Annotated in this window: 51 protein-coding genes and 3 tRNA genes (2 of these 54 only partly in view); 20 read left to right on the forward strand and 34 right to left on the reverse strand. The window is 58.1% G+C overall.

Translation table 11 applies throughout. The features are described 5' to 3' along the window. The 5 genes from ACR0CR_RS08350 to ACR0CR_RS08370 form a co-directional block, all read right to left on the reverse strand. Nucleotides 1-107: the start of an SH3 domain-containing protein gene (locus tag ACR0CR_RS08350; protein WP_480598141.1), read on the reverse strand. It extends 571 nt beyond the left edge of the window; only the first 107 of its 678 coding nucleotides appear in the window; its start codon is at nt 105-107; the stop codon falls past the left edge of the window. Next, the gene (locus ACR0CR_RS08355) at nt 104-1,768 is read right to left on the reverse strand and encodes a hypothetical protein (protein WP_480598143.1); all 1,665 of its coding nucleotides are present in this window, start codon (nt 1,766-1,768) and stop codon (nt 104-106) included. Before ACR0CR_RS08355 ends, ACR0CR_RS08350 begins: the two co-directional genes overlap by 4 nt. 60 nt (nt 1,769-1,828) lie before the next feature. After that, nucleotides 1,829-3,037, reverse strand: a complete 1,209-nt coding sequence (locus ACR0CR_RS08360; protein ID WP_480598144.1) for a multidrug effflux MFS transporter — start codon at nt 3,035-3,037, stop codon at nt 1,829-1,831. A 74-nt stretch (nt 3,038-3,111) separates the two neighbouring features. Next, nucleotides 3,112-3,771: a DsbA family oxidoreductase gene (locus ACR0CR_RS08365; protein ID WP_480598145.1), complete on the reverse strand. Its 660-nt coding sequence runs from the start codon at nt 3,769-3,771 to the stop codon at nt 3,112-3,114. Then, nucleotides 3,768-5,285, reverse strand: a complete 1,518-nt coding sequence (locus ACR0CR_RS08370) for a class I adenylate-forming enzyme family protein (RefSeq protein ID WP_480598146.1) — start codon at nt 5,283-5,285, stop codon at nt 3,768-3,770. Before ACR0CR_RS08370 ends, ACR0CR_RS08365 begins: the two co-directional genes overlap by 4 nt. A gap of 65 nt (nt 5,286-5,350) precedes the next feature. Between ACR0CR_RS08370 and ACR0CR_RS08375 the strand changes: the two genes are divergently transcribed. After that, nucleotides 5,351-5,974 (forward strand): helix-turn-helix domain-containing protein, encoded by a 624-nt coding sequence (locus ACR0CR_RS08375; protein ID WP_480598147.1) that lies wholly within the window; start codon nt 5,351-5,353, stop codon nt 5,972-5,974. Nucleotides 5,975-5,978: 4 nt separating this feature from the next. Here the strand turns inward: ACR0CR_RS08375 and ACR0CR_RS08380 are convergent, their stop codons facing one another. Beyond that, entirely contained in the window at nt 5,979-6,200 is a 222-nt protein-coding gene (locus ACR0CR_RS08380) for a hypothetical protein (RefSeq protein ID WP_480598148.1), read from the reverse strand. Nucleotides 6,201-6,781: 581 nt separating this feature from the next. Further along, complete coding sequence (locus ACR0CR_RS08385; RefSeq protein ID WP_480598149.1) at nt 6,782-8,596, reverse strand: extracellular solute-binding protein; 1,815 nt, start codon at nt 8,594-8,596, stop codon at nt 6,782-6,784. Between the two features lie 292 nt (nt 8,597-8,888). Between ACR0CR_RS08385 and ACR0CR_RS08390 the strand changes: the two genes are divergently transcribed. Both ACR0CR_RS08390 and ACR0CR_RS08395 read left to right on the forward strand, forming a co-directional pair. Further along, complete coding sequence (locus ACR0CR_RS08390) at nt 8,889-9,662, forward strand: 3-hydroxybutyrate dehydrogenase (protein WP_480598150.1); 774 nt, start codon at nt 8,889-8,891, stop codon at nt 9,660-9,662. 13 nt (nt 9,663-9,675) lie between these two features. Next, a complete protein-coding gene (locus ACR0CR_RS08395) occupies nt 9,676-10,701 on the forward strand; it encodes a patatin-like phospholipase family protein (protein ID WP_480598151.1) in 1,026 nt (341 codons plus the stop codon). Here ACR0CR_RS08395 and ACR0CR_RS08400 read toward each other — a convergent pair whose 3' ends face one another. The 4 genes from ACR0CR_RS08400 to ACR0CR_RS08415 form a co-directional block, all read right to left on the reverse strand. Next, on the reverse strand, nt 10,702-11,379 hold the full coding sequence (locus ACR0CR_RS08400) for a DUF502 domain-containing protein (protein WP_480598152.1): 678 nt from the start codon (nt 11,377-11,379) through the stop codon (nt 10,702-10,704). Between the two features lie 64 nt (nt 11,380-11,443). Beyond that, entirely contained in the window at nt 11,444-12,358 is a 915-nt protein-coding gene (locus ACR0CR_RS08405; RefSeq protein WP_480598153.1) for a pseudouridine-5'-phosphate glycosidase, read from the reverse strand. Next, nucleotides 12,355-13,248: a PfkB family carbohydrate kinase gene (locus ACR0CR_RS08410; protein WP_480598154.1), complete on the reverse strand. Its 894-nt coding sequence runs from the start codon at nt 13,246-13,248 to the stop codon at nt 12,355-12,357. Before ACR0CR_RS08410 ends, ACR0CR_RS08405 begins: the two co-directional genes overlap by 4 nt. Before the next feature lie 45 nt (nt 13,249-13,293). After that, nucleotides 13,294-13,911 carry a thiamine phosphate synthase gene (locus ACR0CR_RS08415; RefSeq protein ID WP_480598155.1) on the reverse strand — a complete coding sequence of 206 codons (618 nt, stop codon included), beginning with the start codon at nt 13,909-13,911 and terminating at the stop codon, nt 13,294-13,296. A gap of 161 nt (nt 13,912-14,072) precedes the next feature. Between ACR0CR_RS08415 and ACR0CR_RS08420 the strand changes: the two genes are divergently transcribed. Genes ACR0CR_RS08420 through ACR0CR_RS08435 form a run of 4 tightly spaced genes read left to right on the forward strand, consistent with a single transcriptional unit; the run spans nt 14,073 to nt 18,383 of the window. Beyond that, entirely contained in the window at nt 14,073-14,816 is a 744-nt protein-coding gene (locus ACR0CR_RS08420) for an RNA methyltransferase (protein WP_480598156.1), read from the forward strand. Nucleotides 14,817-14,875: 59 nt separating this feature from the next. Then, nucleotides 14,876-16,021 (forward strand): heme A synthase, encoded by a 1,146-nt coding sequence (gene ctaA / locus ACR0CR_RS08425; RefSeq protein WP_480598157.1) that lies wholly within the window; start codon nt 14,876-14,878, stop codon nt 16,019-16,021. A gap of 5 nt (nt 16,022-16,026) precedes the next feature. After that, nucleotides 16,027-17,496 (forward strand): carboxypeptidase M32, encoded by a 1,470-nt coding sequence (locus ACR0CR_RS08430; protein ID WP_480598159.1) that lies wholly within the window; start codon nt 16,027-16,029, stop codon nt 17,494-17,496. Between the two features lie 14 nt (nt 17,497-17,510). Next, a complete protein-coding gene (locus ACR0CR_RS08435) occupies nt 17,511-18,383 on the forward strand; it encodes a CE1 family esterase (protein ID WP_480598160.1) in 873 nt (290 codons plus the stop codon). Nucleotides 18,384-18,779: 396 nt separating this feature from the next. Here ACR0CR_RS08435 and trhA read toward each other — a convergent pair whose 3' ends face one another. Beyond that, nucleotides 18,780-19,400: a PAQR family membrane homeostasis protein TrhA gene (gene trhA, locus ACR0CR_RS08440; protein ID WP_480598161.1), complete on the reverse strand. Its 621-nt coding sequence runs from the start codon at nt 19,398-19,400 to the stop codon at nt 18,780-18,782. Nucleotides 19,401-19,582: 182 nt separating this feature from the next. After that, nucleotides 19,583-22,306, reverse strand: a complete 2,724-nt coding sequence (gyrA, locus tag ACR0CR_RS08445) for a DNA gyrase subunit A (protein ID WP_480598162.1) — start codon at nt 22,304-22,306, stop codon at nt 19,583-19,585. Between the two features lie 192 nt (nt 22,307-22,498). On the opposite strand from gyrA, the gene ACR0CR_RS08450 reads away from it, so the two are divergent. Continuing rightward, the gene (locus ACR0CR_RS08450) at nt 22,499-22,768 is read left to right on the forward strand and encodes an usg protein (RefSeq protein ID WP_480598163.1); all 270 of its coding nucleotides are present in this window, start codon (nt 22,499-22,501) and stop codon (nt 22,766-22,768) included. On the opposite strand, the gene ACR0CR_RS08455 is transcribed toward ACR0CR_RS08450, so the two are convergent. Next, nucleotides 22,765-23,718, reverse strand: a complete 954-nt coding sequence (locus ACR0CR_RS08455; protein WP_480598164.1) for a radical SAM protein — start codon at nt 23,716-23,718, stop codon at nt 22,765-22,767. The genes ACR0CR_RS08450 and ACR0CR_RS08455 overlap by 4 nt on opposite strands. A 163-nt stretch (nt 23,719-23,881) precedes the next feature. Between ACR0CR_RS08455 and zwf the strand changes: the two genes are divergently transcribed. From zwf to ACR0CR_RS08475, 4 genes are all read left to right on the forward strand, one after another. Next, nucleotides 23,882-25,330 carry a glucose-6-phosphate dehydrogenase gene (gene zwf, locus ACR0CR_RS08460; protein WP_480598165.1) on the forward strand — a complete coding sequence of 483 codons (1,449 nt, stop codon included), beginning with the start codon at nt 23,882-23,884 and terminating at the stop codon, nt 25,328-25,330. Further along, entirely contained in the window at nt 25,327-25,998 is a 672-nt protein-coding gene (gene pgl / locus ACR0CR_RS08465; protein WP_480598166.1) for a 6-phosphogluconolactonase, read from the forward strand. Before zwf ends, pgl begins: the two co-directional genes overlap by 4 nt. Before the next feature lie 5 nt (nt 25,999-26,003). After that, complete coding sequence (gene pgi, locus ACR0CR_RS08470) at nt 26,004-27,614, forward strand: glucose-6-phosphate isomerase (protein ID WP_480598168.1); 1,611 nt, start codon at nt 26,004-26,006, stop codon at nt 27,612-27,614. A gap of 268 nt (nt 27,615-27,882) precedes the next feature. Next, on the forward strand, nt 27,883-28,758 hold the full coding sequence (locus ACR0CR_RS08475) for a hypothetical protein (RefSeq protein ID WP_480598169.1): 876 nt from the start codon (nt 27,883-27,885) through the stop codon (nt 28,756-28,758). Nucleotides 28,759-28,924: 166 nt separating this feature from the next. Here the strand turns inward: ACR0CR_RS08475 and ACR0CR_RS08480 are convergent. From ACR0CR_RS08480 to ACR0CR_RS08495, 4 genes are all read right to left on the reverse strand, one after another. Next, a tRNA-Asn gene (locus ACR0CR_RS08480) sits at nt 28,925-28,999 on the reverse strand. 118 nt (nt 29,000-29,117) lie between these two features. Then, nucleotides 29,118-30,005 carry a hypothetical protein gene (locus ACR0CR_RS08485; RefSeq protein ID WP_480598170.1) on the reverse strand — a complete coding sequence of 296 codons (888 nt, stop codon included), beginning with the start codon at nt 30,003-30,005 and terminating at the stop codon, nt 29,118-29,120. Between the two features lie 193 nt (nt 30,006-30,198). After that, nucleotides 30,199-30,273, reverse strand: a tRNA-Asn gene (locus ACR0CR_RS08490). 77 nt (nt 30,274-30,350) lie between these two features. Next, nucleotides 30,351-31,265, reverse strand: a complete 915-nt coding sequence (locus ACR0CR_RS08495) for an MBL fold metallo-hydrolase (RefSeq protein ID WP_480598171.1) — start codon at nt 31,263-31,265, stop codon at nt 30,351-30,353. A gap of 44 nt (nt 31,266-31,309) precedes the next feature. On the opposite strand from ACR0CR_RS08495, the gene ACR0CR_RS08500 reads away from it, so the two are divergent. Continuing rightward, nucleotides 31,310-32,629: an ATP-binding protein gene (locus tag ACR0CR_RS08500; RefSeq protein WP_480598172.1), complete on the forward strand. Its 1,320-nt coding sequence runs from the start codon at nt 31,310-31,312 to the stop codon at nt 32,627-32,629. A gap of 59 nt (nt 32,630-32,688) precedes the next feature. Here ACR0CR_RS08500 and ACR0CR_RS08505 read toward each other — a convergent pair whose 3' ends face one another. After that, complete coding sequence (locus ACR0CR_RS08505; RefSeq protein WP_480598173.1) at nt 32,689-33,849, reverse strand: matrixin family metalloprotease; 1,161 nt, start codon at nt 33,847-33,849, stop codon at nt 32,689-32,691. A 430-nt stretch (nt 33,850-34,279) separates the two neighbouring features. Next, a tRNA-Ile gene (locus ACR0CR_RS08510) sits at nt 34,280-34,356 on the reverse strand. A gap of 108 nt (nt 34,357-34,464) precedes the next feature. Between ACR0CR_RS08510 and purM the strand changes: the two genes are divergently transcribed. The 3 genes from purM to rnd all read left to right on the forward strand — a co-directional run bounded on the left by purM (nt 34,465) and on the right by rnd (nt 37,378). Beyond that, entirely contained in the window at nt 34,465-35,511 is a 1,047-nt protein-coding gene (gene purM / locus ACR0CR_RS08515) for a phosphoribosylformylglycinamidine cyclo-ligase (RefSeq protein ID WP_480598174.1), read from the forward strand. Further along, nucleotides 35,508-36,104, forward strand: a complete 597-nt coding sequence (purN, locus tag ACR0CR_RS08520; protein WP_480598175.1) for a phosphoribosylglycinamide formyltransferase — start codon at nt 35,508-35,510, stop codon at nt 36,102-36,104. The genes purM and purN overlap by 4 nt, the downstream gene beginning before the upstream one ends. A gap of 116 nt (nt 36,105-36,220) precedes the next feature. Next, nucleotides 36,221-37,378 (forward strand): ribonuclease D, encoded by a 1,158-nt coding sequence (gene rnd, locus ACR0CR_RS08525; RefSeq protein ID WP_480598177.1) that lies wholly within the window; start codon nt 36,221-36,223, stop codon nt 37,376-37,378. Nucleotides 37,379-37,386: 8 nt separating this feature from the next. Here the strand turns inward: rnd and ACR0CR_RS08530 are convergent, their stop codons facing one another. After that, the gene (locus ACR0CR_RS08530) at nt 37,387-37,911 is read right to left on the reverse strand and encodes a hypothetical protein (RefSeq protein WP_480598178.1); all 525 of its coding nucleotides are present in this window, start codon (nt 37,909-37,911) and stop codon (nt 37,387-37,389) included. Nucleotides 37,912-38,052: 141 nt separating this feature from the next. On the opposite strand from ACR0CR_RS08530, the gene ACR0CR_RS08535 reads away from it, so the two are divergent. Then, on the forward strand, nt 38,053-38,463 hold the full coding sequence (locus tag ACR0CR_RS08535) for a SufE family protein (protein WP_480598180.1): 411 nt from the start codon (nt 38,053-38,055) through the stop codon (nt 38,461-38,463). A gap of 24 nt (nt 38,464-38,487) precedes the next feature. On the opposite strand, the gene ACR0CR_RS08540 is transcribed toward ACR0CR_RS08535, so the two are convergent. Continuing rightward, nucleotides 38,488-39,144, reverse strand: coding sequence for a DUF1638 domain-containing protein (locus ACR0CR_RS08540; RefSeq protein ID WP_480598181.1), 657 nt, complete (start codon nt 39,142-39,144; stop codon nt 38,488-38,490). A 129-nt stretch (nt 39,145-39,273) separates the two neighbouring features. After that, nucleotides 39,274-39,972 carry a corrinoid protein gene (locus tag ACR0CR_RS08545; protein ID WP_480598183.1) on the reverse strand — a complete coding sequence of 233 codons (699 nt, stop codon included), beginning with the start codon at nt 39,970-39,972 and terminating at the stop codon, nt 39,274-39,276. A 307-nt stretch (nt 39,973-40,279) separates the two neighbouring features. On the opposite strand from ACR0CR_RS08545, the gene ACR0CR_RS08550 reads away from it, so the two are divergent. After that, nucleotides 40,280-41,347 carry a PA0069 family radical SAM protein gene (locus tag ACR0CR_RS08550; protein WP_480598185.1) on the forward strand — a complete coding sequence of 356 codons (1,068 nt, stop codon included), beginning with the start codon at nt 40,280-40,282 and terminating at the stop codon, nt 41,345-41,347. A 39-nt stretch (nt 41,348-41,386) separates the two neighbouring features. Here the strand turns inward: ACR0CR_RS08550 and gltA are convergent, their stop codons facing one another. Together gltA and gltX are read right to left on the reverse strand one after the other, a co-directional pair. Further along, complete coding sequence (gene gltA / locus ACR0CR_RS08555) at nt 41,387-42,682, reverse strand: citrate synthase (RefSeq protein WP_480598187.1); 1,296 nt, start codon at nt 42,680-42,682, stop codon at nt 41,387-41,389. 122 nt (nt 42,683-42,804) lie between these two features. Continuing rightward, nucleotides 42,805-44,205 (reverse strand): glutamate--tRNA ligase, encoded by a 1,401-nt coding sequence (gene gltX / locus ACR0CR_RS08560; RefSeq protein ID WP_480598189.1) that lies wholly within the window; start codon nt 44,203-44,205, stop codon nt 42,805-42,807. Between the two features lie 78 nt (nt 44,206-44,283). On the opposite strand from gltX, the gene ACR0CR_RS08565 reads away from it, so the two are divergent. Then, the gene (locus tag ACR0CR_RS08565; RefSeq protein ID WP_480598191.1) at nt 44,284-46,326 is read left to right on the forward strand and encodes a ComEC/Rec2 family competence protein; all 2,043 of its coding nucleotides are present in this window, start codon (nt 44,284-44,286) and stop codon (nt 46,324-46,326) included. On the opposite strand, the gene lexA is transcribed toward ACR0CR_RS08565, so the two are convergent. The 6 genes from lexA to ACR0CR_RS08595 all read right to left on the reverse strand — a co-directional run bounded on the left by lexA (nt 46,320) and on the right by ACR0CR_RS08595 (nt 51,145). Continuing rightward, nucleotides 46,320-47,018 carry a transcriptional repressor LexA gene (gene lexA, locus ACR0CR_RS08570; RefSeq protein ID WP_480598193.1) on the reverse strand — a complete coding sequence of 233 codons (699 nt, stop codon included), beginning with the start codon at nt 47,016-47,018 and terminating at the stop codon, nt 46,320-46,322. The two genes, ACR0CR_RS08565 and lexA, sit on opposite strands and share 7 nt — an antisense overlap. 78 nt (nt 47,019-47,096) lie before the next feature. Then, nucleotides 47,097-48,269, reverse strand: a complete 1,173-nt coding sequence (locus ACR0CR_RS08575) for a molybdopterin molybdotransferase MoeA (RefSeq protein WP_480598195.1) — start codon at nt 48,267-48,269, stop codon at nt 47,097-47,099. After that, nucleotides 48,266-48,739, reverse strand: a complete 474-nt coding sequence (gene moaC, locus ACR0CR_RS08580; protein WP_480598197.1) for a cyclic pyranopterin monophosphate synthase MoaC — start codon at nt 48,737-48,739, stop codon at nt 48,266-48,268. Before moaC ends, ACR0CR_RS08575 begins: the two co-directional genes overlap by 4 nt. Then, nucleotides 48,739-49,551: an indole-3-glycerol phosphate synthase TrpC gene (trpC, locus tag ACR0CR_RS08585; protein ID WP_480598199.1), complete on the reverse strand. Its 813-nt coding sequence runs from the start codon at nt 49,549-49,551 to the stop codon at nt 48,739-48,741. The genes moaC and trpC overlap by 1 nt, the downstream gene beginning before the upstream one ends. Continuing rightward, nucleotides 49,548-50,567 carry an anthranilate phosphoribosyltransferase gene (gene trpD / locus ACR0CR_RS08590; RefSeq protein WP_480598201.1) on the reverse strand — a complete coding sequence of 340 codons (1,020 nt, stop codon included), beginning with the start codon at nt 50,565-50,567 and terminating at the stop codon, nt 49,548-49,550. The genes trpC and trpD overlap by 4 nt, the downstream gene beginning before the upstream one ends. Next, the gene (locus tag ACR0CR_RS08595) at nt 50,564-51,145 is read right to left on the reverse strand and encodes an anthranilate synthase component II (protein ID WP_480598202.1); all 582 of its coding nucleotides are present in this window, start codon (nt 51,143-51,145) and stop codon (nt 50,564-50,566) included. Before ACR0CR_RS08595 ends, trpD begins: the two co-directional genes overlap by 4 nt. A 198-nt stretch (nt 51,146-51,343) precedes the next feature. Between ACR0CR_RS08595 and ACR0CR_RS08600 the strand changes: the two genes are divergently transcribed. Then, nucleotides 51,344-52,735 carry a divergent polysaccharide deacetylase family protein gene (locus ACR0CR_RS08600; RefSeq protein ID WP_480598204.1) on the forward strand — a complete coding sequence of 464 codons (1,392 nt, stop codon included), beginning with the start codon at nt 51,344-51,346 and terminating at the stop codon, nt 52,733-52,735. Between the two features lie 44 nt (nt 52,736-52,779). On the opposite strand, the gene trpE is transcribed toward ACR0CR_RS08600, so the two are convergent. From trpE to ACR0CR_RS08615, 3 genes are all read right to left on the reverse strand, one after another. After that, nucleotides 52,780-54,291, reverse strand: coding sequence for an anthranilate synthase component I (gene trpE / locus ACR0CR_RS08605; protein ID WP_480598206.1), 1,512 nt, complete (start codon nt 54,289-54,291; stop codon nt 52,780-52,782). A 12-nt stretch (nt 54,292-54,303) separates the two neighbouring features. Next, nucleotides 54,304-56,145, reverse strand: coding sequence for a peptidyl-prolyl cis-trans isomerase (locus ACR0CR_RS08610; RefSeq protein WP_480598207.1), 1,842 nt, complete (start codon nt 56,143-56,145; stop codon nt 54,304-54,306). 83 nt (nt 56,146-56,228) lie between these two features. Further along, nucleotides 56,229-56,685, reverse strand: the end of a protein-coding gene (locus tag ACR0CR_RS08615; protein WP_480598208.1) for an aminotransferase. The gene runs 719 nt beyond the window's last position; 457 of the gene's 1,176 nt are visible here — the last part of the coding sequence; the start codon falls outside the window, past its right edge; the stop codon is at nt 56,229-56,231.

Raw genomic sequence — 56,685 nt, forward strand, 5'->3', positions numbered from 1 at the left:
GCCAAAGACGGATCGCGTGGGGCCTCATCAATAGGCGGAAAGGACTGCCGTTGCGCGAACGCGGGGCCACATAGCGCTGCTGCCAAAATCAGCGAGATCACCTTCATTCAGCGGCCCTCATCGCAGCTTGCGCGCAGAAGCACGAGGCCCCGACCACGCGATCCGCGCGGGCAAGGGCAAGGTCCAGCCGTTGTTTGATCAGTTTGATTTCTTCCGTTTCGCCGCGCGCCTTCAGGCAATCGTGCAAGCCCTTCAGGCTCCAGACATTGTCCGGGTGGATCGAAGCGCGGCTGAGTGTTCCGCCCAGACCCAGATCTTCGCGATAGACCTGCTCTGCCTCAACCACATGCCCCTGTTCGAACAACAAAGCCCCCAGCGCGTGGCGTGTTGGCTGCATCCATCCCCAGGGTTCGTCATAGGGTAAGGTATCGTCCAGCTGGACCGAACGGCGCAGATGCTCATAGGCCAGATCGTGATTGCCTTTGCGGTATTCGATCTCGCCCCGCAGCATTTCCTGGGCGATCTGCAAAAGATCGGTAACGCGATTGTTGTGCAGCAGACGCGTTTCGGGAACGCGGGCTTTGGCCGCTAGAAACAATTTCTCTTCAGCTTCAGCCTCGGCAACCTGATCAGTCGCGGCAAAAGCAATCGCGCGCGCGTAGTGAATCGTTGCCGTCAGAGTGCAGAACAGATCCTGATCGTCAGGCAGCGGCAGCGCCTTTGCCTCGGCCCATCTGCCAAAGCGTACCAGGATATGCGGCCCCATGGACATATAGCTTTCAAAATAATCCGCCATCGGAGGACTTTCGATGCGCAACATCTCTTCTGGTGTGGTGTCCCACAGCCCTTGATTGGCGCGCAGCGCTGGTTCCATCTGGCCTAAGAACAGCGCACCATAGATCGCAAAGTGATAATTGTGCTGCCGATAACCGGTATAGATGTTAAAGGCCCCTTCGCGCTCGTAATATTTCAGATCGGCTTCGGTGGCTTTCTCATTCCAATGCACAACGTTTTGGTAGTGGCCGCACAGCACATCGATATGGGTGGGCATGTGAACCAGATGGCCGGCATCCGGTACGAGCGTGCGCAGGACATCCCCGGCTTTCAACGCCTTTTCGGGGGTTGGAGACATCTCCATCAGGTGAACGTAGAGGTGTAACAAACCAGGGTGAGACATGGCGCCCGGATCGTTGGCCATCGCGTCTTCCAACGCCGTTTGCGCCTCTAGCGTTGCAGCGCCCTTGGCGGGTTTTCCGGTCTTCAGATCCCACATTTGCCATGGGGTCAGGTTCAACAGGGCCTCGACGTAAATCGTCCGAAGGTCCAGATCATCCGCCTGATCCGCAAAGGCCGTTCGCATCGCTTCCGCAAAATCGTGGTCCCAACCGTGCATGTCGGCAATTGGCGTGCGCTGAGGGTACCGGGCCGGCAGGGCGCGGATCAACGCCTGCTCAACGGCTGAGCACCCCTGGGCCATAGCCAGTGCCTGTTGTGTTGCGTCATATGCCAGCGCTAAGGATTTTTGTTGGCCGTTATCGTCCCGCAGATCCCAGGGCAGGTTATAGTTCGGACCAGCCGCGTAAGCGACGCCCCAATGGGCCATGGCGCAATTCGGATCGGCCTCGACCGCGCGCTGAAAACAGGCAACTGCCTCGTCATGGTTGTAGCCATAGGTCCAGTTCAGACCCCGATCGAACCAAAGCTGCGCATCGGCGGACGATGTCGTCACCTTGCAACTGTATGCGCCCAAATCGTAATAGTCGCTCATCGATAACTCCCCCCCAGCGATTTGCGGGCAGAGTAACGTGATTCAGCGGCGCTGCACAGGTCAGGCAGGCAGTCTGTTTTCTACCCGGCCCATGTGCAGCATCAAGCTGAAGCCAATGATGCACAAGGTCAGTATCCCGACGGCCAGCGGCGTGATCGACCCATCGAACAGCAGGCCAATGGGTGCCGCAATGGCCGCTGCCAGAACGGTCGCGACCGAACCAATGACCGAGGCCGCCATTCCCGCGATATGACCCATCGGCTCCATCGCGATGGCGTTGAGATTGCCCATGGTGACACCTGCCATGAAGAACACGGCCGTTTGCCATGCGACGAACAGGCCGAACGACGCGTGTGGTGTCAGCGGCATCATATTTGCGATGATGACGCAGAAAGAGATCACGATCTGAGCGCCCAACGCCCAGGTGACCATACGGCGCATGCCTACTCGCACGACCAGTGCCGCATTCAGCAAGCTGGCCGAACCGGACACGAGCGCCACGAACCCGAACCAGAACGGAAAACTGTCAGCCCGGTCGTGGACCACGTCATAAACCGGCTGAACCATCGTCAGCATTGTGAAGAGGATGCCCATGCAAACGGTCTGAACCAGTATCGACAATCGCACGGTGGGATGTGCAAACATCTCTTGCACGGCGGCCATCATCAAGGGCAGGCGGAATGGACGGCGGTTTTCAGGCGGCAGGGACTCGGGCAAGCGTGTCCCCATCCAGACCACAATGATGAGGGCGAACAGTATGAATGAGACAAAAATACCGCGCCAGCCGGTTAATGCGATGACGCCAGCGCCCAACATCGGGGCTGCGGCGGGGACCAGCGTGAATATCATCATCGCGATGGAAATGATCCGCGCCATCTCGCGGCCTGCATAGAGGTCACGGATAACGGCCATTGCCACCACCCGAGGCCCGGCTGCGCCCAAGCCCTGCACAACACGCGCTGCCAGAACCAGTTCCAGTGACGAGCTTGCCCATGCAATGACCGAGGCCAGTATATAAAGACTCGCGCCGCCATAGATCACGGGTTTGCGTCCTACTGCGTCCGAGATCGGACCCGTAAAGAACGTTCCGATTCCCATGCCCAGAACAAATGATGTCAGGATCAATTGTGCTTTGTTCACGTCATCAGGGCTAAGCTGCGCGCCGATTTCCGGCAGCGCAGGCAGCATTGAATCGATCGAAAAGGCGATCGTGGCGAACATCATTGCGACCAGCGCAATGAATTCGCCCCGTGACATGCGACTGGACATGGGGGACTCCTTCCCGATTGCGCTATCACGACATACGCAATGGGGCTAGGTCGAAAAACGCACAGCGTTCTGTGCTATTCTGCAGGGGAAGCCTCAGACTGAGACGTGATCTCTTCGATCACTTTTGCCCATAATTCAGGAGGTTGCGCGCCGGGAACCGCATGCTGATTTGCAACAATGAACGTTGGCACCGAGCTGATCCCCATCTTGCGGGAATGGCTGTCGCGGTCCTTGATGTCTGCTCGGTCAGCGTCTGATCTCAGCAGTTTCAGCACAACGGCCGCATCCATTCCAATGCCGTCTGCAATGTCGGCCAGAACCTCGTGATCCCCGATATCACGGGCCTCGACGAAATAGGCGTTGAACAGGGCATCGACTGCCGCGTTCTGCTTGCCTTCGATCCCGGCCCAATGGATCAGGCGATGGGCGTCCAAAGTGTTGGGCGTGCGCTTCATGCCCTCAAAGTCGATTTTGAGGCCTGCGTTTTCGGCATGCTCCACCACCGGAGCATAGGCCCGCACCGCACCGTCCTTGCCGCCGAACTTTCGCTCTAGATATTCGCGGCGGTCCATGCCTTCATCGGGCATATCAGGATTCAACTGAAACGGATGCCACTCTATTACGAAAGGATGGTCAGGTACGGCAGCCAACGCCTTGTCCAAATGGGTTTTGCCGATGTAGCACCACGGGCAGATTGGATCGGACATGATGTCGAGCTTGACGGTCTGGGTCATTCGGGGGTCGCCTTGAAATAGGCCGGCAGGGCACGGCGCAGGAGTTTGCCATTGCCTCCGGTGGGCAACGCGGACAAGTGAACAAAGGCGCGCGGCTGTTTGTAGCGGGCCAGTTTGTCAGACACATAGGTGCGCAAGTCGGCCTCGTCCAGCTTTTCAGGGCCGGTATAGAAGGCGGCGATAACATAAGTGTCTGGTTTGATCTCGACGGCAGCGGCACCTGCCTGGGTAATGCCTGGGTGATGGGACAGAACGTTTTCGACCTCAACCGGTGAGACACGATAGCCTCCGGCGTTCATCATGTCGTCGTCGCGGCCCAAATAGGTGATCTGGCCGTCTATCGCCATTGCACCTTGATCCCCGGTTAGAAACCAATCCCCTTGCATCCGCGCTTCAGCCTCATCCGAGGCGTTAAGATAGGTCAACATCAGACCGGGGTCAGAGCGATGGACTGCAATGGTGCCCTCTTGCCCTTGCGGAACTGGCCCCTCAGGCCCCAAGATCGCCACCCGTCGCCCCGGCTGTGGTTGCCCCAGCGCGTCTCCGCGTGCTGGATGAGCCGGGCTGGACGAAATGAAGGTCGAACATTCCGACATACCGTAGGCCTCGAATAGCTCGGTGCCTGTGACATCGTCCCAGCGCTGATGCAGGGCGCGGGACAGCTTCTCGCCTGCGGTCAGGCCATGTCGAAGGTCGGGTAAATTGATCCGATCCTGCGTATCGAGCATCTTGCGATAGACGCCGGGCGCGGCAGCAAAAATGGTGGCGCGGTGCTTGCGCAGCAGGGCTGGAAGGTCGTCGATATCTGTTCCCGGTTCCGGGATCAGAGCGGTTGCGCCCATGGCCCAAGGGTCCATCAATCCGGTGCCCAGAGTATATGTCCAATTGAACGCGCCCGCGTGGCACAGCCTGTCGGACGGGCGCAAGCCATACCATCCATCCACCATCATCTGACGCGCCCAGATCGCCCTGTGCGCGTGCGCCACCGCGCGCGGGCGGCCCGAGGTGCCAGAGGTGTAGACGACATAGGCCAGCCGATCCGGATCTCCGAATTCATACGCGGCGGGCGTCAGTTTGCGCATGGCCCTGAGGTCACCAAGATCGAATTGCAGCGGATGCGGTGCACATTGGACTGTTGGGTCACGCAAGATCGCGGCGGGCGCCAATTCATCTATCATACGCGCCGTTTCCGGTTCGGTTAGCTGCGATGATGTTGGCACCGGAACCACGCCGACGGCGATGGCCCCAAGATATGCGATTGGGAAATCGACCGTATTTCCAAGCCGCATCAGCACGATGTCGCCCGAGCGCAGACCCCCTTGCAACAGACCTGTACCGGTCGCCAAAATCGCGGCCTCAAGGGCGGAATAGCTCCAGTTTTCCGCGACGCGCGAGCCTAGTACCGACAGAGCTGTCTTGTCCGCATTGTCCTTGGCGTGGCGCAGAACATGCGACGTCAAATTGAAAGGGGTTGGGCAGGGCGGGGGTGGACCCTGATCAAATATCGACAACATTCTGACTGGCTACCTGCGCCCCGAGCGCGTTGCAAGCCCGGTGCTGTCGTCCTATAGAGTGGCGCATGACCAGTCGAGATCACAATTCCATCGTGCGGATCGCCCGCGACAATGGCGTAAACACCGAGTTGGAACCCGTTGACCTGGGCGCGCGCGTACGCGAGTTGCGCAAAGCCCGGCAATGGACGCTGGAACAGGCGGCCAGCCAGGCGGGGTTGGCGCGGTCCACTCTCAGCAAGATCGAAAACGGTCAGATGTCGCCAACCTATGACGCACTCAAAAAGCTGGCCGTCGGGTTGGAGATCTCGGTGCCGCAGCTGTTCACCCCGCCACAACGCGATCAGGTGATTGGGCGAATGGCGGTGACCAAAATGGGCGAGGGCACTGCCCATCCGACCACGACCTATGAACATGAGCTGCTGGCCGAAACGCTAACCAAAAAGCAGATGCTGCCCTACCGCGCCAGGGTGCGCGCGCGCTCAATGGATGAGTTTGATGGATGGGTGCGTCACGATGGGGAAGAGTTCCTGTATGTCCTGACCGGTGTTGTGCGTCTGTTTACCGAGTTCTATGAACCCGTCGAAATGCGTCGCGGCGACAGCGCGTATTACGACGGCAGCATGGGGCACAACGTCATCTCGGTCAGTGACGAGGATGCGACAATTCTGTGGGTGACTTCGCTGGCGTGAACGATCAGCCGGCTTCGCGTTTCAGGCCTTCGATAAACAGAAAGTCCTCAAGCTCTTCCCGCGCTTCGTTCACGGTCAACTGGTGACGCTCGGCAAGACAGGCTTCGAACTGCTTCCGATCCTTCGGGAACAGAGCCAGATCTTTGTCACACAGGTTCGGAAACCGACGTTTCGCGCGCGCATAGGACGCGCCCCAATCTTGTGTCAGGTCATTCCAGTTCAACATCTGCGAGCCTCCCTTTTCGGGTTTCAGGATTGCTCTCCCCCTGATAGGGTACGGATGCTGCGTGCTCGTCGCGGACATGACAAAATGTCGCACCGTGTAAATCATGTGTAATATGCTGAAATTCATGACATTGAATGCAAAGAATTGCGCCTAAGGGCGCTGGTATTGCAGTGTGGCATGCGACAGTTTCTCCAGGTTTCACGCGTGAAGTTGGAAAATATGACCTTCAAATGCAGATTTTGACAGCAAAAATGAATTCGGCGCACAAAGGCTAGATCGCGCAGTGTGGCTTACCAGATCAGGCTTGTGGTCGTTTTGCTAACATTCTCATTTTATAGGGTGGTGGACTGGATTTAGCGGGTCGCACGGCTCCATGATCAATATATTGCGAATTTGATGTATGTGCCGAAATCCGCCTAACGCTGAGGGTGGCAGTGGTCGGAGTGTCGTACTTCATCGATGTGACCGACTCTGGGGCTGTGGGAATCGGACAAAATACAATACCCGCCAAACCGTTATCAAAGCCGATCAGGCGAGCCGTCGCCATTGACTGCATCAGGTCTTGGTCCAGCGACTTGCGCTTAGTCCTGATACCACCAGACCTGTGGCATGTATTCCGGGCCGTCGCCGTAAATCGGCAGCGTCTCGGGTTGCCGAAGTTCCTTGGCGTGCGCAATCCGTCCGACATCGAAGTTCCAGATCGGGATGACGTACCGCCCTGCGGTTAGGACGCGATCCAGCGCGCGGGTGGCCGAGACGAAATCTTCGCGGCTTTCAGACGCCAGCATGGCATCGATCATCCCGTCAACCGCAGGCGATGCGACACCCATCAAATTCCGGGTTCCGGGCGTGTCGGCGTTTTCGCTGCCCCAGTACAAACGTTGTTCGTTGCCAGGCGACAGAGACAGCGCCCGGCGGAAAAAGGTCATGTCGAAATCCAGCTCGGACGTTCTTCCGTTGAACTGCGCGCTGTCCACCACGTCGGTTGTCACCTGAATGCCCAGACGCTCTAGCGCGCGCGAGTAAATTTCGATCGCAGTCTGATTGTCCGTGTCACCCTGTTGCAGCAAGATGTTCATCTTGAACGGGTCACCTGCCTGATTGCGCAGAACACCGTCCTGAATGGTCCACCCTGCCTCGGCCAGCAGGTTTGTGGCCTTGCGGATGTTGGCGCGGTTGCGGGCCGATCCGTCGCCTTCGGGCGGGGTGTAGCCTTCCAGCGTTCCCGGCGGCAGGTCAGCGGCGTAGGGCAACAACAGCTCTTCGACCCGGCCACTGGCAGCGCCGGGTTCCATCGCGAGGCCGGAGCCAGAGAAATAGGACGTGATCCGCGGCTGCGCGCCACCGGTGATCGTGTCGTTGATGAATTCAAAATTGAAGGCCAGAGTCAGTGCCTCGCGCACGCGCCAATCGTCGAACAGAGCCTTTCGGGTGTTCATCACAAAGCCGGTCATCCCGGATGGCTTTCCATGCGGGATTTCGGTCTTGATGACATCGCCACGCTGAACGGCAGGAAAGTCGTATTGCGTTGCCCATTTGTCGGCGTTGAATTCGCGCACGGCGGTCAGTTCACCGGCCTTGAACGCTTCAAACTGGACAGTGCCGTCGCCGTAGAACTCGATCCGCATTTCGTCGAGGTTGTTGGTCCCTTTCCGGAACGGAACATCCGCGCCCCAATATTCGGTGTTGCGGCGAAGATTCACAAAGCGCCCGGCCTCATAGTCATCAATCACATAAGGCCCGGTGCCGATAGGAAAGTCGTGCAACTCAGCATTGGCGAAGTCTTTGCCTTCCCACTGTGCTTTTTGCAGGATCGGTCGCATTCCAGCGATCAGGGCCAATTCCCGGTCCGGTTCGTTGAAGGTGATCCGCACGGACCGAGGGCCGGTCTGTTCAATGCTGTCGATCTTGTCCCACAGCCCGCGATAACGCAGATGGCCTTCTGTCCCCAAAGTCTCGTATGACCAGATCACGTCATCGACAGTGACCGGGCTTCCGTCCGAGAATCGAGCGCCTTCACGCAGGGTAAATTCGACCCAGGATCGGTCCTCAGCTGTCTCAACTGATTCGGCTAACAACCCGTAAAGAGTGAAAGGTTCGTCCCAGGACCGACCCATCAGGCTCTCATGTGTCCAAAATCGCAACTGCCACGGTGAGGTGCCTTTTTGCACGAACGGGTTCAAACTGTTATAGCCGCCAGTATTTCCGAATACGACTTTGCCGCCTTTGGGCGCATCCGGGTTCACATATGGCAGTGACACAAAATCCGGTGGTAGAGCCGGGTCACCGTACATAGCTATGCCATGTGCCGATTCTGCGTTAGCGATAGCAGCAGAAAAAACGCAGGTGATTCCCGCGATCAAAGGACGAACGGGGCGGAGAAAATCGGGGCTCATTTTGGAAACAATCCTGCTCTGGCCTTATTTTGTTGGGATTCACCGTAGCGATGATTTTTCTTATTATCAAACTTTTAGCTTGGATGGAGGCGTGGAATTGCTTATAAAGGTTGCACTGCTCGATAGGTTTCTTGCCTGTATGAAACCTGCCTCAATAACTTAACGCCCGCTTCGTGCGGGCGTTTTTTTGTGCGCCGGTTGCCGCTGCGGCAACGCCCAGATCATTCCCCGTTTTCTTTGCAGGTGCAGCATGGCACTGTGACCGCGAAAAGGACTCAGAGGGAGAGTGGTCATGAGCGTGGCGGGCAAAACAGCGGTCATCACGGGGTCGAATTCCGGCATTGGATTGGGGGTTGCCCGGGAACTGGCAAAGGCCGGTGCGAATGTGGTTCTGAATTCATTCACCGATCGCGATGAGGATCACGCTCTGGCTGCCGAGATCGCGGCAGAGACCGGGACCAAGGCGCGCTACATCAAGGCGGACATGTCCAAGGGCGATGAATGTCGTGCGTTGATCGAACAGGCGGGGACCTGCGACATCCTGGTGAACAACGCGGGGATTCAGCATGTCTCACCCATCGATCAATTTCCGGTGGACAAATGGGATGCGATCATTGCGATCAACATGAACTCGGCCTTTCACACAACAGCGGCGGCATTGCCGATGATGCGCGCGGCTGGCTGGGGGCGGGTGGTCAACATCGCCTCGGCCCATGGGCTGACGGCGTCGCCGTACAAGGCGGCCTATATCGCCGCCAAGCATGGTGTAGTCGGGATGACTAAAACCGTCGCGCTAGAGACGGCTCAGGAGCCGATCACCTGCAACGCCATCTGCCCCGGATATGTGCTGACGCCGTTGGTCGATGCACAGATCCCGAATACCATGAAGGAATACAATATGAGCCGAGAGGACGTGGTAAGAAACGTCCTGCTTGAGCGCCAGCCTTCCAAGGAGTTTGCAACGGTCGAGCAGTTGGGCGGCACCACGGTTTTCCTGTGCTCGGATGCGGCAGCGCAAATCACCGGGACGACGATTTCCGTGGACGGAGGCTGGACCGCTCTTTGAACGGAGGGGCGCAATGAAACGGATCAATCTGGCATTGCAGGGCGGTGGCGCGCACGGAGCATTTACCTGGGGCGTGTTGGACCGGTTTTTGGACGAAGAGGATGTTGAGGTTGCGGCCATTACCGGCACTTCGGCGGGCGCGCTGAACGGGGCTGCGTTCAAATCGGGGATGGTACAAGGCGGGCGCGAGGGTGCGCGTGCCAACCTGAGTCAGCTTTGGGCGCAGATGGGCGCGGTAGGCGACATGCGCCTTGCCAATTGGATGCAAGCATTTGAGCCTGCTCAGATCGCACAGGCAATGGAGTATTCGTTGCCGTTTTCAGTTGGCGATGCATGGTCGCGGCTGGTGTCCCCTTATGCCTATGGCCCGTTTTATCGCAATCCATTGGAACCGGTGGTGGACAAGTTCAACTTTGAACAGATTTGTGCCGACGAAGGCCCCAACTTGTATGTCTGTGCCACCTGTGTGCGCAGCGGCAAGATACGGGTGTTCACCGGGGCAGAGGTTTCTACTGACGCGATTTTGGCCTCGGCTTGTTTGCCCAATCTTTTTCAGGCGGTTGAGATATTCGACCCAAAATCCGGGCGGACCGAAGCTTATTGGGATGGCGGGTATACCGGCAACCCAGCCCTTTATCCTCTGTTCAACAAGGATTTGCCCGACGACGTTGTCATCGTGAACATCAATCCTTTGGAACGCGATGAGGTGCCGAAGACCCCTCAGCAGATACAAAACCGGATCAATGAGATCAGTTTTAACTCATCTCTGTTTCGCGAGTTGCGGGCGATCAGTTTTGTGCAGCGCCTTCTGGCTGAAGGAAAGCTGCAAGCGGGCGAGATGAGCCGGGTTCTGGTGCACATGGTCGCCGACGACGAACTGATGAACGATCTGTCTGTGGCGACAAAAACGGTGCCGAACCCTGTCATTTTGCACAAGTTAAAGGATGCTGGCCGCGCAGCAGCGGATCAGTTTCTTACCGATCACAAAGACGACTTGGGGCAAAAAAGCACCGTCAACCTACCCGAAATGTTCGGCTGATCACTCGGGCGGCTGTGTCGGGTCCTTGTCGTTGGGATAGACCAGCCCCGCCGAGATAACCAATTTGGCCGCATCTTCAATCGACATATCCAGCAGGATCACGTCCTCTTCTGGAAAGAATAACAGGAAGCCGGATGTTGGGTTCGGTGTGGTTGGAACAAACACACTCAGCAAACCACCGGACGTTTCTGCACGTTCGCTGACTTCTCCCTTGGCCGTGGTCGAAACGAACCCGATCGCCCAGATGCCGCGGCGGGGATATTGGATCAGGCAGGCTTTTTCAAAGGACCGTTCCGTCTGTGCAAACACAGTTTCCGAAATTTGCTTGATCCCGGAATAAACAGAACGGACAACCGGCATCCGGTTCACAAGGCTTTCGGCAAAGTGGATCAGCGACCGACCCAGAATACCCTTGGCGACCCAACCGACCATGACCGTGAAGATCAGGAAGATGATGACGCCGACGCCACGCAGGTTGATGCCGACATACTGATGCGGCTGAAACTGCTGTGGGATCAGAGGCAGAACAGCGCTGTCGATCCAGCCAACCACAGACCAGATCAGCCATATCGTCAGCCATACCGGCGCAATGACAACGATACCCGTCAGAAAAGACGCGCGAAGACCGGCGAGCAGACCAGGTCGGCGATTGGGTTCTTCGTCAAACGGCGTGTTCATTGTCGTCCTGAGTGGTTTGCCGAATTAGTTAAGTCGTCCTGGACACAGGTACAATAGTGCCGCGTCATTCTGCCGGAGAAATCAGGTCCTTGGCAATCTTTGCGGCCAAACGCGCATTGTTGCGGACAAGCGCGATGTTCGCCGTCAACGAGCGCCCGTCAGTTTGTTCATAGATGCGTTGCAGCAAATAGGGTGTAACGCCCTTTCCGCTGATCCGATGCGTGTCGGCATCCGCTTGGGCTGAGGCAATAATGGGCGCCAGTTCGTCAGACGGGATCTGATCAGCCTCTGGAATCGGGTTCGCAACCAATTGACCGCCGGGCAGACCAAGCGCGCGACGTGTCGCGTGGGCTTTTGCGATGTCCTTTGGGCTGTCCATGCGCAACGGGGCAGCATAGGGCGATTTCGCGGACCAAAAGGCAGGGAATTCGTCCTGCCCATAGGCGATGACGGGCACGCCCAGCGTCTCAAGAACCTCAAGTGTTTTTGCAAGGTCCAGGATCGCCTTGGCACCTGCTGCAACCACTGTCACCGGAGTTTGGGCCAATTCATGAAGATCGGCTGATATGTCAAACGACGTCTCAGCCCCCTGATGCACACCGCCGATACCACCGGTCGCGAAGACATCGATGCCTGCATATTGCGCGGCAATCATTGTGGCCGCAACTGTGGTGGCTCCGGTGCCGCCGGTGGCCATGCAGGCGGCCATGTCTGCGCGGGAGAGTTTGGCGACGCCCTGCGCTTGACCTAAGGCCTGCAGTTGATCGGGTTCCAGACCCACGTTCAGCGTGCCGTCGATGACCGCCATCGTGGCAGGAACCGCGCCTGCATCACGGATATCCTGTTCCACCTGCGCCGCGACCTCGATGTTCTGAGGGTAGGGCATCCCGTGGGTGATGATGGTGCTCTCCAGTGCCACGATGGGCTGGCCTGCGTCCTTGGCGGCGCGGACCTCGGCGGAAAAGTGGATATTGATCACAGTGGGGTTTCTCCGGAAACGTAAGTGGCTGCGGCGTTTAGCGCGCGGGACAGGGCCTCGTCGCTGGTTGCGCCGCCGGATTCTGAGGCGATGTGGGCCGCCATGAAGGTGTCTCCGGCGCCGGTCACGCGGGTGACCAGAACCGAAGGGGGTTTTTGCGTCAGGATTTCATCCGAATTGCCAACGGTGGCCGAGTTGCCGCCATCCGTGACCAACACGCGCAGCGCGCCGCGGTCCAGCAAACCCTTGGCGGCGGACTCGGAATCGGTGAACTCGCGCTGACACAGGATACCTGCCTCTTCGAGGTTCACATAAAGCGTCGCGCGGGCGTGTTTGAGGAAGGGTAGCAGGCGTTCCGCCTTACCCGGCGATGCGGGGGCAACGCGCAAGTCCGCCTTGGCGAAGGCCGGGCTTTGGGCGATTTCTTCCAACAGTGTCAGTTTCAGATTGCCGTCCAGAGCGATCGGGCCTTCAAAAGGCGTGTTCTCATACCCAAGCGGTCCGTGCATCAAAGGGCGCAGGATTTTTCCGCCAGCGGCCTCAAGCGAATGCGCGTCGGCAATGGCTGCAATCAACCCGTTTGCACCCTCGACAGCCATGTACCTGTCGGTCGGCAGATCCTGCGACCGGTATATATGGTTCGTCACCATTCCCATCCGTGCGCAGGCATTGACCAATTCGTCGCCCTCAGGATCACGGCCAACTGCCGTCAACAGGGTCGGGGTCATTCCAAACCGCACCAGCGTCATCGCGATGTTCAAGGCGACGCCTCCCGGCAGACGGGTGATCCGTCCCGGCACGTCCGAGCCCTGCCGCATGGCGCTGGCCGAACGCCCGATCACGTCCCACAGGACCGAGCCGATACACAGGATTTCGCTGTTCTGGGTCATGTCGAACTCATGCCGTAGCCCCGGCGCGGGCGCAAGGGTTAACGCTCACATCGCGTCGGTGAGCGATTTCAATGCGACCAAAGGGTCTTCCTGCGACCAGATTTCATCGCCGATGCCGAAGAAGTCGGTGTGGGGCGCGAAATCCCGGATCAGGTCGGGTGTCAGCCCGCCCTCGGCCACGACCGGAACCTCGATCATTTCGGACCACCATTGGAACAGGTCTTTCTCGGCTGTGGTGCCGTCGCCCAGAGCAGATGCGCCTACCGGGCCAAAAGCCACGTAATCCGCGCCGTTCTCACCAGCCGTCATGCCATCATGGCTCGACGCACCACAGAAACTGCCAACCACGGCATCCGGGCCCAATTCCTTGCGCACAGTCCGAACCGAACGCGCCGCGTCGTCCAGGTGCACGCCGTCCAGACCCAGCCGTTGCGCCAGTACGACATGGTTCGAGATCACGATCGCCACATCCCGGGCATGGGCAATTTCACGGCACGCATCAGCGGCGCGCGCGATTGTGTCTTCGTCACTGCCCGCGAGCGCCAGCCGGATACAGGCGATCTCGGCACCGTCCAACACGCGGGCCAACTGTTCAGGGAAAGTGCTCAGCGCGATGGTCGGAGGCGTGATCAGATAAATCTGTGGCTGCTCGGGGGTGTCCATATCGCGTCCTTCGGCTTTTGGTCTTTCGGGCGGTTTAGCGGATTGCGCTGGGGAAGCAAACTTTAATGCCTTCAGCGGAAATATTTGGGACCGGAAGAAGAGGATCGGGTTGCTCTGATCAGGCAGGCCGATTAGAGCAGGCGGAACTTTCGGAGACAGCCATGCCCAGCGATCAGCCTCAACCTTCCTTTGTGCTCGTACGCCCTCAGATGGGGGAAAACATCGGCGCGGCCGCGCGGGCGATGTGGAATTTCGGGCTGGACCGGATGCGGATCGTGGCGCCTCGGGACGGGTGGCCGAACCCCAAGGCTGTCGCGATGTCCAGCGGGGCGGGGCGATTGCTGGATGAGGCGCAGTTGTTTGATGATCTGGCAGGCTCGTTGGCTGACAGCACTTTCGTCTTCGCCACAACGGCGCGGCAGCGAGGTCTGACCAAACCCGTCTACAGCCCGGAACGTGCCATGCAGGTCGCCGCGGAAAAGGTGGCAGCGGGCGAGAAGGTTTCCGTTCTTTTCGGACCGGAGCGGGCAGGGCTTGAGAACGAGGATATCGCCAAGGCCAACGCTATTATCTCGGTTCCGGTGAACCCGGAATACGCCTCGCTGAACCTCGGGCAATGCGTGTTGCTGACCGCCTATGAGTGGATGCGCCAAACGGGGGATGTGGTGCATGAGGCGACCGATTTGGGCAGGGGCGATTGGGCTACCGGTATCGAAGTTGAGAAACTGGTCGAACATTACGAGGACCGATTGGAAGAGGCCGGATTCTTCTATCCTCCTGAAAAGGCCGAAGGGATGAAGACCAATCTGCGTAACCTGTGGTCTCGAATGCGGATGACACGGGCTGATGTTCAGATGCTGCACGGGGTCATGCGTCAGATGGTCCGCTGGAAGGACAAAGCCTGAGGCTGGACCTATTTGCCATCAAGCCCTAGCTTGCGACGAAATCACGACATGAGGACAGCATGAGCGGTAAGCGCAGCATCTTCGAAGAGGTCTCGGACACCGAAAAACAACAAGCCGTTCAACCCGGTATGATCGACCGGGGACGTGGCGGATCGCGCCGGTTTATTCGCGCTTGGTTGATGGTCCTGTTTGCACTTGTCGTGATGATGATTGCGGTTGGCGGCCTGACGCGCCTGACCGATAGCGGCTTGTCGATCACCGAATGGCGCCCGATTACCGGAGCCATCCCGCCGATGACCGAGGCCGACTGGCAATCCGAGTTCGATAAATATAAGCAGATCGATCAGTGGCGCATCCAGAACCAATGGATGGAGCTGGACGATTTCAAATTCATCTATTGGTGGGAATGGGGCCACCGGCAGCTTGGCCGTGTGATTGGTCTGGTCTGGGCAATCGGGTTTCTCGGTTTCCTTGTCACGCGAAAAATCCCGACTGGATGGACGGGCAAACTTTTGGTTCCCGGCGTTTTGGGCGGCATCCAGGGCGCGGTTGGCTGGTGGATGGTCGCCTCGGGCGTGACTCAGGGCGAGGGCATGATCGCGGTCGCCAGCTATCGCCTTGCCCTCCATCTGGGGTTGGCCTTTGTGATCCTCGGGTTCCTCGCTTGGTACATCTTTGAACTGGGTCGCGAGGAACGCGACCTGATGCAGGCCCGCCGCGCGAAAGAGGCGAAACTGTTTTCGCTGTCCACCGGCCTGCTGCACTTCACCTTTTTGCAAATACTTATCGGAGCGCTCGTCGCCGGGATCGACGCTGGTCGGTCGTACACCGACTGGCCCCTTATTGGCGGGCAGCTTTTGCCGCCGGACGCGACAATGCTGGAGCCGGTCTGGCGCAACTTCTTTGAAAGCCCCGGATTGGTGCAGTTCATTCACCGCTGCGTGGGCTATCTGTTGCTGATCTTCGCCTTCGTCGTTTGGCGGCGCGGTGGAACCAGCGCGCATCCCCAGACGCGATTTGCCTTCAACGCAGCCTTCGCCGCCCTATCGCTGCAGATCGTCGTCGGTATCGTCACCGTGGTCTATGCCGCGCCGTGGCAGATTGCGATCTTCCACCAATTCATGGCCGTCGTCGTCTGGGCGCTGATCCTGCGTGCCCGGTTCCTGACGGCCTATCCCATCGCAACCTCAATCCGCGGAGCCTGATCCCAATGACAGCGTACCAAGACCTCATGGCGTTTCAGCGCGAGACGACGGCCCTCAGTCAGATCGCGGGTCGACTGGGATGGGATCAGGAAACGGTAATGCCGCGAGGCGCCGCGCCCCAGCGGGCCGAGGAAATGGCTGCGATCGAAGCGGTCCTTCACGCGCGCCGGTCTGATCCGCGCGTCGCGGAATGGTTGGATAAGGCCGACCCTGAAGACGAGGTTGCGCGGGCGCAGATGCGCGAGATCCGCCGGGCGTATGAGCGCACGATCAAGGTGCCCGCCGATCTTGCTAAAGCCATAGCCCGTGTCACCTCTGCGGCGCAGGGCATTTGGGCACAGGCACGCGCGGATGAGGACGTGGCCGCCTTTGTGCCGGTGCTGCAAGAGGTTGTGGCCCTCAAACGCGAAGAGGGGGCCGCGTTGGCGCAGGGTAACGACATCTATGATGCCATGGTCGAGGATTATGAACCCTACACCACGGGCGCGCAGATCGCCGAGATTTTTGATGAAATGCGTCCGCGTCTGGTGGCATTGCGCAGCCGTTTACTAGAAAAACCAGCGCCTGATGGGGTGACGGGTACATTTGACGAACGCACCCAGATGCGACTCTCGCAGAAACTGGCGGTCGCCTTCGGATATGACCTGAACACCGGCCGCGCGGACAAGGCCGTACACCCGTTCAGTTCGGGCAGCGGGTTGGATGTACGCATCACCACGCGCACCAGCAAAACCGACCCGTTCAATTGCTTCTATTCGACCATTCACGAAGTCGGGCATGCGGCTTATGAACAGGGGATCAGCCGTGACTATCTGCTGACGCCGCTCGGGCGAGGTGCGTCCATGGGCGTCCACGAAAGTCAAAGCCGTATCTATGAAAACCAACTTGGCCGGTCGCGCGCTTTTACTGGTTGGCTTTTTGACCAGATGACCGATGCCTTCGGAGACTTTGGAATCTCGGATGCCAACGCGTTTTATTCAACGGTGAACTCGGTTCGCAACGGCTATATTCGGACCGAAGCGGACGAGGTGCAATATAACCTGCATATCATGCTGCGCTTTGATCTCGAACGCGCGCTTATGGAGGGTGATTTGCAGGTCGCGGACCTTGAGGCCGCCTGGAATGACCGGTTCAAGGCGGATTTTGGTTACGCGGTAGACAAACCTTCGAACGGGTGCCTGCAGGATGTGCATTGGTCGGTGGGTCTGTTTGGCTATTTCCCCACGTATTCGCTTGGCAACGTCTATGCCGGGTGCCTCAATCAGGCGTTGCGTGCAGCTGTGCCGGATTTGGACGATCAGTTGGCGCAGGGGGATACGACAGGTGCAACCGGCTGGCTACGGGAAAACCTGCAGCGCCACGGCGGCCTGTATAAGCCGCGCGACATCATAACCCGAGCTAGCGGTATGGAACCTGGCCCCGAACCGTTACTGACGTATCTGGATGCGAAATTTGGAGCCTTGTACGGGCTTTGATTGAAAACAGGTGCATGCGGTTAACACGAATATTCGCTGTATTTCTTGCGGCTCTGGTGCTGTTTTGGGTGTTCAAGGGCACGTCCGAGGTGCCATCTCTTGCTGGCTTGTACCAGCAAACCGAATGCGGGGCGGCGGATAATCCGTGTGTTTTGTCCGGTCGCCACTACAACGTGCTTCTTCCGCATGGAGAAGGGCCGTTCCCGGCGGTACTGTTTTTTCACGGTTCCAACGGAACTGGTGCGAAAACCATCAGTTCTTCCCGCTTGGCCCGCCCTGTTCTGGAACGAGGATACGCCCTGATTGCGCCGACGGCGCTTGAGATTGAATACAGGAACGGTCCGGGCACCGGTTGGGTATGGAACACGCGGCAAGGCGATTGGGATGATTTTGCGTTTACATCCGATGTGGTGGAAGACGCCGTTTCAAGATTTCCCATAGATCCCGACAGGATTTTGACCGCGGGTTCGTCTCGTGGCGGCAGTTTTGCGTGGTACTTGGCTTGCGCAGGTATCAACGAACAATTGCGCGCTTTTGCGCCTGTGATGGGGACGCCGGTTCGGGGTAGGCCGGGGCCATGCGCGACCTCTGATTTCAGGTTCGACATGTTTCATACGCATGGGTATCAGGACGCAGTGATCCCATTTGCGGGTTCCGGACCCTTTGACAACTGGCCGGGCTATCTGGGTGCGGTTGAGGTGGTAGACAGTCTGGCGCAAGTCGCGGGTTGCACCGATGTCCAGATCACCCACGAGGCAAGTTACGATCTGAGGCGTTGGAGCGGGTGCAAAACGGGGTCCAGAGTTTCTGTCCTTGGATTTGAGGGTGGCCACGCAATACCCGACGGTTGGGCTGAAATGGTCATCAAGTGGTACGAGAGTTTGTGAAAAAGGGTTGTGACGTTCGATCACGACCCTTTTGTACATTTTAAGAAAGCCTTGCTTAAGTCTCGCTGCTTTCCTCAGCTTGATCGGCAACCCAATCTGCGCTGGCGACTTGCTCACCATTGCTGGCATAGAACATCCACATCTCGCCGGCGCTGTTCGAGCGGAAAAGTTACTTTCCGCCAACACACGAATCGACTGCCTCTTGGAAGAGGCCAGCCTGGTCTGGGGGCACCCAATTTGACAGGAAACGGCGCAATTAGCCCGCCGCCGCGCATGGCTTTGTCCATAGCCGCGAGGCCCATGCTAGGACGCCAGCGGGCCCGACCCCTTCCTGACGTATCCTGTGCGGAAATTCAGTGCGCTATGCGCTCTATGAGCTGGGCGATGTCGGCGGTGTCACACGTTCCCAGTAACCATCAGTTCGATGCGCAGCGCTACGGCGGCAAAGAAAAGGCCGGTTCCGGTCAAAACGAACACATGCCAGATTGTGTTGTGAAATGGTAGCCAGTGCAGAAGGTAGAAAACGACGCCCAGAGTGTAGGTGAGTCCACCTGCAAACATAAGCGCCAGAATGCTCGGGGACAGTTCCGCCAGCAAAGAATGTCCGGCCCAAACTACAGCCCAGCCCATGAGCAAGTAGAGTGCCAGCCCGAAGTTGCGAAACCTGTTTGGGTTCAATAGCTTCAACGCCGAGCCTATCGCAGCAGACGACCACAATCCGATCAGTAATCCGGGCAGTTGTATGCCTGAGAGCAAAAGAAAAGGCGTGTAGGTTCCCGCGATTTTCACATAAATGCCCGAATGATCGAGCCGCCGAAATAGTTCGGCCCAGCGATCAGACTGGGTCATGTTGTAGAGCGCAGAAAAACTCAACATCATGACCAAGGTGGCCCCATAGATCGAGGCCCCTAGAACGGCGGCCGGGTCTGATCGATAAATCACAGTAAAGGTAATGAGCAGCGGCACTGCCACCACGGCCATGACAAGGCCGATAACATGAACAACACCATCACTCATACGTTCGGCGGGACTGTACGCCGGTCGAATGTCCGCATACGACTGCATAGGGCTAAATCTAAGCACGGACTGACCAGCCGACAAGTTGGTGTGATCAATGACTGGCGCGAACGTGATGACCGAAAACAGAAAAAGCGCCCGGTTTTCGGGCGCTTTTGTTTTGCTTCACGGAAAGGTTTGGATCACTCTTCCACTTCATCCTCGCCCTGATCGGCGATCCACGCGACGCTGACGACCTCTTCGCCTTTGCCCGTATTGAAGACTTTGACGCCTCCTGCACTGCGCGACCGGAAAGAGATGCCGTCCACCGGAACTCGGATTGACTGGCCTTTTGAGGTTGCCAACATGATCTGATCATCGATCTCAACCGGGAACGACGCCACAAGCTCTCCACCGCGCATGGCCTTGTCCATCGCCGCGACGCCCATGCCGCCGCGCCCGCGGACCGGATAGTCATGGCTGGAACTGAGTTTGCCCGCGCCGCCCGTCGTGATCGTCAGGATCAGGTTTTCGGCGGCCGACATTTCGGCATAGCGTTCCTGCGTGATGGTGCCGAGAGTGGCTTCGTCTTCGTCCGTCTCGCCGTCATCGGCTATTCCAGCGACGGCGCGACGCATCTTGAGATATGCGGCACGCTCATCCGGGTCAGCCTCGAAATGACGGATGACAGACATCGACACAACCCGGTCACCATTGGTCAGTCTGATGCCGCGAACACCAGTGGATTCGCGCGAGTTAAAGACGCGCACATCGGTAGTACGGAAGCGGATCGCACGGCCCGAATTGGTCACCAACATGACGTCTTCATCTTCCGAGCAGATGCGGGCGTTCACCAGTTCCACATCCTCAGGCAGTTTCATCGCGATCTTGCCGTTGCGGCGGACATTGGTGAAGTCCGACAGACGGTTACGCCGCACGTCGCCCGCGCTGGTGGCAAAGACGATCTGCAGGTTCTCCCATTCCTCGTCTGGCACATCGACGGGCATGATCGCTGCGATGGAAACCCCGGTCGGGATCGGCAGGATGTTGACGATGGCCTTGCCCTTTCCGGTCCGGCTGGACTGCGGCAAGCGCCACGTTTTGAGCTTGTAGACCATGCCTTCGGTGGTGAAGAAAAGCAGTTGGGTATGCGTGTTGGCAACGAAGAGGTTGGTGACGACATCCTCTTCCTTCGTCTGCATCCCCGACAGACCTTTGCCGCCGCGTTTCTGAGCTCGGAAATCGGCCAGCGGGGTCCGCTTGATGTAACCACCGGACGTAACCGTCACGACCATATCTTCACGCTCGATCAGATCTTCGTCTTCCATGTCGCCGGACCAGTCGACGATTTCGGTGCGACGGGGAACGGCGAACTGCTCACGCACCTCACGCAGCTCATCGCCGATGATCGACATGATGCGTTCGCGCGAGGAGAGGATATCGAGGTATTCCTTGATCTTGGCGGCCAGTTGTTCCAGCTCGTCCGTGACCTCTTTGACGCCCAGTTGGGTCAGGCGCTGTAGGCGCAATTCGAGGATTGCACGGGCCTGAACCTCGGTCAGGTTATAGGTGCCATCGTCGTTCATCTTGGACAGAGGATCGTCGATCAGGCGCAGATAGCCTTCGATCTCAGCCGCAGGCCAGCGGCGGGTCATCAGTTTCTCACGCGCCTCAGCAGCGTCTGCGGATGAGCGGATCGTGGCAACCACTTCGTCCACGTTCGAGACGGCCACGGCCAGACCACACAGGATGTGGCTGCGTTCCCGCGCTTTGCGCAGATCATAGGCGGTGCGGCGGGCGACTACATCCTCGCGGAAGTCGATGAAGGATGTCAGGAACCGGCGCAGGGTCAGTTGTTCTGGCCGACCACCATTCAGCGCCAGCATGTTGCAACCAAAGGACGTTTGCATCGGCGAAAAACGATAAAGCTGGTTCAGCACCACCTCAGGTGTCGCGTCGCGCTTCAATTCAACGACCACGCGCACGCCGTTGCGGTCGGATTCGTCCTGCACATGGGCCACACCTTCGATCCGCTTTTCGCGCACCGCTTCGGCGATCTTTTCGATCATCGAGGCTTTGTTCACCTGATAGGGAATCTCATCCACGACGATCGCGTAACGGTCTTTGCGCAGTTCCTCGACCCGCGTCTTGGCTCGGATGATGACACTGCCACGGCCTTCCAGATAAGCCTTGCGCGCGCCGGACCGGCCCAGCATGACGCCTCCGGTCGGGAAATCGGGGCCGGGGACGTATTCGATCAATTGTTCCGAGGTCAGATCCGGATCGTCGATCAGCGCAAGCGTCGCATCGACCACTTCGCCCAGATTGTGCGGCGGGATGTTGGTTGCCATGCCGACGGCGATACCGCCAGCACCATTGACCAGCATGTTTGGGAAACGGGCGGGCAGGACGGTCGGCTCTTTGTCCTTGCCGTCATAGTTGTCCTGAAAATCGACCGTCTCTTTTTCGATATCGGCCAGCAGGGCGGCGGCGGGTTTGTCCATACGTACTTCGGTATACCGCATCGCCGCCGGGTTATCGCCGTCCATCGAACCAAAGTTGCCCTGACCGTCCAGCAGTGGCAGCGACATCGAGAAATCCTGGGCCATCCGCACAAGTGCGTCATAGATCGCGCTGTCGCCATGCGGGTGGTATTTACCCATCACATCGCCAACTGGACGCGCCGATTTGCGATACGCCTTGTCGTGGGTGTTCCCGGTTTCGTGCATCGCGTACAGAATCCGCCGATGCACCGGCTTCAGCCCGTCGCGCAAATCGGGGATCGCGCGGCTGACGATAACCGACATGGCGTAGTCCAGATAGGATGTGCGCATCTCGGATTCGATCGACACCGTAGGGCCATCATAAACGGGGCGCTCGGGCGGGGTTTCATCCATGTTTTCTGGGGTTTCTGGCGTATCGCTCACGTAAACGGCCCGATCTTTGGCTTGGGTCTATATCTTGTGGATGCACCTTATCAGACCCGGCATATAAGGTGCAAGCAAGCTGATCATTTCGGTGAAAATACTGCGGTAACACGGGGGTAACATATTGTTATCCAATAATTAGAGAGTTTCCGTGCTAGGCTAAAGAGACCTTGAATGAAATTGGAGGTCTGAATGGCGCAAAGCGAAACCGAGTTGATGCTGAAAGGTTATGGGCTGACGACGGCTGAATTCTTCTATCACATGCCCGACTATATCCACGTTCTGAATACGTTTATCTGGCAGGATTACGACCTTGCTCCTGACCACCCGAAACTATTCGATTTCATCGATTTCTGGCAGCGTGAGATTGAAGGCCCATTGCATTCTGTCCGCTTCACGCACCGCAAAATGATTGCTCCGGGCGAATGGCGGAACATGGTGGGTGAGTTTCAGGTCAATTAGCCCGAGCAACTGGCCCCGCCCAAAACACAGAATTTGGCGCAGTGGGGGTGGTTCAGATGAACATCTGCCTCGGCCTCGGCCAGAGTGTGGCCCATTTCGAATTCCGGTTCATAGGCCAAAAGCGTGCAGGCCAGAACCGCAGGGCGTGAAGCCCCTTTGCGTTTAACGACCATGCGTGCGTTTGAACACATCACGGCCTCGGGCGATTTGTTCAAAATGCCCCAGCAGGCGGTGGTGATTTCGGGCACTTCGACGGTCTCATCCATTTCGGGAAAAAGGACTGTCTGACCCGGGTTCTGTGCGTCGATATCAAACCCATACTCATCAAAAAACGCCGCGTATCCGGCACGGCTATCGGCATCGCTGTCGCCCCAGACACTGCGTCCTGCAACTGCCAATTTGAAGCCATTGTCGCGTAGCCATTCCATACCTTTTAAGGTCTTTTCAAAGCTACCCGAGCCACGTTCCTCGTCGTGCAGGTCCGCGCGGTAATGGTCTACTGAGATGCGCAACGTCAGCTTGTCTCCATGGTCGCGCCGCAACTCTAGCAATCCTTCGCGCATCGTCTTGCGCATCATGGGGCGCATCGCGTTTGTCAGGATAAGAACCTCGTACCCGCGTTCAAGCGCCGCGCGGGCCATCTCGATCATTTCGGGATTCATGAAGGGTTCGCCACCGGTAAAGCCAATTTCGCGCACTGGCCATTTGCGGTCTTCGATCTGGTCGAGATAAGTGCAAACTTCGTCAGCCGTGATGTAAACGAGCGCATCATTGGTGGGACTGCTGGCGATGTAGCAGTTCGCACATTCGATGTTGCACAGTGTTCCGGTGTTGAACCACAGGGTCTCGGGGTTTTTCAACGCCACCGACGCGCGGTTTTGCCCGTCTGCTGTCACCAATTTGTCCTGAAACTTGCCGATATTGGCGCTGCGAGGGGCGTTGTCTTTCATTCCGGTATCCGGTTCTTTGACGTGATCGACAAGGTTTAGCCTTTTGTTGAACGATAGTTAAGGGCAATGGGTACAACTTGACAGAGTTTTGATGATAGGAAAAATCGCCGAAATGATTGCGCTAACATTGGACATGCTCAATTGGGCAAGGTAAGGAAAAGCCATGGTTTCTCGCGTCATCCCCGTTGACCCCTTTGATCTGGTCATTTTTGGCGGAACGGGTGATCTTGCGCAGCGCAAGATCCTTCCGGCGCTCTTTCGGCGTTTTTGCGCAGGCCAATGGCCAAAAGAGGTTCAGATCATCGGAGCGGCAAGGGCAGAACACAGCCCAGACGCGTTTCGGGATATCGTATCCGATTCTCTGCGCGATCACGCTGCGGTGCAAAGTTCCGACGCCGGCGCTTTGAATTCGTTTCTGCAGCGGGTCGACTATGTGCCGTTGGACGCGTCATCAGATGCGGGATGGGATACGCTGTCCAGCAAGCTTGATTTGGATCGGGTTCGGGCGTTTTATTTCTCGGTCGGACCAAGATTGTTTGCACCACTTGCCGAGCGCATTAAGTCGCACAGCCTGGCTACGTCGCGATCTAGGATTGTTGTCGAAAAGCCCTTCGGCCACGATCTGGGCAGCGCGCGCGCGTTGAACGCGACGCTGGCCGCGCATTTCAGCGAGAACCAGATATATCGCATCGATCACTATCTTGGGAAAGAAACGGTTCAGAATCTCATGGCGGTTCGTTTCGGCAACATGCTGTTCGAGCCGCTTTGGAATAGCCAATATGTCGACCACATCCAGATAACCGTCGCCGAATCCGTGGGTATTGACGGTCGGGAAGAGTATTATGAGCGCGCAGGCGCTATGCGCGATATGATGCAGAACCACCTGATGCAGCTGCTCTGTCTGATCGCAATGGAGCCGCCGGCAAAGTTTGATCCCGATGCTGTGCGGGACGAAAAGCTGAAAGTGATCCGCGCGCTGGACGCCGTTGAGCCGCACCACATCGTACGGGGTCAATTTGAAGGGGGTGGTCAGAGCTATCGTGAGGTTGTCGGCAATCCGAGGTCAACCACTGAAAGCTATGTCGCGCTAAAGGCGCATGTCAGCAATTGGCGGTGGGCGGGAACGCCGTTCTACCTTCGCACGGGCAAGCGGCTTGTGGCGCGGTCATCGGTGATCAACGTGATGTTCAAGGACGCGCCGCATTCCATTTTCGGAGAAGAGGCCGGTCGTCATGCGAATGTGCTTTCGATCCGGCTGCAACCGAATGAGGGGATCACCCTGAAGGTCACCATCAAAGAGCCGGGACCGGGTGGCATGCGTCTGGTCGATGTGCCTCTGGACATGAGTTTTGCCGAAGCGCTTGGCCCGGACAGCCAAACGCCACCAGATGCCTATGAGCGGCTTGTTATGGACGTGATCCGTGGCAACCAGACCCTGTTCATGCGTGGAGATGAGGTCGAGGCCGCCTGGGCCTGGACTGATCCGATCATCGCAGGTTGGCAGGCGCGCGGCGATGTGCCTAAACCTTATGACAGCGGCAGTACAGGACCGGGCGACGCCGAGCTGCTGATGAAACGGGACGGTCGCCGCTGGCAAGGAATAAACCCATGAAAATTCAGGAATACGCCGACCGGGACATGCTGGCCATAGACGTCGCGAACGCACTGGCCGGAGAGCTTGAGGCTGCCTTGCTGCATCATGACGTGGTCTCGCTTGCCGTGCCGGGTGGAACCACGCCGGGCCCGGTGTTCGACGGTCTTTGCGCGGCTGACCTGGAATGGGATCGGGTGCGGGTCTTGCCGACAGACGAACGTTGTGTGCCCGGGGATCATGAACGCTCGAACGAGCGCCTGATCCGCGAGCGGTTGCTGACGAACCGCGCTTCGGTTGCGCAATACATACCGCTGTATCTGCCCGGCCACGCGCCTGACGAGACTTTGGCCGAAGTCGAAAGCCAGATCACGCCGGTGCTGCCGCTGTCGGTTCTGGTTTTGGGGATGGGTGAGGATATGCATACTGCCTCGTTGTTTCCCGGGATGGCGGGCCTGTCTGATGCGTTGGACAGCCACGCACCGACGCTGGCAGTGGCCCGTACCGATGCGCAGCCAGAGCCGCGCATAACGTTGACCGCGCCGGTTCTGGACGGGGCCTTGTCCAAGCATCTGGTCATCTTTGGCACCGCCAAACGCGACGCGCTGAATCGCGCCATGTCGTTGCCGCCCGAAGAAGCACCGATTGCAGCGGTGCTGAGTGGGATGACGGTGCATTGGGCGGAGTAACGGACATGAACCTTGACCCCCTTAGATCTCTGGCAAACGAACACCGGGACCGCGCCATTCTGGACCTGTTCGAGGCCGATCCCGCGCGAGCTCAGAGCTTTGCGGCCTCAACCGGTGACCTTCTGTTTGACTACTCAAAAACTCAGATCGACGACGAGGTTCGCAACGCGCTGATCCGTCTTTGCGACGATGCAAATCTGGCCGACCGGCGCGAAGCGATGTTCACTGGTGCCAAAATCAACGAAACCGAAGACCGCGCCGTTCTTCATACCGCGCTGCGCAACCTCGATGGCGGCCCGGTCGAGGTGGATCATGTTGACGTGATGCCTGACGTTTTGGACACGTTGCAACGAATGCGCGTTTTCGCCGAAGAGGTGCGCGGAGGGGCTCTGACAGGGGCAGGGGGCAGCTTTACCGATGTTGTGAATATCGGGATCGGAGGCTCGGATCTGGGGCCGGTTATGGCGACGCATGCCTTGTCGCCGTATCATGATGGGCCACGGTTGCACTATGTTTCGAACGTGGATGGCGCACATATTGCGGACACTTTGCGCCAGCTTGATCCAACGCGGACACTGGTAATTGTGGCGTCCAAGACGTTCACAACGATCGAAACCATGACCAACGCCCGCACAGCGCGGGCTTGGATGACGGATGGAGGTGGTGACCCTTCCCGGCAATTTGCAGCTGTCTCCAGTGCGTTGGACAAAACGCAGGCCTTTGGCATCCCCGAGGAGCGTGTGTTCGGTTTTGCTGATTGGGTCGGTGGGCGATACTCGGTCTGGGGACCGGTGGGCCTGCCCGTCATGATCGCCGTTGGTTCAAACGCGTTCGATGCGTTTCTGCGTGGTGGTCAGGCGATGGACGTGCATTTCCGTGCGGCAGACTGGGCCGAGAACATGCCGGTAATGCTGGCGCTTGTGGGCGTCTGGCACCGTCAGGTTCAGGGCCATTCCAGCCGTGCAGTTTTGCCCTATGACCAGCGTTTGCTACGGCTGCCTGCCTATTTCCAGCAGCTGGAAATGGAATCGAACGGCAAATCGGTCGCGATGGACGGCAGTGCGCTGGCGCTTCCGTCCGGCCCTGTGGTCTGGGGCGAGCCCGGTACAAACGGACAGCACGCCTTTTACCAGTTGATCCATCAGGGCACCGATGTGATCCCGTGCGAGTTCATGGTTGCCGCCGAAGGGCATGAGCCTGAACTGACCCATCACCATCGACTGTTGCTGGCCAATTGCCTCGCCCAATCCGAGGCCTTGATGCGTGGCCGTTCTCTGGCCGAAGCGCGTAAGCGCATGGCCGACAAAGGTTTGCAAGGGGACGAACTCGAGCGGCAAGCCCGCCACCGCGTGTTTCCCGGCAACCGGCCGTCAACCACACTGATCTATCCAAAGCTCACTCCGTTCGTTCTGGGCCAGATCATCGCGTTGTACGAACATCGGGTGTTTGTCGAAGGGGTTTTGCTGGGTATCAACTCGTTCGACCAATGGGGCGTTGAACTGGGCAAGGAACTGGCAACCTCGCTGGGACCGATCGTGGATGGTGAGGCCAGTGCAGACAACAAGGATGGTTCAACCGCGGCACTAGTTGCGTTTGCGATGCTGCATCGGGACTGAAAGCGGTTCGAATATTATTGCTGTCACCTCTGGTGCAGGCTTCACATTTTGCGTCGGTTAGATTTTCAGACAGCGCATAGTGCGTCACCCAAGTGGGTGTAGCGCCCGATCTTGACCATGTCTATTAGAATTTCTAAGCCAGTGATAGCAACATTGCGCAGTTGATGGCTCTGAGACATCGCTTGACCCAATGGAGGGTTGCCCATTGCCCCTTTCAGAAGACCAGCTGACCTTGTGTAGGTCGCAGATAGAGCCTTGGCGCAATGAGATGACCAACGATCCCATTTCGGGAGCTCCTAAGGTCGTGTTTTCGATCCCGCTGATTTCTAAAGAAAATGCCGGAGACTGGTCAAAGGTCTGTGCCAATCTTGCGAAGACGGTTGAAACCTTGCGTCGTCAGGTCGACCCGAATTGGAGCGCGGTAATCTGTTGCCAAACCAAACCTGATGGGATCGAATTTGACGATCGGATCATCTATTTGCCGTTCACCGAGCCGGTGAAAGGGAACGACAAAACACCAAAGCGGAATGAGATGCTTGAGTTCTGCGCGGATAACTTTTCAGGCGATATCTATTTTTTCAATTTGGACGCGGACGATTACGTCCACCCTGAACTGGTAAGATACATGATCCAGAAACGCGATCCGTCGGGCTATTTGATCGACCGCGGCTATCTGTTCGATACGAAGACGGGCAGGGCTGCTCGTCTATCTTTGCCGACACAGGAAGCTATTCGAGAACAACAAAAGCGCTACGTGTTTGATGTTATCGTGGTTGGATTAAAGAACCTAGGGCGGTTTATTTCTGGAGACCATATTTTGGGACTCCCGCCACGGCTGTCGCAGATGCGCTCACTCGATTCAAAATGTGGATCGTGTGTGGCGTGGCGATACCGTTGCGACCCTGCGCGAAAATCCAATCCCAGAGTTCCTGTCTTCAATCATAAATTAATCCGAAAGGCCAACGAAGAAGGTTTGATGAACCTGCACCATGTTGGTTTCGAGGCCATAGTCTATGCAATCGGACATGGCGAAAACTTGGAAGAAGCCGCAGGAAAACTTCCTAAGAAGAACCGCTATTTCGACGACTTTCTACTACCGGCTGAAGATACGCGGAAAGTGTTGTCCACATTCGGCGTCGACTGACATTTGACTGCAGATGTCTTTTTGCCAGTTGGCGCCCTGGAATGCTTCAGTGGAGGACCGGGTATTGGTGGGGTAACACTCGACGAAAAGCTTTTTGATTTGCCGCAGAACTTTGAATATGCAAGCCAAAAACCCACTTGCGCGACGTCTGCAAGAAATGTGGAATTGGCTCCGGCGGTAGGGATCGAACCTACGACCAATTGATTAACAGTCAACTGCTCTACCGCTGAGCTACGCCGGAACGGTCCGCGCCGTATAGCAACCAAGTTTTCCGGCGTCCAGAGGGGCTGATGAGTTTTTTGGGACGGATCGTTTTGAATCCCGGCCCGGTGCTGCCAAGTGACCCAACCGCCAGGATACTATTCAGCCCGACCGCCGGGGTTCGCGTTCGTTGCCGCTTTGATCGCTTCACGCTCTTGCCGTGTGAAAACCGGGGCCTCGGACGGGTTGATGTTGTGTTTTTCCAGCAAGGCTTCCATGTAACTGCCGGGCTCGGGAAGGCCGCCAATAGATGCGAGAAACTGCCTCACTCTGCGGCCATAGAAATGGATTGAAAACGTGTCTTCCGTCACGGATTGAGCAACTTCACGCAACCTATGTGTCCGCATAGGGTAGCGGCGCTGTTTGAAGCTAATTGGGTATAAGGAATTGACAGGAAGGGCATATTTTGATTCGCCCGTTATCTTCAGAAAGTGCGTGATGGCTTGCGGACCCCATACACCCCATCGCATTTCGCTAACATGAACGGGTTTCCCCGCGTCTTTCAGCACCTGCATTCGGGCTTTTTGCCGATCCGAATGCCAATCCGGGATGTAATACTCATCCCGAGTCATTTCGAGAAGGTGTCCCAACGCCTCACTGTCAGGTGGAAGGCCCAGAACACCACCATTGATGTGGTGCTCGGACTCCCAACCAAAGAAATGCCCGGTATCGGTTTCGAACGCTTTCAGGCAATAGGCGTCCAAGTCGGCCCAGATCATGCGATCGTTCTGGTGTAGCAGGTGATACCTGAACACGTCCGAGAACAACGCGAAGCTGCCCGTCCGGCCGTGGTTCAGGAACTGATCGCTTTTGAGAACCGTGTTTCCGTCAACCAGCTCGACACCATCCGGGGCGTTCCGGATGTCGCCATAGTGAAATATCCGGACATGATGGCCTGCATCCAGGAAAGACTTGGCGCACAGGACTTCCACATAGCTCAACGGGCCTTCGACCCAGAGCATCCCGATTTCATACTCGCGGCGCATATCGCAAATTTTTTTTGGCCTGTCGGATCATGGCCCTCGGGCTAATGAATTGACGTGATGCAACAGAACCTATTTTTCATTTTTGAACACGACAAGCAATTCATTGAAACCCGTGGATTTATGGCTGTGCTGCGCAGCCTATGGAAACACGACTGTGTCACGGCGCGCGCTCAATTGTGCCTTCAGGGAAATCTGGCTCCGGCGGTAGGGATCGAACCTACGACCAATTGATTAACAGTCAACTGCTCTACCGCTGAGCTACGCCGGAACTGCGGGCCGTATAGCAACCCGAATTTTAATCGTCCAGTGGCGAAAGACCTTCCAAGTCAAAAAGTTTCATGCACGTCATTCGGCCGACGCGAAACTGGCCTTCGCGGATAGTTCCGCCAATGGCCGGACCCGGGATTTTCCTGTCAGGTCAACCAGATGGGCAAACACGTTGCGTTCGGCTGCAGGCAGCAGAGCAGGGGGTGTCTGGGTGTAAATCGCTTCGGCCAGTTCACGAGCGGTTCCCGGGCCGCGGGCTAGGGCGGCAAGAATTTGCTGTTCACGTTCCAGACGGTGATGAATCAGCCAGTCCAGACGCTTTGAGGGGGCGGTCACAGGCGCTCCGTGACCGGGATGGAAGACCGACCAGTTCCGCGCGCGCAGCTTTTGACAGGACGCCATGAAATCCGTCAGATCCCCGTCAGGCGGGGAAACCAAAGAACTGGCCCAGCCCATGACATGATCGGCGGTGAAACAGACGTCACCCCACGCCAATGCAATGTGATTGCCCAGATGACCCGGTGTATGGATGACCTCAAGCTCCCAGTCGTATCCGGCAATACGCGCCCCATCCTCCAGTTCGGTGTCGGGACAGAAGTCGGCATCAATGCCTTCTCCGCCTCCGGCCAATCCCCGGTTCGCGAGCTGTGTCATGACGTCACTGCGACCGGCTTCGGGGCCGCCAAAGGCCAATACCCGGGCGCCCGTTCGCTCGGACAAAGGAGCAGCAAGAGGAGAGTGGTCAAGGTGGCTGTGGGTCACAAAAATATGGCTGACGCGCTGGCCTGGTTCGAGCGCTTCAAGGATCGCATCCAGGTGTTGTTCGCTGAGAGGTCCGGGATCGATGACTGCGACATCGCGCGTGCCCAGCAAGTAGGTATTCGTGCCGCGATACGTCATCGGAGACGGGTTGGGAGCCACAATACGCCGCACCCCGCCTGACAGGTCAACACAGGCACCCGGAACAGGGTTGAAATCGTCAGGAGGGAGCATTCTGGCCTCTTTCTCTTCGTCGGGCAGCCCGCTAGGTTTAGCGCATGACGACCCAATGGCTCAAACCCTATATGCCGCGCAGCCTGTATGCCCGAGCCGCCCTTATCCTGGCTTTGCCGGTGGTTGTAGTTCTGTTGGTCGTCGCCATCGCCTTTTTGCAGAGACACCTGGAGGATGTCACCGCGCAAATGACGCGGGCGGCGTCTCGGGAAGTAGATTTGATCCTGAACACGATCGAGGGCGCGGAAACGCAGCAACAGGCGCTTGCAGAAATGCGGCCGGAACTGATGGCTTTGCAGATGTCCGCCCGGTTCCTTGAATTCGACGAAGCCCCGAACCCCGAACGCCGGCGTTGGTACGATTTCATTGCGCCACAGGTCGAATCGGAACTGCGTGAGTTGCTTCCGACGCTGGTGCAGGTTTCATTGCCAAGCGGGCAAACCGCCGAGATGTATTTGCGGACACAGCTTGGCATATTAGAGCTTAGTTTTGATCGGCGGAGACTATCCCCCACGGCGCCGCATCAGTTGATCGTGACGATGGTGTTCTTTGCGGGTCTGATGACGACGATCTCGTTTCTGTATATGCGGAACCAGCTGCGCCCGATCACCCGTCTTGCCGACGCAGCGCAGGCGTTTGGTCGGGGGCGGGTCGTGCCTTATACGCCCGGTGGCGCGACCGAGGTACGTGCGGCAGGCAGTGCCTTTGTGGATATGCGCGCCCGGATCGAGCGCCAGATCGAGCAGCGCACCCTCATGCTGTCGGGGGTCAGTCACGATCTGCGAACACCGTTGACCCGGTTGAAGCTGGGGTTGGCGCTTTTGCCAGAAGAGGAATCCGCTCCTTTGTTGAAAGACGTGGACGAAATGCAGTCCCTGCTGGACGCGTTTCTGGAATTTTCCCGTGGTGCGTCCGAAGGGTCGCCCGAAGCAGTCGAGATAGAGCCGTGGCTGCGACAGATCATCACCGATGCCAAGCGCGCGGGCTATGACGCCGAACTTGTCTCTGTTGAAGGCGAAGGTGTTGTCAATATGCGTCCCACGGCGATGCGGCGCGCTATTGAAAATCTGATCAGCAATGCCGTTCGATATGGATCGCGGGCCGAAGTCAGTCTGAGCCTGACACCCAAAAGCCTGCGCATTCGGGTCGAAGATGACGGGCCGGGGATACCCCCAGATCAGAGAACCGAGGCCGTGCGACCCTTTACCCGTCTTGATCCCGCACGAAATCAAAATCAAGGCAGTGGCGTAGGTCTGGGTCTGGCCATCGTTGCCGACATCTCTCGCGCTCATGGCGGCATCCTGCGATTGGGCAGCAGCGACAGGCTGGGCGGGCTGAGCGCGGATATCGTTGTGGGGCGATAGCCCCAAGCTTTCCCCGCCACACGTCGCTATCACAAACCGGCCGCGAGCCTCTCATCCGGCTACCACATCATTACGATCGTATCCCCTTCGGCCCAGTTGTAATACAACCGGATGCGCAGCTTGTACTTTCGACCCTTGATCAGGCGAACTGTGAAGCGCGCATTGCGATTGAATCCGCTGTCATCGTCGCCTTCAATGAAAACGGGATCTCCGTCAATATCCTCGAACAGAACCATGACGGTGTCAGAGCGCCCAAATGTGGAAAACGTGAAGTCCCTAGAATGCGTCGGGATAACGGCAAAGTCCTTTTGCTCACCGGGCATGATTGAAAGCCGTTGGGATTCGAACAGTTTGAGTTCCGGCAGCACTGACGCCCCGCCTAGCGGCGGATAGATTCGCCGAATTACGGCAATGTCGCTATCGGAAAGCCCAAGCGCCGGGTCAAGTCCGTTTCTGAACCGCACAGGTTGATTGATAAGCCCCGGCGCAAAGGAATAATGCATGATGGAGTCCGGGTCCCAATCCGACCCTTCCACGGTCGCCGGGTCGATTGTGTTCAAGATGTTGTGGTCGGTGGTATCTTCATCCCACGGAGGCGTCTGAGTCCTGGCAAAAAAGTCATACACAGCCTGGCGATTCCAAACGATACCAGCATGCGGGTTCTGATGCTCATGCCTCAAACCCAGCGCGTGCCCGATTTCATGCAAAGCGGTATCCAGTCCATTCGGCCCGGACTGCGTAATATCCCAACCAAAGTTCATTGTGCGTTCGGTCTGACCGACCTGCAGCGCGACCGTCCCCACATAGGACCATGACCCATCATTTCGAAGAAACCCGATGCGAAGCTCGGCGTCCTGAATGTCGGAGACTTCGGTAAAGGTCAGGCCAATTCCGACATCCTTCCAAACCTGAAACGCCTGACGCACGACCTCTCGTTCGTCTTCCGAGCCTCCCAAGATTCCGCTGGAGAAAAGGTAGTAGTGAATATTGGTCCCGTTCGCCCATTTGTTGCCGGTCGCCAGTATCGCCCTCTGCCGATCACGCGATACGCCGTCGTCAAATTTGCGTTCCGGCAGAACGGGAAGTGCGCACACATGCGGGATGTCATTTACAGTTTCGTGTTGGTGACCGTAGCGGTCTTCGCCAAGACGCTCCTCAAGCTCTTCAATGCGATCTTCAAGCTCGGCGAGACGGGTAGATTGTGTCCTGCGCGTAGCCATGGTGGTATCCTTTCAATGTGGAAATTAAAATATTGGGCAAGGCGCCAAACGCGGTGCCTGGTCAAGAATTGACCCTCAGAATTTAACATAACGCGGTCAAAAAGTCATGTCTCGGGCTCTCGAGTTCAGACATGCAACGCGTCGTCCATTTGGTGCCGACTGTTCCAAAGCATTGGCTGCAAAATTGGCGCTGCTCCGCACATTGACAAATCACCTTTGACGAGTCGCGCACCCAACAGCGGCTAGGAATAGACCGTGACATCTCAACATCTCTGTGCCTGATGGGTTATCTGCGCGGCAAGAGGTGGGGGTGATCAGGAAATAGCGTCGTGCAGCAATCCTTGGTCCGACCTGCTGGTCACGGTTAGACCGAATTTGCCGTCGAACATGGCGATAATTTGTGGAAAAGCCATTATCATAGCGTGATTTCTGGTAGGCCCGGAGGGACTCGAACCCCCAACCAAAGCGTTATGAGCGCTCTGCTCTAACCAATTGAGCTACAGGCCCGCCATGGCGCTTTGCCTATCACGGTGAACGCCAGCGTCAAGCCTGACCGTTGCAACGCGCCCAACAATCGACTAACCCGCGCGGGACAGCATTCACGAAGGGTTGGCCATGACAGCGGGCAAGAACGGAATCACCTATGCCGACGCAGGTGTCGACATCGATGCAGGGAACGCTCTGGTCGATCGGATCAAGCCTGCAGCCAAGCGTACCGACCGATCAGGCGTGATGAGCGGGCTGGGAGGATTTGGCGCTCTGTTCGATCTGAAAGCGGCCGGATACGAGGACCCGATTCTGGTGGGCGCGACGGACGGTGTGGGCACCAAGCTGCGGATCGCCATCGATACCGGCGTGGTAGACGGCGTAGGTGTCGATCTGGTGGCCATGTGCGTAAACGACCTGATCTGTCAGGGGGCCGAGCCGCTGTTTTTCCTGGATTATTTTGCCACCGGCAAGCTCGACACGGACACGGCCGCTCGGATCATCGAGGGCATCGCCGAAGGCTGCGTGCGGTCGGGATGCGCGCTGATCGGGGGCGAAACAGCAGAGATGCCCGGAATGTACCCGGATGGCGATTTCGATTTGGCCGGATTCTCGGTCGGCGCGATGGAGCGGGGCGCGCATTTACCCGCTGGCGTGCAGCCGGGCGACGTGCTGCTTGGATTGGCTTCGGACGGGGTGCATTCCAACGGGTATTCGCTGGTGCGCAAGTTGGTCGAGATCTCGGGGCTTAACTGGGATGCTGCATCTCCGTTCAGTGAGGGTTCGTTGGGTGAGGCGCTGCTGACGCCAACGCGGCTTTACGTGCAATCGGCGCTACAGGCGATCCGCGCGGGCGGTGTTCATGCGCTGGCCCATATCACCGGCGGCGGACTGACCGAGAACTTGCCGCGCGTTCTGCCCGAGGGGCTGGGGGCAGAGATCGACCTGAGCAGCTGGGACCTGCCGCCTGTGTTCCGCTGGATGGCGGAGACGGGCGGAATAGCCGAAGGCGAAATGCTCAAGACCTTCAACTGCGGTATAGGCATGATCGTCGTATGCGCGGAAGACCGGGCCGATGAACAGGCCGCTTTGCTTGCAGAAGCGGGTGAAACGGTTGCGCGTATTGGAACTATTACCAAAGTGCCGGGTGTTTCCTATTCAGGCAAACTGCTGTGAGTCACAAACGCGTCGCGATCCTGATCTCGGGCGGCGGGTCCAACATGGTGTCTTTGGTTGACAGCATGATTGGTGATCACCCGGCGCGGCCTTGCTTGGTTCTGTCGAACGACCCTGAGGCGGGTGGTCTGAAAAAAGCGGCTGAAAGGGGTATCCCGACGGCTTCCGTGGATCATCGACCATTCAAGGGCGATCGCGCAGCCTTTGAGGCCGAACTTCTGAAACCCTTGCAAGCAGCGCAGCCCGACATCGTATGCCTGGCGGGGTTCATGCGGGTGCTGACGGCTGATTTCGTGTCGCGTTTTCAGGGTCGAATGCTGAACATCCATCCGTCACTGTTGCCAAAATACAAGGGCCTGCACACGCATGCCCGCGCGATTGAAGCGGGCGATGCCGAGCACGGATGCTCGGTCCACGAAGTAACCGCGGCGCTGGATGACGGCCCCGTCGTGGGGCAGGCCAGAGTGAATATTGAGGCCGGAGACACGCCGGATCAACTTGCTGCGCGCGTGCTGTTGTGGGAGCACAAGCTCTACCCGGCAGTGCTTAGGCGGTATGCGATGGGTGATAGGACGCCCGTCTTTCTGGGTTGAGGACTTCAGTGCGATTTACACACATGGGCTGTTCAGCCTATGGTCAGCACGACAGCTCGGGGCGACGAACCTCCAACGGGCGGACACAAAAAAGAAAAGCAAGAACAGCAGCACGAATGAAAACCCTGACGACGACGCAAGAGCTGGCCGATTTTTGTTTGGCTGCCGCAAAGTTTCCCTATGTCACAGTAGACACCGAGTTTCTGAGAGAACGGACCTATTACTCGAAGCTATGTCTGATACAGCTGGCCGTGCCGTCCGAAGGCGAAGACAGCGCGGTTTTGGTTGATCCGCTGGCAGACGGCATGTCGCTGGACCCGCTTTACGCGCTGTTTGCCAATGAGGACGTCGTGAAAGTTTTTCACGCTGCCAGACAGGACCTAGAGATTTTCTGGGTCGAAGCGCGCGTGTTTCCGACCCCATTGTTCGATACCCAAGTCGCCGCGATGGTTTGCGGCTTTGGTGAACAGGTCGGCTATGAGACCTTGGTGCGAAAGATCTGCCGCGAAGGGGTCGACAAGACCTCGCGCTTTACCGACTGGTCGCGCCGCCCGCTGACCGAGGCGCAAAAGACCTATGCGTTGGCGGACGTGACGCATTTGCGGAAAATCTATGAATATCTGGCCGCTGAACTGGAAAAAACAAATCGCAGCCACTGGGTGGCGGAAGAGCTGCAAATCCTGACTCGGCCTGAAACCTACGACATCCGGCCCGAGGATGCCTGGCGTCGGGTCAAAACCCGGACAAACTCGGCCAGATTTCTGGCCGTTGTTCGGGAACTGGCACATTTTCGTGAAGCATACGCGCAGGACAATAACGTGCCGCGCAGCCGGGTATTCAAGGATGACGCGCTGATCGAGATGGCTTCGACCAAGCCCAAGTCGTCGTCCGACCTGGGTGGCTCGCGGTTGCTTTTGCGCGAGGCTCGTAAAGGGGTGATCGCCGAAGGCATTCTAACTGCGGTGAAACTTGGCCTGGAATGCCCGCCTGATGCGATGCCGAAGGTTGATAACAGTCGCGACAAGCTCAAGGTCAATCCGGCCCTTGCTGACTTGTTGCGTGTTTTGCTGAAATCCAAAACTGAAAGCTCGGGTGTGGCCGCCAAGCTCATTGCGTCCAGTGCCGAACTGGATCAGATCGCCGCTGGCGAGAGGGACGTGCCCGCTATGTCAGGCTGGCGCTTTGAGGTTTTCGGAGAAGACGCGCTTAAGCTGTGCGACGGCAAGATTGCGCTGGCGGCCAAAGGACAGGCGGTTCGCGTCGTTCCGTTGTGACGCGATACTTAGCGGCGGCGTGATTCCAGCGCGTTTTGTATCCCGACCACACGAACCAACCGGATCCCCTCCAGCGCCTTCAGGCTGACGTTGATCGCGTCTGAAACCATCCTGCTGCGCGTAGTGCCCTGAGGTGTCGCATAGTTGGGATAATCGACACGAAATGAATACTCAAGCACCCCGTTTTTTGAGTTTTCTTCGGAATCGATCCGCTCAAGGCGCGCGTTAAAGGCACCTTGGCGGGAAGCCGTTCCCGCAGCATAAATGATGGCCCCATTTGGGGTCGGATCAATTCGAAGCTCATCAATTACGGCAATCGGTACGCTCCGGTCTTCAGCCTCGGGTCGGGCAAGTAGTCCACGCGCTTCGCTTTGCTGTGGAACAAGTGCATTGGCATCGTCGGGTGACGTTTCAGCAGGCGATGGTGCACTGTCGCCGAACCAGTTGGTCGGGTTCACCCGCGAGTCTCGCCAACTGTTGCAAGCAGACAGCGACATGGTTGCAATCAGAAGAACCGACAGAGTTTTGTTCATGGACCCAACACTTTGCGCAATAGTACGTCACACGGGTTATCCCAAATTCGGTCACTTGAAAAGCCGCGCTAGGGGCTGGACAGGCAGGTTGCCTCGGCATAGGTCACAAATGAGATCGCTAAATCCGAGGACCCAAGTACCATGGCAAGCCCGGCCTTTGAAGAAATCGTCGAAGACTTTGAGTTCCTTGAGGACTGGGAAGACCGGTATCGGCATGTCATCGAACAGGGCAAGGCGATGGAACCGCTGGAGGATGCGCTCAAAGTGCCCGCCACCAAGGTGAACGGTTGCGCCAGTCAGGTCTGGTTGCATCCGGTCTTTGAACAAGGAAAATTTCGGTTTGACGGGGACAGCGACGCATTGATCGTGCGCGGACTTATCGCCGTTCTTCGGGCGCTTTATAACGATTTGCCGATTGCCGACGTGCCCAAAGTGGACGCAGCAGTCGAGTTGGGCAGGCTGGGGTTGAACGACCATTTGTCTGCGCAGCGATCCAACGGGTTGCGTGCCATGGTCGAACGCATTCGCGAAGTGGCACTGGCCAGCGCCTAGGCGCAGACATCCAGAGGCGGCTGGTCAGCGGGTCGCCCAGTCAGACAGCGTCGTCTCAAGATCTCCATAGCCGGTTAATCTGCGCTCGAACGTCAGGCCCATGCGGTCGGCGCAGTCCTTTGCACGGCGTGTCAGGTCCGGATCTTCCGTCTGCGCCTGATAGACAAGCTTTGTGTAATTCCCGAAATACATGTCCCGCAATTCTGGGTGACGATCCAGGCCCAGCGGCTTCCACACAAAGGCATCAAACTGGCGGGCCAGAAAGTCGGTCAGGTAAAAGGCCGTCGTTTCATCTTCGCTTTGGGCGGAAAACGCGGCGTTGCCTTCGAAGAATGAATAGCAGTGCGGGCCTTGGACCATTTCCACGCCCAGACGCGCGCAAGCCTGTTGCAAAAGCCCGCCAGTTCCGCAATCAGCGTAGACGACGAAAATCTGATCATAGTTCTCACGGTGTTTGAGCACAGCCTCTTCGACCGCCTCAGTGATGCGGTCGGGATAAACGTGCAGAATGGCGGGCAGGCAGGTCAGGGCAATGTGGTCCCAGCCATTGCGCTTTTTTAGATCCAGAATTTCACGCGCAAGCGCTCCACATGCGATTAGTAGGATGGAACCTGCCGCTTGTGGTGCGTCGTAACCTTCCGTTGTCAGGTGATCATCTGTTGGAACTGGAGTGTCCGCCATGATCTGATTCCGTTCTATGCAATGACAGACGAAGCGCGGTCCAACGTCTGTGCTGTCGTGTTCGCGCTGAGTATACAAAAAAAGCCGCCCCGAGACAGGGCGGCTGATTTTCGATCAAAACGACACAGCTTAGCCAGCCAATTGATTGTGCTTACGCGACACAAACTCCTTGGCGGTTTCGACGGCAACCGCCGCGTCCCGACAATAGGCGTCTGCACCGATGGCCTTGCCAAACTCTTCGTTCAAGGGCGCACCACCGACGAGCACGATGTATTCTTCCCTCAGGCCTTGCTCGATCAGCGTATCAATCACGACCTTCATGTAAGGCATTGTCGTGGTAAGAAGTGCGGACATGCCCAGAATGTCCGGTTGTTCGGTTTCCAGAGCTTCCAGGTAGTTTTCGACCGGGTTGTTGATGCCGATATCCACGACTTCGAAGCCCGCGCCTTCCATCATCATCGATACGAGGTTCTTGCCGATGTCGTGGATGTCGCCTTTGACTGTGCCAATCACCATCTTGCCGACGCGCGGAGCGCCGGTTTCGGCCAGCAGAGGTTTTAGGATGAACATGCCACCCTTCATCGCATTGGCTGCCAGCAAAACCTCTGGCACGAAAAGGATGCCGTCGCGGAAGTCATGGCCAACGATGGTCATTCCACCGACCAGAGCTTTTGTCAGGATGTCGTAAGGCATCCAACCGCGTTCCAGCAGGATGTTTACGCCTTCTTCGATCTCTTCCTTCAGACCGTCATACAGGTCATCGAACATCTGTTCGACCAGTTCGTCGTCGTTCAGTTCGGACAGGACGATGTCTTCTTCGTCAGACATGGGGCATTTCCCTGAGCTGTTTGGGCCATTCGGCCCGTGGTGGCGTTTTTTCCGTTTTGGCCATTTCGTCGCAGGTCTACTGTGACGATTGCGACCTCGGTCGATCTGAGACCGACCTATAGGCTGAATAATCGCACACAGCGACGTCTAATTTTGCAAGATCATCCTGCATTCCTTTCATTTTCCACCGTCAAATCAGGGGCCGGTTTGGCGTTGCTGTGTCAAAACCGGGGTCGGTGGACCCGACCAAGCTATTGCGAAATCGGGCGCATATGTTAACATCAGAATTAGAACAAAAAGCGAACAAATGTCTGTATTGAAACACCACCCAGGACGTGGCGCGACGCGCAACACCGCCGGCCGGTTCGAGCGGTTGGTGACCGATATAGAACAAGACGGATGGGACATTCCCGAAGACCTGCCGCCGCTGCGAACCGAAGTGCGTGAAGAAATCGCCCGCAGCATAATCACGTACAACAAGTCGCCGGACCTTCCGTTTGATCGGTCCATCAACCCTTATCGCGGGTGCGAACATGGGTGCGTTTATTGTTTTGCCCGCCCATCACACGCCTATTTGGGACTGTCGCCCGGTCTGGATTTCGAAACGCGCTTGACCGCGCGACCAAACGCGGCTGAAGTGCTGCGCCGCGAATTGTCTTTGCGATCTTACAAAGTGGCTACAATTGCATTGGGAACCAACACCGACCCTTACCAGCCAATCGAAAAGACGCGAGAAATAACAAGAGATTGCTTGAAGGTCCTAAGTGAGTTTCGGCACCCGATCGGGATCGTGACCAAGGGGGCCTTGATCGAACGTGACCTTGATATTCTGGGGCCGATGGCGCAGCGCGGCCTTGTGCGCGTCGGTATCTCGGTAACAACGCTGAACGCCGACTTGTCTCGGCGGATGGAACCGCGAGCACCCTCACCAAGCCGGCGTCTGCGCATGATAGAACGGTTGACTCGGGCAGGTGTGCCGGTTCGCGTCATGACGTCTCCTGTCATTCCGGGGCTTACTGATCATGAATTGGAAAACCTGTTGGAGGCTGGCAAGCAGGCTGGCGCGGACTCGGCCAGCTGGATCATGCTGCGATTGCCGCGCGAGGTATCTCAGCTGTGGCAAGATTGGTTGCTGGAACAAGAACCCAACCGCGCGGCCAAGGTTATGTCCCACCTTCGTGAGATGCACGGTGGTCGCGATTACGACCCGCGATGGGGACACCGAATGCGGGGCGAAGGGGTTTATGCTGAACTGATCGCGAAGCGGTTCAAAGCGGCGGTAAAGCGGCTTGGGCTTGCGACAAAAACACCTCCGCTGCGCTGCGACTTGTTTGCCAAGCCAGCGCAGGCCGGGGATCAGCTTAACCTGTTCTGAAACGAAAAACCCCCGCTTGCGGCGGGGGTTAGCTCTGTATCAGCGGTTTTCGATGTCGACGTAGTCGCGGCTGGTTTCGCCCAAATACAGCTGGCGCGGGCGACCGATCTTGTTCTGAGGATCAGCGATCATTTCTTTCCACTGACTCACCCAACCGACAGTGCGCGACAGCGCAAAGATCGGAGTGAACATCGAGGTCGGGAAGCCCATCGCCTCAAGGATGATGCCGGAATAGAAGTCCACGTTCGGGAACAGTTTCTTCTCGGCGAAATACGGATCTTCCAACGCCTCGCGTTCAAGTTCCTTGGCGACTTGCAGCTTGGGATTGTCTTCGATACCCAGCAGGTCCAGCACTTCGTCGGCGGACTGCTTCATGACCTTGGCGCGCGGGTCAAAGTTCTTGTAGACGCGGTGACCAAAGCCCATCAGTCGGAACGGATCGTTCTTGTCTTTGGCCCGCGCGATAAACTCGGGGATGCGATCCACCGAGCCGATCTCTTCCAGCATTTCAAGACATGCCTGGTTCGCACCACCATGCGCAGGTCCCCACAGACAGGCGATACCGGCGGCGATGCAAGCAAACGGGTTCGCCCCGGAAGACGATGCCAGGCGTACGGTCGAGGTCGAGGCGTTCTGTTCGTGGTCCGCGTGCAACGTAAAGATGCGGTCCATTGCGCGGCTGAGGATCGGGTTGACCTCATATTCTTCGGCCGGAACGCTGAAGCACATGCGCAGGAAGTTCGACGCATAATCAAGATCGTTGCGCGGATACACGAAGGGCTGGCCGGTGTGGTACTTATAAGCCCAGGCCGCAATGGTCGGCATCTTGGCGATCAGACGGTGCGATGCAACCTCGCGCTGATGCGGATCCGAGATATCGGTCGAGTCGTGATAGAAGGCCGACATTGCGCCTACAACACCCACCATGATCGCCATCGGGTGCGCATCGCGACGGAACCCGCGGTAGAAATACTGCATTTGTTCGTGCAGCATGGTGTGACGGGTGATCGTGGATTCGAATTTCTCAAGAACTGGCGCGGTCGGCAGCTCTCCGTACAGCAACAGGTAACACACTTCGAGGAAGTGCGATTTGCCGGCCAGCTGGTCGATCGGATAGCCGCGATGCAACAGCTCACCCTTTTCGCCGTCAATATAAGTGATCGTGCTGTCGCAACTGGCGGTGGAAGTAAAACCGGGATCATAGGTGAACACACCCGCCTGACCATAAAGCTTGCGGATATCGATGACGTCCGGACCAGCGGTCGGCGAATGAACCGGCAACTCGTACGTCTCGCCATGGACTGTCAGGGTGGCTGATTTGTTGCTGTCGGTCATTTTGTCCCTTCCTCATTCATGCGCAATTCGGTTCGCTGTCCGAACTTGCGGGCAACGGCTGCGCACAGAAGGCGCAGTCCGGGTGTTAGCGGAGCAGCGTTACCCAAATGTGAAGCTTTGGTTTAATTCGCTGCGTCAGAAAGCCGTGCCAGGGTTTCATCCCGCCCCAACACAAGCATCATATCAAAAACCGAAGGTGTCACTGCCCGACCTGCCAGCGCCGCCCTGAGTGGACCCGCCAGCTTGCCAAACTTCAGCCCTTTCGCTTCTGCAAACGAATTCAAGGCATCCTCCAGCTCGGTTCGCGTCCAGCTAGCATTTTGCACGTGCGGCGTCAATTCACTCAGTATACCATCGGATACAGAAGTCAGGGCCTTTGCCGCTTTCTCGTCAGGTTCAATTGGGCGGGATGTGAGTACAAAATGAGCCTTTTCAATCAGTTCCGGGAATGTGCGCGCCCGATCCTTGAGGCAATACATCGCACGTTCCAGATCACCGGATTGTGTTTCCGTTACGGCAGGTAAGTTGGCTGCGTTCAGATAGGCTTCGACTTCCTGCCGCAACGCGGCATCATCGGCCACGGCGATATGTTGCCCGCACAGATTCTCGAGCTTCTTCATGTCGAACCGCGCGGGACTTTTGCCAATTCCGTCCAGATCGAACCACTCTTTGGCTTGTGCGTCCGTAAAAAACTCGTCGTCGCCATGGCTCCAGCCCAAGCGGGCAAGATAGTTACGCATTCCAGCGGCGGGATAGCCCATCGCCTGATACTCTTGCGCACCCAAAGCGCCGTGGCGTTTCGACAGCTTCTTTCCATCAGGTCCATGGATCAGCGGGATATGCGCCCAGACCGGTACGTCCCAGCCCATGGCTTCATAAATCATCATCTGGCGCGCGGCGTTGTTCAGATGGTCGTCGCCCCGGATCACATGAGTCACGCCTATGTCGTGGTCATCGACGACGACAGCCAGCATGTAGACAGGTGTTCCGTCCGAGCGCAGCAAGATCATGTCGTCCAATTGATCGTTCCGGATGCTGACATCTCCCTGCACCCGATCTCGAATCACGGTGGTCCCGTCCTGAGGGGCTTTGATGCGAATAACAAACGGCGCGTCGGGGTGGTCACTTGTCGGAACATCCCTCCACGGACTGCGAAACAGGGTCGAGCGACCTTCGGCCCGCGCTTCCTCGCGAAACGCGGCGATTTCGTCTTGTGTTGAAAAACACTTATAGGCCTTGCCCGCGTCCAGAAGTTGATGCGCAACTTCGGCATGGCGCGCGGCCCCTTCGAATTGACTGATCACGTCGCCATCATGGTCCAGTCCCAGCCAGCTCATCCCTTGCAGAATGGCTGCCGTCGCCTCGGGCGTCGAACGCTCACGATCCGTGTCTTCGATCCGCAACAAGAACTTGCCGCCGCGACCCCGCGCATAAAGCCAGTTGAACAAAGCCGTGCGTGCGCCGCCGATGTGCAAAAAACCGGTGGGCGAGGGGGCAAAGCGGGTGACGACCTGATCGGACATGGTTGGGATTAACCTTTTGGTAACCGTGGCGGGCTTAGTTTTGCGTCTGTCTAACGAGCCGGAAGGACGGGGGCAACCATGCGTGTTCGGACATGTGTCGCAATGGCGCTGCTGAACCAGCGCGGGCATTTGCTGGCCTGGTCTCCGGTCTGTCTGGCGGTGGGGATTGGTCTGTTTTTCAGTCTGCGGTTCGAGCCGGGAACAGACCTTTATATCGGGGTCGCGGCCTTGATGATTGTCGCGTTTGGTACGGCGTGGCTTTTTCCTGTTGCCTGGGCTCCGTTGGCGATCGGTGCGGCGTTGATCTGCGGTGGGTTTCTGCTGGCTGGATCGCGCGCGCACATGGTTGCAGAACCGGTTCTGCAATGGCGCTACTATGGCCCGGTCGAGGGGCGGGTTGTGGCGCTGGACCGGTCTGCGTCGGACGCGTTGCGGGTCACGCTGGATCAGGTACGCATCGGGGATGTGCCTGCTACCCAGAGGCCACAGCGCGTCCGACTCTCGGTTCATGGTGATACCGTGGAATTGCGCCCCGGCCAAAGGATCATGACAACGGCCCACCTGTCGCCGCCGCAGGGGCCAGTGGAACCCGGCGGCTTTGATTTCCGTCGACATGCGTGGTTCCAACAATTGGGGGCCGTCGGGTACACCCGAGTTCCGGTGCTGAAGGTGGCGCCAGCCGCGAGTGGATTGGCCGGAGTGCGCGTGAACGCCTTGCGCATGGCAATATCGCAGCGCGTACGCACTGTGTTGCCGGCAGAGGTCGGGGGGTTCGCAGCGGCCGTCACCACTGGGGATCGCAGCGGAATGGGTCAGCAAACGCTCAAGGCGCTGAGAGCATCGAACCTGGCGCATCTGCTGGCCATTTCCGGACTTCACATGGGTCTTCTGACCGGATTTGTGTTTCTGACCTGTCGCATTGGCCTGTCCGCGATTCCTCCGCTTGCTCTACGTATTTCGGCGCGAAAAGTGGCGGCGGTGTGCGCGTTGGTCGCTGCGACGATCTATTTGCTCATGTCGGGTGGAAATGTGGCCACCGAGCGGGCTTTTGTCATGGTCTGCGTTATGTTGGGGGCTGTGCTGATCGACCGAAGGGCGATCTCGCTGCGTGCCGTGGCCGTTGCTGCGCTGATTGTGTTGGTGTTGAGGCCAGAAAGTCTGCTCAGTCCGGGTTTTCAGATGTCGTTCGCGGCCACAACGGCGTTGGTCGCGGTGTTTGGCGCGTTGCGCGACTGGGGGCCGCTGCCGGGTCCGAAGTGGACAAAACCCGTGGCTGCGCTTGTGATGTCCTCGGCGATCGCAGGGCTGGCGACCGCCCCCATCGGTGCCGCGCATTTCAATACGATGTCTCACTACGGTTTGTTGGCCAACTTGTTGTCGGTCCCGGTGATGGGATCGGTTGTCGTGCCATCGGCGGTTGTTGCTGCTTTGTTGGCACCATTGGGATTGGAATGGATCGCACTGACCGTCATGGGCTGGGGCTTGCGCTGGATATTATGGGTGGCAGACTGGGTGTCGGGCATGAGCGGTTCGCTCGGCTATGTCGCAGGTCCTCCGGATTTTGTGCTTCCGGTCATGGCATTGGGCCTGCTTTGGGTGTTTCTTTGGCAAGGCAAAGCGCGCTGGTTGGGTCTGGCTCCGTCACTCGCTGCCGTGGCGCTGTGGGGGCAGGGGCAGCGTCCCGAAGTCCTGATTGCGGACAGCGGCGGACTGGTCGGTGTGATGACCGAAACGGGCCGTGCTCTTAGCAAGTCGAAGGGCAGCGGGTTTGTCGCATCCGTCTGGTTGGAAAACGACGGCGACGGTGTCACGCAAGCCTATGCTGCTAACCGCTGGCCGCAAACAAAGGGTCTAGCACAGCGTTTCGACCTAGGAGACTTTGAACTTGTTCATTTGATCGGAAAGCGCGCCGTGCACGGCTTTGACGAGTGTAAAAGCGACCAGATCGTCATCGCTCCAGTTGATTTGGAGCTTGCCGGCAACTGCCAGATCTTCGACTTGGGCCGACTAAAGGAAACCGGCAGTCTGGCGTTCGCCAATGGTCAGGTCGTCTCAACCTCCGACATTTCAGGCCAACGCCTGTGGTCACCCAAGAAACGCAGCAATGAAAAAGATCAGTAGCTGCGGATCAGGCCGACCAGTCGACCTTGTACCCTAACCTTGTCCTCGGGCAGTACACGCGTTTCGTAGGCCGGATTTGCTGCCTCAAGCGCGATCGCGTGGCCGCGGCGGAAGAACCGCTTGAGCGTTGCTTCCTGGTCTTCGACAAGCGCTACGACGATGTCGCCATTGTCCGCGGACGATGTTTCACGAATTACAACCACATCACCATCATTGATCCCCGCGTCGATCATCGAGTCACCCCGAACCTCCAGCGCGTAGTGATCGCCCTTGCCCGAGACCATCGTTCCAGGCACGGCAACATGGTGCGACACGTGGCTGATCGCTTCGATCGGAACGCCTGCAGCGATGCGGCCCATCACCGGCAATTCCATCGCGTCCACTGTGACTGGTTCGAAATTCGCAGGCCGTGGACCATCCGGCTTGTCGCCCTCAATCACGCGAGGCTTGAAGCTGGCGGTTGGTTCACCGCCCAGACTTTCGGGTAGCTTGACGATTTCAATAGCGCGGGCGCGGTGGGCAAGGCGGCGAATGAATCCGCGTTCCTCCAACGCAGTGATCAGACGGTGAATGCCGGATTTGGATCTGAGGTCCAATGCGGCCTTCATTTCGTCGAAACTGGGCGGAACACCGTCCGCCTGCACGCGTTTATGGATGAATTCCAGCAAATCCAACTGCTTCTTGGTCAGCATCGCTCACACCTCGTCGCTCATGCGTTTTCTTTTGTTCTACGCATGTTCACGTTTTGTGTCAACGGATTTGGCGCGCGGCTAGATCGGCAGGTACTGAACCTCATCCCCTTGAGCCCGCTCCGGATCATTCGGTTCACGCACCAACAAAGCGTTGGCCTGCGCCAGAACGCTCAGCAATGAACTGTCTTGGTCGTCGCATGCGCGGATGCCGTTTTGATCCAGAACGGCGCGCATGTAGTGTTCACGCGGGCCGTTCTTGCCGAGCGGGACCGACAGTCGCGCGTGCTGAAACGGGGTTAGAACTTGGGCCTGCCCAAGCATCTTTCGCACCATTGGCAGCAAGAACAGATACCCACAGACCATCGCGCTGACCGGGTTGCCAGGAAGGCCGACCATAGCGGCATCGCCCAACCGTCCTGCCATCAAGGGTTTTCCGGGGCGCATCCTGATCTTGTAGAACGAACGTTCCATGCCCAAGCCCTCGGAAACGTCCGCAACCAGGTCGTATTCCCCAACAGACGCGCCACCGATTGTCACCACAAGATCGGCGCCCTGGGCCAATTCAAACGCCGTTTCCAGTGAGGACACCGTGTCTCGGGCAATCGGCAAGATGCGCACGTGCGCCCCGGCATCTTCCAGCAGCGCCTTCAGGCCGAAGGTGTTTGACGCAATGATCTGATCAGGGCCGGGGGTTTCTCCGGGCATGACCAGTTCGTCACCGGTCGAGATTAGGGCGACAGTCGGTTTGCGCGTCACAGGAACTGAGGCGATGTTCATCGCGGCCATCAGCGCGACATCTTCAGGCCGCAGCTTGCGTGGAGCCGTGATCGTGGTACCGGTCGTAAAGTCAACGCCTGCGGGTCGAATGTTGGACTTAGGGCTGGGTTCATCTGTTATCGTTAGAAGATCATCGCGACGGTCGGTATCTTCTTGAATAACAACGAAATCGGCACCCTCAGGGATGGGCGCGCCGGTGAAAATGCGTACGGCCTGACCCGGTCCAACACTGCCTTCAAAGCGTCGTCCGGCTGCGGCCTCGCCGACAATTTTGAACATGGCGTGCAATTCAACTTCAGCAGATTTGACGGCATAGCCGTCCATTGACGAGGCCGCAAACGGCGGTTGATCCCGCATGGCGGCAACGTCCTGCGCCAAGACACGACCTGACGCTTCGGCCAACGGGACCGTCTCGGTTGGCAGGGTCGTCACCAGATCGAACAGAAGGGCTCGGGCGTCTTCAACCGAAATCATTGCGCCTCGTAACGTCCTGATTTGCCGCCATCCTTAACAAGAACGCGGATGCCGCCGATTTCCATCGCCTTATCCACCGCCTTGGTCATGTCATAAACAGTCAGCGCGGCGGTTGAGACAGCTGTCAGAGCTTCCATCTCCACTCCGGTCTGCCCGGTGGTTTTGACGGTAGCTTCGATTTGAACACCGGGTAGGTCAGGGTCCAGCGTCAATTCAACAGCCACACGAGTTACCGGCAGCGGATGGCAAAGCGGGATAAGATCGGGTGTTTTCTTGGCTCCCATGATCCCGGCCAGCCGTGCGACGCCCAGAACATCACCCTTCTTTGCGCGACCTTCTGAAATGATTTCAAAGGTTTCCTGCGCCATCCTGATGTGTCCTGCCGCCACGGCCACACGGTCCGTCACATCCTTGTCCGAGACATCGACCATATGCGCTTGCCCTTGCGCATCAAAATGGGTCAGCGACATCACATCACCCCGGGGATTAGCGGGTTGGCCAGCAAATTACGGGTCGCAACAGCCACGTCGTCCTGGCGCATCAGGCTTTCACCAATCAGGAAACAGCGCGCGCCATAGCGCGCAATGTCGGCCAGATCAGCCGATGAACTCAAACCGCTTTCACAAACGATTGTGCGGTCGGCAGGAACCAATTTCGACAGCCGTCGGGTCGTATCAAGAGTCGTCTCGAACGTCTTGAGATTACGGTTATTGATCCCGATCAGAGAGCTCTTGAGGGCGGTTGCGCGCTCCAGTTCCGCTTCGTCATGAACCTCAATCAGAACATCCATGCCCCAGTCAAAGGCCGTTTGCTCCAGCTCAGCCGCTTGCGCGTCGCTGACCGACGCCATGATGATCAGGATGCAGTCGGCCCCCAAGGCTCGCGCTTCGACGACCTGATAGGGGTCGTACATAAAATCCTTGCGCAAAGCAGGCAGCGAACAAGCAGCGCGGGCGGCGGTCAGAAATTCCTTAGCGCCCTGAAAGCTGGGCGTATCGGTCAGAACGGACAAGCAGGCCGCACCGCCATCCTCATAGGCGTTTGCCAGCGATGGCGGGTCAAAATCCTCGCGGATCAACCCTTTGGACGGGCTGGCTTTTTTGACTTCCGCAATCAAACCGTACCCGGTGCGCGTTGCCGTTTGCAGAGCCTTGGCGAAGCCGCGCGCCTCACCTGCGTTTCTGGCTTCGCCCTCCAGAGTTGCCAAAGGCGTCTCTGCTTTGTCCGCTGCAACTTCTTCCAGTTTGTAGGCTTTGATCTTGTCCAGTACGGTCTCGGTCATGCGGCTTCCTGTGTTATGCGCGCCAGAGCGGTAATTTTGTCCTTTGCCCGGCCGCTATCGATGCTGTCGGCAGCCATGGCGACACCTTCGCGCAGGTCGCTGGCCGCGTCGGCCACAACCAACGCAGCGGCCGCGTTCAGCAAAACCGCGTCGCGATAGGCCGAAGGCGCGCCGTCCAGCAAAGCGCGGAAGGCTACGGCGTTTTCTTCGGGCGTGCCGCCAATGATGTCCTCGAAAGGATGAACGGGCAGGCCCGCGTCTTCGGGGTGGATTTCGACCTCTCTAACGGTTCCATCTTCGACCGAGGCCACCCAACTGACGCCGGTGATGGTCAATTCGTCGGTGCCGTCGGACCCGTGAACCAACCAGGCATGTTCGGCACCGAGCAAGCCCAAAGTTTCGGCCATCGGGCGGATCAAATCGCGGCTGAACGCGCCGGTTAATTGACGCCGCACGCCGGCAGGGTTGGTCAGCGGCCCGAGAATGTTGAAGATCGTGCGCGTTCCCAGTTCTTGCCGGGAAGGCATCACATGCGCAATTGCCGGGTGATGCATCGGAGCCATCATGAAACCGATGCCGACGTCTTGCAAAGCCTTTTCAACGACTTGCGGGCCGACCATCACGTTGATACCGAGCTGCCCCAGCGCATCTGCCGCGCCGGACTTCGAGCTGAGGTTCCGGTTGCCGTGCTTGGCCACAACCACTCCGGCCCCTGCGACGACAAAGGCCGTGGCCGTCGAAATATTCAGTGTCCCCTTGCCGTCGCCTCCGGTCCCGACGATATCCATTGCGCCCTCGGGTGCCGTGACAGCATGACACTTGGCCCGCATTACAGCAGCAGCGGCGGCGTATTCATCGACGGTCTCACCTCGGGTCCGCATGGCCATCAGCAGGCCGCCGATCTGGCTGGGCGTAGCTGCACCATCGAAAAGGATGCCAAAAGCCTGCTCAGCTTCGGCACGGGTCAAAGGCCGATCGGCGGCGGCACCGATCAGCGGTTTCAGAGCGTCGCTCATGCGGGGACTTTCATCTCATTCAGGAAATTTTTTAGCAGGGCATGCCCGTGCTCAGACGCGATGGATTCCGGATGGAACTGAACACCGTGGATCGGTAGCACTTTGTGCTGCAAACCCATGATCGTGCCATCCTCCAACTCTGCCGTGATTTCAAGGCAGTCGGGCAAGGTTTCGCGGTCCACTATCAGTGAGTGATAGCGTGTCGCCTCAAACGGCGAGGGCAGACCGGCGAAAACGCCTTTGCTTGTGTGGTGCATCTGGCCCATTTTGCCATGCACGATTTCATGGCACCGCACCACTTTGCCACCGAAGGTCTGACCGATGGTCTGATGACCCAGGCAGACGCCCATCAGCGGTGTTTGCGTCTCGGCTGCGGCCTGCGTCAACGCAAGGCAAATGCCCGCCTGATCCGGGTCGCATGGGCCTGGACTAAGCAAGATGCCAGCGGGGTTCATGGCCATCGCTTCCTGCACGTCGAGCGCATCGTTGCGGCGCACGACCATTTCTGCCCCAAGCTCGCCCAAATAATGCACGAGATTGTAGGTAAACGAGTCATAGTTGTCGATCAGCAGCAGCATTTGAGTACTTGTCTTTGCTTGGGCATTTGGGGCTGGCGATACAGCCCCGAGCCGCGATATAATGTCGGGACATACATGCTCAGGCTTGTGCGGCAGCGTCAAGAGGACATCCCAACTTGACGAACGCGCAGATGAGTGCCGCAGCAGACGGTCGCAGGGGTGTGTGAGGCAAGAAACAACGCGAGAGGCGAGTTTTCGATGGGCGGATTTTTCGGTGGTCTGATCGCCGGGGCGATCACTGTGTTGGCATTGGGTGCGGTTGTTTCCCTGACAGCGCCGTTGACCCGTAAACCCGAAATCGCAACAACGGCACCCGAAGTATCGGCAACGCCCGAGCCGGTAATATCCGGAAATGTCGATGATTCCGGTGCGGATGCTGATCTTGTCGAGCTGCCGCCTCACGCCCCCGACGCGCCCGAGGCGCAGACAGACACGCTGGATGGCCTTGGCAGCGCGGGTTTGGAGACGGACGAGCCGCCTGAAACCAGCGCAAGCCCCGATAGCCCCGAGGCGCCTACCATCGCCGCATCACTGTCAGATAGCCCTGCGATAGACGCGCCGGCCGCTTTGCCTGTTCCGATTCCCGCGCCGACGTCGCCTCAGCAAGAGGTCGCGCCTGAGGTCGTGACAGATACGCCGCCAGCGCCTGATCCAGCGCCAGTCGGCGAAACCCCGCCGCAGGATCAGCAAGTGGCCGTCCTTGTTCCCGAACAGCCTGAGCCGCAGGATAACCCGATTGCCGTAGAAGGTGAGGAAGACACGCAACCCCGGCAAGAGCCGCGTATTTTGACGCTGCCATCGGTCGAGACAGACCAGCCGACCTCGTCCGGCACCTTGGCTGGCAAGCGTGTTGTACCATTGCATGAGCGTGACGACGAGCTGGTGCAGGAGGCTTCCGCTCAAGTTTTGCCTCCGATCAATCCTATCGAGGATTTTGCCGCGACTTTCGAAAATCCCGATGCCAAGCCTTTGATGTCGATCATCTTGATCGACGAAGCGGGGGCATATGGTGCCGAAGCGCTGAAAGACTTCCCGTACCCGCTGAGCTTTGCGGTCAGCCCCTCCGACCCGGAAGCTGCGGAAAAGATGGCGCGCCATCGCAAGGCTGGTTTTGAAGTTCTGGCCTTGGCCGATTTACCCGAAGCCGCCAGTGCGCAGGATGCAGAGGTGTCTTTGTCCGTTTGGTTGGATGCCTTGCCCGAGACGGTTGGTATTCTGGAAGGGGTCGACAGCGGCATTCACGGCAACCGCAAGCTTGCTGATCAGGTCGCTGCGATTGCGGCGGGCACCGGGCGGGGGCTGGTCACGCAGGACAATGGGTTGAACACGGTCCAAAAGTTGGCGGCCCGTGACGGAGTCCCGTCCAGTGTGGTTTTCCGCGACTTTGACGGTGCGCGCCAGGATGCCAAGATCATGCGTCGTTTCCTGGATCAGGCAGCTTTTCGCGCCGGTCAGGAGGGCGCGGTCGTAATGATGGGCCGCTTGCGCCCCGAGACGATCTCGGCGCTGCTGCTGTGGGGGTTGGAAGACCGCAGCAATCGGGTTGCAATGGCTCCGATTTCCGCGGTGATGATGAAGCAAATCCAGTAGCAGGCGCGACGGGCTAAGTACCGGGCGAAACCTTCGCCCAACTGCTACGCGTTGCCGTTTCCGGTAAAACGGGCCGCGTCTGCAGCGGCGCGGCGGATCGCGTTGGATTTGTGGACAGTTTCCATGTATTCCGCCTCGGGGTCGCTGTCATAGACAACACCGCCGCCAGCTTGAATGTAAAGCTTATGGTCCTTCACGATTGCGGTGCGCAGGGCGATACACATGTCCATGTCACCGCCTGCGCTGAAATAGCCGACGCCGCCGCCATAGACGCCGCGCTTTTCGGGTTCCAACTCGTCAATGATTTCCATCGCGCGCACTTTGGGGGCACCGGACACTGTACCCGCTGGCATCCCTGCGAAGAACGCATCCAGCGCGTCTTTGTCTTCGGCAAGCTCTCCGACCACGTTCGACACGATGTGCATGACGTGGCTGTAGCGTTCGATAATGAATTCTTCGGTCGGGCGCACGGTGCCGATTTTGGACACGCGGCCGGTATCGTTGCGGCCTAGGTCCAGCAGCATCAAGTGCTCTGCCAGTTCCTTTTGGTCAGCCAGCAACTCGACCTCGTTTGCTTTGTCTTCTTCGGGGGTCGCGCCACGAGGACGCGTGCCTGCGATAGGTCGAATGGTAACCTCACTGCCGAAAACGCGTACAAGGATTTCCGGGCTTGCGCCGACGACCTGAAAGCCGCCGAAGTTGAAGTAGAACATGAAAGGCGACGGATTGGTGCGCCGCAATGATCGATAAAGCGCAAAGGGTGGTTGTGGGAAGTCCTGCGTCCAGCGCTGCGCGGGGACAACCTGAAAGATGTCTCCGGCGCGGATATATTCCTTGGCCTTCTCGACGGCCTCCATGTAGCCGGACTTGGTGAAGTTCGACACAGGCGGGCCAACCTCGATCGCGTCACCCAGATCGCGCGTTTCAGATGGCATGGCACGTTCCAGATCGCGCACCGCGTCCATGACGCGTTCGGCGGCCTGTGCATACGCCGCTTTGGCGGATTGCCCGTCGCTGGCCCATGCGGGGGACACGACTGTAACTTCACCTTTGACGCCGTCCAGAACGGCAACCACGGACGGTCGCAGCATGATAGCGTCCGGCAGACCCAACGGGTCGGGGTTCACGTCCGGCAGGTATTCGACCAGCCGCACCATGTCATACCCCAGATACCCGAACAGACCGGCCGCAGCCTGAGGCATGTCCTCGGGCAGTTCGATCCGGCTTTCCGCCAGCAGCGCCCGCAGGTTGTCCATCGGTTTACCGTCCTGCGGCTCAAACGCGTCGGCATCAAACCGGGCCGAGCGGTTGAGTTCGGACACCTCGCCCCGGCAGCGCCAGATCAGGTCGGGTTTCATGCCGATGATCGAATACCGGCCGCGCACCTCACCACCGGTGACGGATTCAAGCATGAACGCGTCTTTCTGTGCGCCGGTCAGTTTGAGCATCAGCGAAACGGGCGTATCCAGATCGGCCGCGAGCCGGGTATAGACGACCTGATTTTCGCCCGCCTCGTAAGCGCGGGCGAAACTGTCAAAGTCTGGGGTCAGGGCCATGTCCGTACTCTTTTAGAAGTTCGCCTGAACCGCGTTCAACGCTTGTTGGTCCAGAACGGGGCGGGCGCGGGTTTGGGCATCGCGCACGTAGATGTTGAATATATCCTGCGCCAAGGCCTGATTAAGCTGCGCCGCCAGGGCGTCCTGCATCTGCCGCTGCTCATCCGTTTCGGCAGGGGGCAATTCTTCGTCCAGCCGAACGATCAGGGCTGCGTCATGGCCGGGGATCACGCGCAGTTCGCCAGGCTCCATTTCGAATACCTGAGGCATGAAATCCGCAGGCACATCGTCTAGGAATGCGGTGCGTGTCAAAGCGTTTTCGACACGAAACGGCAGACCCGTCGCAGTGAAGTCGCCATCGGTTGCCAACTGCGTCAGGATGGTATTGGCCTGATCCTGCAGGGCCTTGGCGATCTCCTGCTGTACCCAGGCACCCGCGACACGAGGGCGGGCGCTGTCCAGAGGCTCAGGGCGCGGCTCCAGCACTTCGTTCAGACGCAGAGCAAAGATCGAGCCGTCCTCCAGAAACGCGATTTCGGGGAAGTCGCCTTCATTCACGGCGATAGCCGCCGAACGGAACCCGTCATAGGCCGCGACGCCTTCGTCGCTTTGCCGGGTCCAATCGATTTCGCTGACCTCCATTTCGGTCTCACCGGCAAGCTCTTCAAGAGTCGCGCCACCCGCCAGCATGTCGTTGATGTCCTCGGCCTGCGCTTCGATTAGACGGCGTGCGCGATCTGCGGCCAGTTCTTCCCGCAATTCCGGCTCGGCCTCTTCAAAGCTGATATTATTGGCGGCCAGAGTGCCGTTGATGCGGAACAGTGCAGGGCCGAAGGTACTGGGAAGAGGGCCGACCACATCGTCAATCTCGGCGGCAAAGACCCGATCTGCGGCATCACCCAGATCTTCGCGAGTCACGTCGCCCAAGTCCACGTCGCTAAGTTCAAGTCCACGGCTCCGAACCAGTTGCTCAAAATTCGCGCCACCGACTTCCAACTGCGCCAGCGCCTCGGTGGCTTCTGCCTCGTTGGGGTAGGTCAGGCGTTCGACCAGACGACGCTCGGGCTGCTGGTACTGCGCTGCCCGCTCGTCATAGAGACGGCGCAATGTTTCGTCGTCGACCTCAACACTATCCTGCAACATCGCAGGAGACAGGATCGCATAGGTTATGCGCTTGGTGCGGGGAAGGGTGAATTGATCGGTGTTCTCATCATAATAAGCCTGCACCTGCGCGTCGGTTGGTTCAGCCACTGGCGTTTCCAAAGCGTCGGCAGACAGTGTCGCAAGGGTAAAGCTGCGCCGGGCCAGAACGTAGTTTGCCAATGCGTCCGTCATCGCGCGAGGCATTTCGACGCCGCTCATGACGGCACCTTGGACGATCGTGCGCGCCGATTCTTTGCGCAAGTCGTCTTCAAACTCAGAATCCGTCATGCCGATCTGGTCCAGTTGGAACTGATAAGACTCGCGGTCAAACGTGCCGTTCACGCCCTGAAAAGCGGGTATCTGAACAATTTCCTGCTGCAGGTTCTCGTCACCGATCGAGATGCCAAGCTGGCCGACCTCATTGTTAAGCGCAGCCAAAGAAATCAGGCGGGACAGGGCAAGTTGATCCAGACCCAGATCGCGCGCCTGAGAGATTTGCATCGGCTGACCAGTTTGCGCCTCAACCGCGCGGATTTCGCGCTGCAACTCGCGGAAATATTCATCGACCGAGACATTTTCGTCCCCGACCTGTGCCACGGTGCGGACCGTGCCAGTCAGGCTTGTTGCGCCGAACCCGGCCAGACCCAGCATCAAAAGACCCATGAGAATCCAGACAAAGGTTTTGGATAGGTTTTTCATGCCTGCGGCCATGTGTGCCCTCTTTCGTGCTTATGGCAAGTCTCTGCCCTGTAGGTTGCGGCCCTGAATACGACGCGCGCCGCCGAGGGGCAAGCTCAGAAGCTTAGCGCCTGTAGACGGTCGAACATCTGGCCGATACCCGCCCGGTCGAGATTGGCAAACGCGATGCGAACCTGCCGCTTTCCTGCCGGGTCATGATCGGGCATGAACATGGTTCCGGGCAGCAGCAGAATGCCGGCCTCGGGCACGAGCCTGCGGGCAAGTTCGTCCGACGGAATGTCGAATGGATGTTCCATATAGGCGAAGTAAGCACCCAGGCCGAGCAGGCGCCAGCCTTTCGCTGCCAGCTTCGGCATCGCTTCGCTGATTGCTGCGCGGCGGTCGAGAATTTCGTCTCGCTCAGCCGCCACCCATTGCGACAGGTTCTGCATTCCCCAAAGCGCCGCGAACTGCCCCATTTGACCAGGGCAAATGGCAACCGTGTCGAGGAACTTTTCGGTTTCAGCCAGCAAGGCCGGGCTGGTCGCTAATGCTCCAACCCGGTGACCGGTC

Source organism: Ruegeria sp. AM2 (genome assembly GCF_056540685.1).

Excerpts from the sequence above, each read along its gene's own strand:
- ACR0CR_RS08355 (WP_480598143.1), bottom strand. The coding sequence starts at position 1,768 with ATGAGCGACTATTACGATTTGGGCGCATACAGTTGCAAGGTGACGACA.
- ACR0CR_RS08360 (WP_480598144.1), bottom strand. The coding sequence starts at position 3,037 with ATGTCCAGTCGCATGTCACGGGGCGAATTCATTGCGCTGGTCGCAATG.
- ACR0CR_RS08365 (WP_480598145.1), bottom strand. The coding sequence starts at position 3,771 with ATGACCCAGACCGTCAAGCTCGACATCATGTCCGATCCAATCTGCCCG.
- ACR0CR_RS08370 (WP_480598146.1), bottom strand. The coding sequence starts at position 5,285 with ATGTTGTCGATATTTGATCAGGGTCCACCCCCGCCCTGCCCAACCCCT.
- ACR0CR_RS08375 (WP_480598147.1), top strand. The coding sequence starts at position 5,351 with ATGACCAGTCGAGATCACAATTCCATCGTGCGGATCGCCCGCGACAAT.
- ACR0CR_RS08380 (WP_480598148.1), bottom strand. The coding sequence starts at position 6,200 with ATGTTGAACTGGAATGACCTGACACAAGATTGGGGCGCGTCCTATGCG.
- ACR0CR_RS08385 (WP_480598149.1), bottom strand. The coding sequence starts at position 8,596 with ATGAGCCCCGATTTTCTCCGCCCCGTTCGTCCTTTGATCGCGGGAATC.
- ACR0CR_RS08390 (WP_480598150.1), top strand. The coding sequence starts at position 8,889 with ATGAGCGTGGCGGGCAAAACAGCGGTCATCACGGGGTCGAATTCCGGC.
- ACR0CR_RS08395 (WP_480598151.1), top strand. The coding sequence starts at position 9,676 with ATGAAACGGATCAATCTGGCATTGCAGGGCGGTGGCGCGCACGGAGCA.
- ACR0CR_RS08400 (WP_480598152.1), bottom strand. The coding sequence starts at position 11,379 with ATGAACACGCCGTTTGACGAAGAACCCAATCGCCGACCTGGTCTGCTC.
- ACR0CR_RS08410 (WP_480598154.1), bottom strand. The coding sequence starts at position 13,248 with ATGACCCAGAACAGCGAAATCCTGTGTATCGGCTCGGTCCTGTGGGAC.
- ACR0CR_RS08415 (WP_480598155.1), bottom strand. The coding sequence starts at position 13,911 with ATGGACACCCCCGAGCAGCCACAGATTTATCTGATCACGCCTCCGACC.
- ACR0CR_RS08420 (WP_480598156.1), top strand. The coding sequence starts at position 14,073 with ATGCCCAGCGATCAGCCTCAACCTTCCTTTGTGCTCGTACGCCCTCAG.
- ctaA (WP_480598157.1), top strand. The coding sequence starts at position 14,876 with ATGAGCGGTAAGCGCAGCATCTTCGAAGAGGTCTCGGACACCGAAAAA.
- ACR0CR_RS08430 (WP_480598159.1), top strand. The coding sequence starts at position 16,027 with ATGACAGCGTACCAAGACCTCATGGCGTTTCAGCGCGAGACGACGGCC.
- ACR0CR_RS08435 (WP_480598160.1), top strand. The coding sequence starts at position 17,511 with ATGCGGTTAACACGAATATTCGCTGTATTTCTTGCGGCTCTGGTGCTG.
- trhA (WP_480598161.1), bottom strand. The coding sequence starts at position 19,400 with ATGAGTGATGGTGTTGTTCATGTTATCGGCCTTGTCATGGCCGTGGTG.
- ACR0CR_RS08450 (WP_480598163.1), top strand. The coding sequence starts at position 22,499 with ATGGCGCAAAGCGAAACCGAGTTGATGCTGAAAGGTTATGGGCTGACG.
- ACR0CR_RS08455 (WP_480598164.1), bottom strand. The coding sequence starts at position 23,718 with ATGAAAGACAACGCCCCTCGCAGCGCCAATATCGGCAAGTTTCAGGAC.
- zwf (WP_480598165.1), top strand. The coding sequence starts at position 23,882 with ATGGTTTCTCGCGTCATCCCCGTTGACCCCTTTGATCTGGTCATTTTT.
- pgl (WP_480598166.1), top strand. The coding sequence starts at position 25,327 with ATGAAAATTCAGGAATACGCCGACCGGGACATGCTGGCCATAGACGTC.
- pgi (WP_480598168.1), top strand. The coding sequence starts at position 26,004 with ATGAACCTTGACCCCCTTAGATCTCTGGCAAACGAACACCGGGACCGC.
- ACR0CR_RS08475 (WP_480598169.1), top strand. The coding sequence starts at position 27,883 with ATGACCAACGATCCCATTTCGGGAGCTCCTAAGGTCGTGTTTTCGATC.
- ACR0CR_RS08485 (WP_480598170.1), bottom strand. The coding sequence starts at position 30,005 with ATGCGCCGCGAGTATGAAATCGGGATGCTCTGGGTCGAAGGCCCGTTG.
- ACR0CR_RS08495 (WP_480598171.1), bottom strand. The coding sequence starts at position 31,265 with ATGCTCCCTCCTGACGATTTCAACCCTGTTCCGGGTGCCTGTGTTGAC.
- ACR0CR_RS08500 (WP_480598172.1), top strand. The coding sequence starts at position 31,310 with ATGACGACCCAATGGCTCAAACCCTATATGCCGCGCAGCCTGTATGCC.
- ACR0CR_RS08505 (WP_480598173.1), bottom strand. The coding sequence starts at position 33,849 with ATGGCTACGCGCAGGACACAATCTACCCGTCTCGCCGAGCTTGAAGAT.
- purM (WP_480598174.1), top strand. The coding sequence starts at position 34,465 with ATGACAGCGGGCAAGAACGGAATCACCTATGCCGACGCAGGTGTCGAC.
- rnd (WP_480598177.1), top strand. The coding sequence starts at position 36,221 with ATGAAAACCCTGACGACGACGCAAGAGCTGGCCGATTTTTGTTTGGCT.
- ACR0CR_RS08530 (WP_480598178.1), bottom strand. The coding sequence starts at position 37,911 with ATGAACAAAACTCTGTCGGTTCTTCTGATTGCAACCATGTCGCTGTCT.
- ACR0CR_RS08535 (WP_480598180.1), top strand. The coding sequence starts at position 38,053 with ATGGCAAGCCCGGCCTTTGAAGAAATCGTCGAAGACTTTGAGTTCCTT.
- ACR0CR_RS08540 (WP_480598181.1), bottom strand. The coding sequence starts at position 39,144 with ATGGCGGACACTCCAGTTCCAACAGATGATCACCTGACAACGGAAGGT.
- ACR0CR_RS08545 (WP_480598183.1), bottom strand. The coding sequence starts at position 39,972 with ATGTCTGACGAAGAAGACATCGTCCTGTCCGAACTGAACGACGACGAA.
- ACR0CR_RS08550 (WP_480598185.1), top strand. The coding sequence starts at position 40,280 with ATGTCTGTATTGAAACACCACCCAGGACGTGGCGCGACGCGCAACACC.
- gltA (WP_480598187.1), bottom strand. The coding sequence starts at position 42,682 with ATGACCGACAGCAACAAATCAGCCACCCTGACAGTCCATGGCGAGACG.
- gltX (WP_480598189.1), bottom strand. The coding sequence starts at position 44,205 with ATGTCCGATCAGGTCGTCACCCGCTTTGCCCCCTCGCCCACCGGTTTT.
- ACR0CR_RS08565 (WP_480598191.1), top strand. The coding sequence starts at position 44,284 with ATGCGTGTTCGGACATGTGTCGCAATGGCGCTGCTGAACCAGCGCGGG.
- lexA (WP_480598193.1), bottom strand. The coding sequence starts at position 47,018 with ATGCTGACCAAGAAGCAGTTGGATTTGCTGGAATTCATCCATAAACGC.
- ACR0CR_RS08575 (WP_480598195.1), bottom strand. The coding sequence starts at position 48,269 with ATGATTTCGGTTGAAGACGCCCGAGCCCTTCTGTTCGATCTGGTGACG.
- moaC (WP_480598197.1), bottom strand. The coding sequence starts at position 48,739 with ATGTCGCTGACCCATTTTGATGCGCAAGGGCAAGCGCATATGGTCGAT.
- trpC (WP_480598199.1), bottom strand. The coding sequence starts at position 49,551 with ATGACCGAGACCGTACTGGACAAGATCAAAGCCTACAAACTGGAAGAA.
- trpD (WP_480598201.1), bottom strand. The coding sequence starts at position 50,567 with ATGAGCGACGCTCTGAAACCGCTGATCGGTGCCGCCGCCGATCGGCCT.
- ACR0CR_RS08595 (WP_480598202.1), bottom strand. The coding sequence starts at position 51,145 with ATGCTGCTGCTGATCGACAACTATGACTCGTTTACCTACAATCTCGTG.
- ACR0CR_RS08600 (WP_480598204.1), top strand. The coding sequence starts at position 51,344 with ATGGGCGGATTTTTCGGTGGTCTGATCGCCGGGGCGATCACTGTGTTG.
- trpE (WP_480598206.1), bottom strand. The coding sequence starts at position 54,291 with ATGGCCCTGACCCCAGACTTTGACAGTTTCGCCCGCGCTTACGAGGCG.
- ACR0CR_RS08610 (WP_480598207.1), bottom strand. The coding sequence starts at position 56,145 with ATGGCCGCAGGCATGAAAAACCTATCCAAAACCTTTGTCTGGATTCTC.